At 51.8% G+C, this 56887-nt stretch carries 58 protein-coding genes and 5 tRNA genes (2 of these 63 running past the window's edge); 35 read left to right on the top strand and 28 right to left on the bottom strand.

The features are described 5' to 3' along the window. Positions 1-168: the end of a polysaccharide deacetylase family protein gene (locus G549_RS0113445; protein WP_027835455.1), read on the top strand. 888 nt of this gene lie to the left of the window's left edge; the window shows 168 of its 1056 coding nt (coding positions 889-1056); its start codon lies off the left edge, out of view; it ends in the stop codon at positions 166-168. Positions 169-181: 13 nt separating this feature from the next. On the opposite strand, the gene G549_RS0113440 is transcribed toward G549_RS0113445, so the two are convergent. Further along, entirely contained in the window at positions 182-412 is a 231-nt protein-coding gene (locus G549_RS0113440) for a DUF2842 domain-containing protein (RefSeq protein ID WP_162889232.1), read from the bottom strand. A 102-nt stretch (positions 413-514) separates the two neighbouring features. On the opposite strand from G549_RS0113440, the gene G549_RS0113435 reads away from it, so the two are divergent. The 6 genes from G549_RS0113435 to G549_RS0113410 all read left to right on the top strand — a co-directional run bounded on the left by G549_RS0113435 (position 515) and on the right by G549_RS0113410 (position 4860). After that, positions 515-1561, top strand: coding sequence for a COX15/CtaA family protein (locus G549_RS0113435; protein ID WP_027835453.1), 1047 nt, complete (start codon positions 515-517; stop codon positions 1559-1561). A gap of 149 nt (positions 1562-1710) precedes the next feature. Beyond that, positions 1711-2175, top strand: coding sequence for a 50S ribosomal protein L13 (rplM, locus tag G549_RS0113430; protein ID WP_027835452.1), 465 nt, complete (start codon positions 1711-1713; stop codon positions 2173-2175). 1 nt (position 2176) lies between these two features. Next, a complete protein-coding gene (gene rpsI / locus G549_RS0113425) occupies positions 2177-2665 on the top strand; it encodes a 30S ribosomal protein S9 (protein WP_036222633.1) in 489 nt (162 codons plus the stop codon). Positions 2666-2757: 92 nt separating this feature from the next. Beyond that, entirely contained in the window at positions 2758-3849 is a 1092-nt protein-coding gene (locus tag G549_RS0113420) for a Wzz/FepE/Etk N-terminal domain-containing protein (RefSeq protein ID WP_169449653.1), read from the top strand. Positions 3850-3962: 113 nt separating this feature from the next. Beyond that, positions 3963-4235 carry a metalloregulator ArsR/SmtB family transcription factor gene (locus G549_RS0113415; RefSeq protein ID WP_027835449.1) on the top strand — a complete coding sequence of 91 codons (273 nt, stop codon included), beginning with the start codon at positions 3963-3965 and terminating at the stop codon, positions 4233-4235. Next, the gene (locus tag G549_RS0113410; protein WP_036222630.1) at positions 4222-4860 is read left to right on the top strand and encodes an SdpI family protein; all 639 of its coding nucleotides are present in this window, start codon (positions 4222-4224) and stop codon (positions 4858-4860) included. The genes G549_RS0113415 and G549_RS0113410 overlap by 14 nt, the downstream gene beginning before the upstream one ends. Here the strand turns inward: G549_RS0113410 and G549_RS20355 are convergent. Then, a complete protein-coding gene (locus G549_RS20355; protein WP_051213825.1) occupies positions 4857-6155 on the bottom strand; it encodes a glycosyltransferase in 1299 nt (432 codons plus the stop codon). The genes G549_RS0113410 and G549_RS20355 overlap by 4 nt on opposite strands. Before the next feature lie 130 nt (positions 6156-6285). On the opposite strand from G549_RS20355, the gene argC reads away from it, so the two are divergent. Next, positions 6286-7338, top strand: coding sequence for an N-acetyl-gamma-glutamyl-phosphate reductase (argC, locus tag G549_RS0113400; protein ID WP_027835447.1), 1053 nt, complete (start codon positions 6286-6288; stop codon positions 7336-7338). Positions 7339-7361: 23 nt separating this feature from the next. After that, positions 7362-7772 carry a GNAT family N-acetyltransferase gene (locus tag G549_RS20350; RefSeq protein ID WP_051213824.1) on the top strand — a complete coding sequence of 137 codons (411 nt, stop codon included), beginning with the start codon at positions 7362-7364 and terminating at the stop codon, positions 7770-7772. A gap of 20 nt (positions 7773-7792) precedes the next feature. Here G549_RS20350 and G549_RS21500 read toward each other — a convergent pair whose 3' ends face one another. Next, positions 7793-8311 (bottom strand): MarR family winged helix-turn-helix transcriptional regulator, encoded by a 519-nt coding sequence (locus G549_RS21500; RefSeq protein WP_051213822.1) that lies wholly within the window; start codon positions 8309-8311, stop codon positions 7793-7795. A 291-nt stretch (positions 8312-8602) separates the two neighbouring features. On the opposite strand from G549_RS21500, the gene G549_RS0113385 reads away from it, so the two are divergent. The 6 genes from G549_RS0113385 (at position 8603) to G549_RS0113360 (ending at position 16483) form a co-directional block, all read left to right on the top strand. Then, positions 8603-9817 (top strand): LL-diaminopimelate aminotransferase, encoded by a 1215-nt coding sequence (locus G549_RS0113385; protein WP_027835446.1) that lies wholly within the window; start codon positions 8603-8605, stop codon positions 9815-9817. A 138-nt stretch (positions 9818-9955) separates the two neighbouring features. Further along, entirely contained in the window at positions 9956-10492 is a 537-nt protein-coding gene (locus tag G549_RS20340) for a hypothetical protein (RefSeq protein WP_036222627.1), read from the top strand. A gap of 340 nt (positions 10493-10832) precedes the next feature. After that, positions 10833-12155, top strand: coding sequence for a homoserine dehydrogenase (locus G549_RS0113375; RefSeq protein WP_027835445.1), 1323 nt, complete (start codon positions 10833-10835; stop codon positions 12153-12155). A gap of 33 nt (positions 12156-12188) precedes the next feature. After that, entirely contained in the window at positions 12189-13178 is a 990-nt protein-coding gene (gene glpX / locus G549_RS0113370) for a class II fructose-bisphosphatase (RefSeq protein WP_084634178.1), read from the top strand. 98 nt (positions 13179-13276) lie between these two features. Continuing rightward, positions 13277-15070 carry a single-stranded-DNA-specific exonuclease RecJ gene (gene recJ, locus G549_RS0113365; protein WP_027835443.1) on the top strand — a complete coding sequence of 598 codons (1794 nt, stop codon included), beginning with the start codon at positions 13277-13279 and terminating at the stop codon, positions 15068-15070. A gap of 174 nt (positions 15071-15244) precedes the next feature. After that, positions 15245-16483, top strand: coding sequence for an SAM-dependent methyltransferase (locus G549_RS0113360; RefSeq protein WP_027835442.1), 1239 nt, complete (start codon positions 15245-15247; stop codon positions 16481-16483). Here the strand turns inward: G549_RS0113360 and G549_RS0113355 are convergent. From G549_RS0113355 to G549_RS0113335, 5 genes are all read right to left on the bottom strand, one after another. After that, positions 16480-17967, bottom strand: a complete 1488-nt coding sequence (locus G549_RS0113355) for an ArnT family glycosyltransferase (RefSeq protein ID WP_027835441.1) — start codon at positions 17965-17967, stop codon at positions 16480-16482. The genes G549_RS0113360 and G549_RS0113355 overlap by 4 nt on opposite strands. Positions 17968-17971: 4 nt before the next feature. Further along, positions 17972-19453 (bottom strand): ArnT family glycosyltransferase, encoded by a 1482-nt coding sequence (locus G549_RS0113350; RefSeq protein ID WP_027835440.1) that lies wholly within the window; start codon positions 19451-19453, stop codon positions 17972-17974. Between the two features lie 243 nt (positions 19454-19696). Next, positions 19697-19772 (bottom strand) — tRNA-Glu (locus G549_RS0113345). Between the two features lie 113 nt (positions 19773-19885). Beyond that, complete coding sequence (locus G549_RS0113340) at positions 19886-20356, bottom strand: YcbK family protein (protein WP_027835439.1); 471 nt, start codon at positions 20354-20356, stop codon at positions 19886-19888. A 108-nt stretch (positions 20357-20464) separates the two neighbouring features. After that, positions 20465-20884 (bottom strand): VOC family protein, encoded by a 420-nt coding sequence (locus G549_RS0113335; RefSeq protein WP_027835438.1) that lies wholly within the window; start codon positions 20882-20884, stop codon positions 20465-20467. A 256-nt stretch (positions 20885-21140) separates the two neighbouring features. On the opposite strand from G549_RS0113335, the gene G549_RS0113330 reads away from it, so the two are divergent. The 5 genes from G549_RS0113330 to G549_RS0113310 all read left to right on the top strand — a co-directional run bounded on the left by G549_RS0113330 (position 21141) and on the right by G549_RS0113310 (position 24775). Beyond that, on the top strand, positions 21141-21758 hold the full coding sequence (locus tag G549_RS0113330; RefSeq protein WP_084634175.1) for a cold-shock protein: 618 nt from the start codon (positions 21141-21143) through the stop codon (positions 21756-21758). Between the two features lie 14 nt (positions 21759-21772). After that, positions 21773-22231, top strand: coding sequence for a DUF192 domain-containing protein (locus G549_RS0113325; RefSeq protein WP_036222624.1), 459 nt, complete (start codon positions 21773-21775; stop codon positions 22229-22231). Positions 22232-22234: 3 nt separating this feature from the next. Beyond that, positions 22235-22849, top strand: coding sequence for a YqaA family protein (locus G549_RS0113320; protein ID WP_027835435.1), 615 nt, complete (start codon positions 22235-22237; stop codon positions 22847-22849). 65 nt (positions 22850-22914) lie between these two features. Beyond that, positions 22915-23412 carry a TRAP transporter small permease gene (locus G549_RS20335; protein WP_051213818.1) on the top strand — a complete coding sequence of 166 codons (498 nt, stop codon included), beginning with the start codon at positions 22915-22917 and terminating at the stop codon, positions 23410-23412. Continuing rightward, positions 23405-24775, top strand: coding sequence for a TRAP transporter large permease (locus G549_RS0113310; protein WP_036222621.1), 1371 nt, complete (start codon positions 23405-23407; stop codon positions 24773-24775). The genes G549_RS20335 and G549_RS0113310 overlap by 8 nt, the downstream gene beginning before the upstream one ends. 19 nt (positions 24776-24794) lie before the next feature. Here the strand turns inward: G549_RS0113310 and G549_RS0113305 are convergent, their stop codons facing one another. The 7 genes from G549_RS0113305 to G549_RS0113270 all read right to left on the bottom strand — a co-directional run bounded on the left by G549_RS0113305 (position 24795) and on the right by G549_RS0113270 (position 28920). Further along, the gene (locus G549_RS0113305) at positions 24795-25535 is read right to left on the bottom strand and encodes a maleate cis-trans isomerase family protein (protein WP_051213816.1); all 741 of its coding nucleotides are present in this window, start codon (positions 25533-25535) and stop codon (positions 24795-24797) included. Further along, entirely contained in the window at positions 25532-26680 is a 1149-nt protein-coding gene (locus G549_RS0113300; protein WP_027835432.1) for a M24 family metallopeptidase, read from the bottom strand. Before G549_RS0113300 ends, G549_RS0113305 begins: the two co-directional genes overlap by 4 nt. Then, entirely contained in the window at positions 26677-27717 is a 1041-nt protein-coding gene (locus G549_RS0113295) for a pyridoxal-phosphate dependent enzyme (RefSeq protein ID WP_027835431.1), read from the bottom strand. Before G549_RS0113295 ends, G549_RS0113300 begins: the two co-directional genes overlap by 4 nt. Positions 27718-27982: 265 nt before the next feature. Continuing rightward, positions 27983-28153 (bottom strand): hypothetical protein, encoded by a 171-nt coding sequence (locus G549_RS21925; RefSeq protein WP_162889228.1) that lies wholly within the window; start codon positions 28151-28153, stop codon positions 27983-27985. A 258-nt stretch (positions 28154-28411) separates the two neighbouring features. After that, positions 28412-28488: transfer RNA gene (locus G549_RS0113280), tRNA-Arg, on the bottom strand. A 20-nt stretch (positions 28489-28508) separates the two neighbouring features. Further along, entirely contained in the window at positions 28509-28814 is a 306-nt protein-coding gene (locus tag G549_RS0113275) for an ETC complex I subunit (RefSeq protein ID WP_027835430.1), read from the bottom strand. A 29-nt stretch (positions 28815-28843) separates the two neighbouring features. Beyond that, positions 28844-28920: transfer RNA gene (locus G549_RS0113270), tRNA-Pro, on the bottom strand. 127 nt (positions 28921-29047) lie between these two features. Between G549_RS0113270 and G549_RS21495 the strand changes: the two genes are divergently transcribed. Beyond that, entirely contained in the window at positions 29048-29770 is a 723-nt protein-coding gene (locus G549_RS21495; RefSeq protein ID WP_051213814.1) for a phosphatase PAP2 family protein, read from the top strand. Between the two features lie 5 nt (positions 29771-29775). Here the strand turns inward: G549_RS21495 and metC are convergent, their stop codons facing one another. Continuing rightward, a complete protein-coding gene (gene metC, locus G549_RS0113260) occupies positions 29776-30972 on the bottom strand; it encodes a cystathionine beta-lyase (RefSeq protein ID WP_027835429.1) in 1197 nt (398 codons plus the stop codon). 213 nt (positions 30973-31185) lie between these two features. Between metC and G549_RS0113250 the strand changes: the two genes are divergently transcribed. The 5 genes from G549_RS0113250 (at position 31186) to G549_RS0113230 (ending at position 36569) form a co-directional block, all read left to right on the top strand. Then, on the top strand, positions 31186-32199 hold the full coding sequence (locus G549_RS0113250; protein WP_027835427.1) for an amino acid ABC transporter substrate-binding protein: 1014 nt from the start codon (positions 31186-31188) through the stop codon (positions 32197-32199). 256 nt (positions 32200-32455) lie between these two features. Then, entirely contained in the window at positions 32456-33523 is a 1068-nt protein-coding gene (locus G549_RS0113245) for an amino acid ABC transporter permease (protein WP_342773339.1), read from the top strand. Positions 33524-33535: 12 nt separating this feature from the next. Continuing rightward, the gene (locus G549_RS0113240) at positions 33536-34663 is read left to right on the top strand and encodes an amino acid ABC transporter permease (protein WP_027835425.1); all 1128 of its coding nucleotides are present in this window, start codon (positions 33536-33538) and stop codon (positions 34661-34663) included. A gap of 3 nt (positions 34664-34666) precedes the next feature. After that, positions 34667-35461 carry an amino acid ABC transporter ATP-binding protein gene (locus tag G549_RS0113235; RefSeq protein ID WP_036222618.1) on the top strand — a complete coding sequence of 265 codons (795 nt, stop codon included), beginning with the start codon at positions 34667-34669 and terminating at the stop codon, positions 35459-35461. 100 nt (positions 35462-35561) lie between these two features. Next, positions 35562-36569: a transporter substrate-binding domain-containing protein gene (locus tag G549_RS0113230; RefSeq protein WP_162889226.1), complete on the top strand. Its 1008-nt coding sequence runs from the start codon at positions 35562-35564 to the stop codon at positions 36567-36569. 5 nt (positions 36570-36574) lie between these two features. On the opposite strand, the gene G549_RS20325 is transcribed toward G549_RS0113230, so the two are convergent. Genes G549_RS20325 through G549_RS0113215 form a run of 3 tightly spaced genes read right to left on the bottom strand, consistent with a single transcriptional unit; the run spans position 36575 to position 38724 of the window. Beyond that, positions 36575-36937, bottom strand: a complete 363-nt coding sequence (locus G549_RS20325) for a GFA family protein (protein WP_036222616.1) — start codon at positions 36935-36937, stop codon at positions 36575-36577. 1 nt (position 36938) lies between these two features. After that, a complete protein-coding gene (locus G549_RS0113220) occupies positions 36939-37676 on the bottom strand; it encodes an alanyl-tRNA editing protein (RefSeq protein ID WP_027835422.1) in 738 nt (245 codons plus the stop codon). Then, positions 37663-38724, bottom strand: a complete 1062-nt coding sequence (locus tag G549_RS0113215; RefSeq protein WP_027835421.1) for a cysteine synthase A — start codon at positions 38722-38724, stop codon at positions 37663-37665. The genes G549_RS0113220 and G549_RS0113215 overlap by 14 nt, the downstream gene beginning before the upstream one ends. A 412-nt stretch (positions 38725-39136) precedes the next feature. On the opposite strand from G549_RS0113215, the gene cysD reads away from it, so the two are divergent. The 3 genes from cysD to G549_RS21490 all read left to right on the top strand — a co-directional run bounded on the left by cysD (position 39137) and on the right by G549_RS21490 (position 42570). Further along, entirely contained in the window at positions 39137-40045 is a 909-nt protein-coding gene (cysD, locus tag G549_RS0113205) for a sulfate adenylyltransferase subunit CysD (RefSeq protein ID WP_027835420.1), read from the top strand. Next, entirely contained in the window at positions 40045-41961 is a 1917-nt protein-coding gene (gene cysN, locus G549_RS0113200; RefSeq protein ID WP_027835419.1) for a sulfate adenylyltransferase subunit CysN, read from the top strand. Before cysD ends, cysN begins: the two co-directional genes overlap by 1 nt. Positions 41962-42147: 186 nt before the next feature. Continuing rightward, positions 42148-42570: a hypothetical protein gene (locus G549_RS21490; protein ID WP_051213808.1), complete on the top strand. Its 423-nt coding sequence runs from the start codon at positions 42148-42150 to the stop codon at positions 42568-42570. Positions 42571-42626: 56 nt separating this feature from the next. Here the strand turns inward: G549_RS21490 and G549_RS0113190 are convergent, their stop codons facing one another. The 6 genes from G549_RS0113190 to G549_RS0113165 form a co-directional block, all read right to left on the bottom strand. Then, the gene (locus G549_RS0113190; RefSeq protein WP_027835418.1) at positions 42627-44132 is read right to left on the bottom strand and encodes an amidohydrolase family protein; all 1506 of its coding nucleotides are present in this window, start codon (positions 44130-44132) and stop codon (positions 42627-42629) included. A 205-nt stretch (positions 44133-44337) separates the two neighbouring features. Beyond that, the gene (gene ubiV / locus G549_RS0113185) at positions 44338-45252 is read right to left on the bottom strand and encodes a ubiquinone anaerobic biosynthesis protein UbiV (RefSeq protein WP_027835417.1); all 915 of its coding nucleotides are present in this window, start codon (positions 45250-45252) and stop codon (positions 44338-44340) included. 3 nt (positions 45253-45255) lie between these two features. Next, on the bottom strand, positions 45256-46260 hold the full coding sequence (ubiU, locus tag G549_RS0113180; protein WP_027835416.1) for a ubiquinone anaerobic biosynthesis protein UbiU: 1005 nt from the start codon (positions 46258-46260) through the stop codon (positions 45256-45258). Beyond that, complete coding sequence (ubiT, locus tag G549_RS20315; protein WP_051213807.1) at positions 46257-46715, bottom strand: ubiquinone anaerobic biosynthesis accessory factor UbiT; 459 nt, start codon at positions 46713-46715, stop codon at positions 46257-46259. The genes ubiU and ubiT overlap by 4 nt, the downstream gene beginning before the upstream one ends. Before the next feature lie 162 nt (positions 46716-46877). Continuing rightward, entirely contained in the window at positions 46878-48182 is a 1305-nt protein-coding gene (locus G549_RS0113170) for an NAD(P)/FAD-dependent oxidoreductase (RefSeq protein WP_210162430.1), read from the bottom strand. Further along, complete coding sequence (locus G549_RS0113165; RefSeq protein WP_027835414.1) at positions 48182-49549, bottom strand: glutamine synthetase family protein; 1368 nt, start codon at positions 49547-49549, stop codon at positions 48182-48184. The genes G549_RS0113170 and G549_RS0113165 overlap by 1 nt, the downstream gene beginning before the upstream one ends. Positions 49550-49652: 103 nt before the next feature. Here G549_RS0113165 and G549_RS0113160 point away from each other — a divergent pair, with 103 nt between their 5' ends. Together G549_RS0113160 and G549_RS0113155 are read left to right on the top strand one after the other, a co-directional pair. Then, the gene (locus G549_RS0113160) at positions 49653-51086 is read left to right on the top strand and encodes an aldehyde dehydrogenase family protein (protein ID WP_027835413.1); all 1434 of its coding nucleotides are present in this window, start codon (positions 49653-49655) and stop codon (positions 51084-51086) included. A 56-nt stretch (positions 51087-51142) separates the two neighbouring features. Further along, complete coding sequence (locus G549_RS0113155; RefSeq protein WP_027835412.1) at positions 51143-51841, top strand: SDR family NAD(P)-dependent oxidoreductase; 699 nt, start codon at positions 51143-51145, stop codon at positions 51839-51841. A 69-nt stretch (positions 51842-51910) separates the two neighbouring features. Here the strand turns inward: G549_RS0113155 and G549_RS0113150 are convergent. The 3 genes from G549_RS0113150 to G549_RS0113140 form a co-directional block, all read right to left on the bottom strand. Continuing rightward, positions 51911-51986, bottom strand: a tRNA-Asn gene (locus tag G549_RS0113150). A gap of 130 nt (positions 51987-52116) precedes the next feature. Beyond that, positions 52117-52719 carry a molybdenum cofactor guanylyltransferase gene (gene mobA, locus G549_RS0113145; RefSeq protein ID WP_027835411.1) on the bottom strand — a complete coding sequence of 201 codons (603 nt, stop codon included), beginning with the start codon at positions 52717-52719 and terminating at the stop codon, positions 52117-52119. 93 nt (positions 52720-52812) lie between these two features. Continuing rightward, positions 52813-52886 (bottom strand) — tRNA-Cys (locus G549_RS0113140). Between the two features lie 182 nt (positions 52887-53068). Here G549_RS0113140 and G549_RS0113135 point away from each other — a divergent pair. From G549_RS0113135 to G549_RS0113120, 4 genes are all read left to right on the top strand, one after another. Then, a complete protein-coding gene (locus tag G549_RS0113135; protein WP_036222611.1) occupies positions 53069-53725 on the top strand; it encodes a protein-L-isoaspartate O-methyltransferase family protein in 657 nt (218 codons plus the stop codon). A gap of 143 nt (positions 53726-53868) precedes the next feature. Next, a complete protein-coding gene (locus G549_RS0113130; protein WP_036222608.1) occupies positions 53869-55215 on the top strand; it encodes a TolC family outer membrane protein in 1347 nt (448 codons plus the stop codon). A gap of 318 nt (positions 55216-55533) precedes the next feature. Then, positions 55534-56532 (top strand): DUF2497 domain-containing protein, encoded by a 999-nt coding sequence (locus G549_RS21845; RefSeq protein WP_246778378.1) that lies wholly within the window; start codon positions 55534-55536, stop codon positions 56530-56532. Positions 56533-56651: 119 nt separating this feature from the next. Then, positions 56652-56887: the start of a valine--tRNA ligase gene (locus G549_RS0113120; RefSeq protein ID WP_027835408.1), read on the top strand. The gene runs 2422 nt beyond the window's last position; 236 of the gene's 2658 nt are visible here — the first part of the coding sequence; its start codon is at positions 56652-56654; its stop codon lies beyond the right edge, outside the window.

Raw genomic sequence — 56887 nt, 5'->3', positions numbered from 1 at the left:
GTGACCACACGCCCCGGCGGGCTTTATCATGATCATGCACAACATTTAACGGCGTTACCCCGCATTTCGCTAAATGGCTATTTCCAGGAGCAACGTTTTTTGGATGTGTTTTTGACCGGCGCGATCTTCACGGCGCAAGCAGGCATGAAACGGGTCAATATCAGCTAACCGGCTGAAAATGCTAAGCGTAAGGATCTTCATTTTCGCCAGGGCCGGGGGCAGACATCCATTTGATGGCCCATGTCGCAGGCACAAACCAGCCAAACCCAGCAACCGCGAAATAAATCAACTGCACCCAATTGGGCAGCTGCATAAACGCGAATTCATAAAGCAAGACGCCCAACACAGCATAAGTGATCATAATTGCGACCAGCAGGGGAATGCCCAATAGTTTTTTTGTGCGACGCTTCATCTTGTCCTCATTTATGACCGGGCCTGCGGCAAAAACTGGCATTGCGCCGCAACGCCAAAGGCTTTACCACACTCTACCAAATTAACAAGTTGTGAGTGCCTCATGAGCTCGACCGCCTCGATTAGCGTTCAATCACAAGATAAACTGCGCCCCGTTCGAATTTGGCTTTATTGCCTTGCCGTGCTGATTTTGATCATGGTGGCCGTTGGCGGCGCAACGCGCCTCACGGATTCTGGCCTCTCCATCACCGAGTGGAAACCCATTTCGGGCATGATCCCGCCGCTCAGCATGGCCGATTGGCAAGCAGAGCTTGAAGCCTACCGGCAAATCCCAGAATACCAGCTCATCAATAAAGGCATGAGCCTTGAAGAGTTTAAGTTTATCTTCTGGTGGGAGTGGGGGCACCGCTTCTTGGGGCGTGTTATCGGATTGGCCTTTGCCATTCCATTCGTCATCTTTCTGGCGCAAAAACGCTTGAACTGGCAGCTTGCGCCTTCTTTGTTCATTCTGTTTATCCTTGGCGGCTTTCAAGGGTTTTTGGGCTGGTGGATGGTGAGCTCCGGGCTGACTGAGCGCGTGGATGTTTCCCAATACCGATTGGCAACGCACTTGAGTGCGGCCTGTATCTTGTTTTTGGCCATCATTTGGGTGGTCCGTCGCCTGCGCCATGTTGATCCGATTTGGGTTGAAAAGGGCTGGCGCCCGCTCGTGTGGCTGTTTGGTGGCCTTGTCTTCATCCAGCTTATTGCAGGTGCATTTGTTGCCGGCATGGATGCGGGGCTTGCCTACAACACATGGCCATTGATGGACGGCAGTTTGGTGCCAAGCAACATCTACACCTCAACGCCCATGTGGTTGGACGCGTTTGAGGACATCACGACAGCTCAATTTAATCACCGCACATTTGCCTATGTCATAGCCCTGTTTGCGGCGATTTTGGTCTATCGTGCCTGGAAAAATACACAGTTTGCTGGCGTCCACGCCTGGATGTTGGTGATCGCGGCGCTGGTGATTATTCAAATCCTGTTGGGCATTTTTACGCTGATTTATGTCGTGCCACTCAGTCTCGCTTTGGCGCATCAGGTCACCGCCTTTTTGCTGCTTGGGGCCGTTGTGGCCTATCTCGCTGATATGAAAAGAGAAATTTAGCGGTAAATTAATACCGCTTGTGTAAGGTGTTGAAATATAGGCATAAAAACTTTTTTGTTGACGTGCCTTCAAAAGTAGCCTAAATCCTGCGCCGAACCGACGGAATAGGGGCCGTTTACCCCTTTCTCGACCAATCAAGGAAATACATAATGAAGACCTACTCGGCGAAACCGAGCGAGATCGAGAAAAAGTGGATCTTGATCGACGCAACTGACGTGGTTGTGGGCCGCTTGGCAGCTGTTGTTGCCACTCGTTTGCGCGGCAAGCACAAGCCATCTTACACGCCGCACATGGATTGCGGTGACAATGTAATCATCATCAATGCTGAAAAGGTAAAATATACCGGCAAGAAGCTTGATGACAAAATTTTCTATTGGCACACCGGCCACCCAGGCGGCATCAAAGAGCGTTCAATGCGCGATTTGTTGACTGGCAAATATCCTGAGCGTGTGTTGGAAAAAGCCATTGAGCGCATGATGCCGCGCGGTCCTTTGGCCCGCCAGCAGCTGAAAAACTTGCGCGTTTACACAGGCGCTGAGCATCCTCATGAAGCTCAAGCTCCAGAAGTGTTGGACGCAGCCTCTCTCAATGCCAAAAACAAGCGGGTGAAATAACATGGCCGAACAAGAGACCATCAATTCGCTTGAGGAACTCGGCGAAGTAAACACAGCAGTTGCCGCTGATGAAGCCCCTGTTTACGTTCAAAAGTTGGACGATCAGGGCCGTGCCTATGCAACTGGTAAACGTAAAGATGCGATTGCCCGGGTTTGGATTAAGCCTGGTTCAGGCAAAATCACTGTGAATGGCCGCGAAATGAATAAATATTTTGCACGCCCTGTTTTGCAGATGGTTTTGCAGCAGCCAATCGTTGCTGCTGAGCGCAAAGACCAATATGACATCGTTGCCACTGTTTCTGGCGGCGGCTTGTCAGGTCAAGCTGGTGCGGTTCGTCACGGCATTTCAAAAGCCTTGACTTACTTTGAGCCTGAGCTTCGCGCTGTCCTGAAAAAAGGTGGCTTCCTGACACGGGATAGCCGTGTTGTTGAACGTAAGAAGTTCGGTCGTGCAAAAGCTCGTCGTTCTTTCCAGTTCTCAAAGCGCTAATTTTATCGCTTTTCGAAATTTCGAGGGTCGCCATGGGCGGCCCTTTTTTGTACTAAATGACTGAGAGTTAAATCATGTCTGGGAGATTCGGATTGAATCAAGGCGAACAGAGACCACAATATGATGAAATCGATCTAGGCGATTTGCTCGTTGGCTTGTGGGACGGAAAATGGATTCTCATTGGCTGCACGCTCGCAGCATTTCTCATTGGTCTCGTCTATATTGTTGTTCCCAACCATGCGCAGCAGGCGCGAGTGGAAATCTTCCCAATAAGCGTCAATGAAGCCAATAAATACGCACCGCTGAATCAGACAGAATTTATTTCCACCTCTCGGGAAAGGCTCGTCAATGATTTTGTGACCGAGTTGCAGTCACGAGACATAATTGTTGAAGCTGCCCGCGAAGTCCTTATCGACCCTGATGCCCAAGCCCCCGAGGCAAGCGCGGTTGCGTTTGCCAACAATGTTGAACTGATTGCGCCGGTCCCAGACGATGCAAACAGGGCGCATTGGACGATGACATTTAGTGCGGCTTCACAACAATCTGCAAAGCAACTGACAACCAGAATCGTTGAGCTGGGCAATGCCAAATTAAGAAGTAACTTAACGCAACTCTTTGAACAACAATTGCAATTTGATTTGCGGTCCAAACAGCTCCGACTGGAAGATCTGCGAGAAGAGCGAGAAAACGCCCTTGAAGATTACACGCGGCGGACTGAGCAGCGTTTGGCATTTTTGGAAGAGCAGGCGGCATTGGCCCGTTCGCAAAGTTTGGCACAAAGTGCTCTTTTAGAGGGAAACACCTTTGGGCGTAACGCCACGGTCACGCAAATTGAAGCCGATGTGCCTTACTATTTTGCCGGATATGTGGCCATCGAAAAAGAAATCGAAATGATCGAGAACCGAGAAAATAAGGAAAATTTTGTTCCGCAACTTACCGAGATTGATCAAAATATCAGGCAGATTCAGCAAGACCGTTCTGCTGCACGCGCCCGCGCTGCATTCGCAGCAACGCCGTTGGCAACCGATCAGTTTGCTGCGGTTAATTACGATCCACGTGATATCCAATTCACGCCGACAATTCGGCGGTCGCTTATACTTGTTGCTTCAATCATGCTTGGCGGCTTTATTGGATTGATGGTGCTGATTATGCGCAACGCACTGAGAAATCGAAAAGCTGCATAGAGCAGTGCCGAAATGGGTGACACAATTAAGAGCCGCAGCGTGCGGCTTTTATTTTGTCTCTTGACTCTATTTAGATAAATATCTAATTAGAGGAACATCGAATAAGGTGAAAGATGAATTTAGTTTTCGAAGCTTTGTCGCATCCGGTGCGGCGCCAGATCATCCAACGCTTGAAGCGTGGGCCGCAATCGGCAGGGGAGTTGGCAGGCATGTTTGACCTGACCAAACCCACCATGTCGACCCATTTTGCAAAACTCAAAAAGGCGGACTTGGTGAGCACGAAGCGGGATAAAAACACAATCATCTATAGTTTGAATATGAGCATTTTAGAACGGGCATTGGCCGAACTCATCGACTTTGGTGGAGACAAAAATGACGAAAAGTAGAATTTTGAATCGTGTCCACACGGCACAAATCATCGCGATCTGTGCCATTGCAGGCTTGGGCTATATTATGCTCGATCCCAATCAGCCAGTGCCCATACACTGGAACCTATGGGGCGAGATTGACAATCGTTGGCCAGCAAAATGGGCATTGCTGATCGGGCCGGTTCTGTCTCTCGCCTTTTTTGCGGGGGCGCTGGCGATCAGCCGCCGAGAAAAAGGCAGCTGGTTGGCACCATTGACCACATCAATGCTGGCTTTGTTTATCTTGCTTGAAATGATCATGCTGCTCACGGGGTTAGGTGTGGGTCTCAATGTGCCACGGATCATCACAATGGCTATTGGCTTATTGTTGGTTGTGATTGGCAATTATTTGCCCAAAAGCCAGCCCAATAATGCATTTGGCATCCGATACCCGTGGACGCTGAGAAATGAGCGCGTGTGGGCGCAAACCAATTTGTTTGCTGGATGGTTTTTTATGTTGGTCGGGATCGGATGTGTGCTGTTTGCCGTGCTTCTAGAGGTCGCCGCACCATTTTATTTCGCAATCCTGATTTCTGGCTTGGTTGCCGCATTGATCATCATCACTGCTTATAGCTACCAATTGAGCAAGAAGCTAAATAGCTAAAGCTGAGCGGACCGTTGTGGTTGTGCGGCAGAGTGCAGCTGATAACGGTCCATTATGTCTTCAATCAAATCGCAGGCGGTTTCGCAGCCATCTTCGGCATGAAGTTTTTGAGCCAATTCCTGTGCATTCTGGGCATATTCAGGGGTGTTGGCCAAAAGGCGCAAAGCATCTGCCAGATCGTCTGCGGTGAGTTTGCGCAAGCGAACTGGCTTAGGGCCGCAACCCAGTTCGTATACACGGCGTCCCCAATAGGGCTGGTCCACTGTTTGCGGCACCACAAAGGTGGGTAACCCCTGATGCAGGCCTGCTGATGTGGTGCCTGCACCGCCGTGATGCACGACGCCGCGCACATGTTGAAAAAGCTTATCGTGTGGGGCTTTGCGAATGGCATAGATGGTGTCCGGCAAATCGTCAGGATTAATGCCACCCCAGCCACGTGCCACCACCACGCGGCCACCCCATTTCGCCACAGCTTCTTTCAAAATCTCTGTGTTGCGCGAAGCGCCAAAAGGCATGGAGCCAAAACCAACATAAATCGGCTTTTCACCTGCTGCCAAAAACGCTTTAAAGCGCTCGCTCGGCTCCCAGCCGGTATTATCATTCAACTGCCAATATCCGGTGACCTTCGCGCTCTCCGGCCAATCGGACGGGCGCGGCGACACATGGTCTGAATAGGCATAGAGTGTCTCAAGGTCGTTGCCTTGCGTGTCTTTAAAAAAGCCACCTTTTTTGCGGGGCTTCAGGCCCAAAAGTTCCTTGCGCAGTCGGTTGCGCGGCATGTCGTAATAAAGCTGCTGCACATTCATGATTGAATAAGAGAGCTTGTTGAACGTTTTGCCCAGATCCGGGCCGTAATAAGCGCAAAGCGGAAATTCTTCAGTAGAGTTGAGTGGCTGCAACGCTGCCATCACAGAAGGAATATCAAGCGCCTCGGCGATATCTATGCCGAAACTGGTGTTCATGTTGAGCACCAATGCATCCGCACCCTGGCACATTTCCCACGAATGCCGGGCGGCCGTTTCCACAATTTTCTGCCCTTTGGCCAACAGCGAAGGCATATTCACCAGCATGTTCTGGCTCATTGCGTTTTCAAAGTCGGATTGCTGCAGAAAGTTCTGAATTTTGTCGCCGAGCGAGTAAAACTCAAGCCCGCGACTTTCAATCATATCTTTAAAATCATCCGGTGCGCCAAGAACAACATCATATCCACGATCTTGCAGCGCCATAGCCAGAGCCACATAAGGCTGGACGTCACCCTGCGTGCCAATCGTGGCAACAGCAATACGTTTTGCCATTTGAACCCTCACTTCCGCCGAAATGCCGAACCATTCACGCAGTTCAGCCCATTTACTTTACATTTTCAAGCAAGTAGAACGGCTTTCTGGACATTTTCTTTCGCATAATCAACCAAGAAGGGCAAGAGATATGAGCACGAAGCTCAAAGCAGCACTCCTAGGCGCATCCGGCTACACCGGGGCAGATTTATTGCGATTGGGTGTCCTGCATCCTCAACTTGAATTCACTGCTTTAACCGCAAACACCCATGCTGGGAAACCCTTGGGTGCGGTGTTTCCCCACCTAGATGGGTTAGGTTTGCCCCAATTACAACAGACAGATGACATGAATTGGGATGAATTCGATGTTGTGTTTTGCGGACTACCGCACGCGACATCACAAGCAATTATTGCTGAGATTGTGGAAAACCATGATCGGCCGCGCATTATCGACATGTCGGCTGACTATCGGTTGCGTGATCCCGATTCTTATCAAAAATGGTATGGCAACAAGCATATTGCGCCGCATTTGCAACAAAAGGCAGCCTATGGCCTTTCCGAGCATTATCGCGACGAAATCAAAGAAGCACGCATCATTGCTTGTCCTGGTTGTTATCCCACAGCAGCATTGCTGGCACTGATTCCATTGGCAAAGGCCAACGTGGTGGATTCCGCAGACATTGTTATTGATGCCAAATCCGGTGTGAGCGGCGCGGGGCGTGGCCTCAAACAAAATACGCTTTTCGCGGAGGCAGGCGAGAGCTTGTCGCCTTACGCTGTAGCTTCGCATCGGCATAGCGCTGAGTTGGATCAAGAGATCAGTTTGGCCGCCGGGCAGGACGTCGTAGTTGGCTTCACGCCGCATCTCATTCCTATGAGCCGGGGCGAATTGGTGACATGCCATTTGAAACTGGCCGAAGGCCATACGGCAACTGATGTCCGCGAGCGCCTGAAAGCCAGCTACGACAATGAACCATTTGTCCAAATATTGGAGGAGGGCGTGTTCCCTTCTACAAACATGGTGCGTGGCTCGAACCTTTGTAAAATCAATGTGTTTGAGGACCGTATTCCGGGCCGTGTCATTGTCATCGCCACATTGGACAATTTGGTGAAGGGCAGCGCCGGGCAGGCGATCCAAAACTTCAATATCGCCTTCGGCCTTGAAGAAACAACGGGCCTCCAACAAGTGGCGTTGTTCCCTTAAGCGTTGCGCATGAGGCGGAGGAAATGCAGGATTTTGAAGCTTTTACCGACGATGAGTTGATCCTTGAAACGCTTTTTGACGGCCTACGCCAATTCAATGCGCGGCAAAACCCTGAAATGCCGACAGACAATTTTGGCTTTATTCAGCGTGACACCGACAACACGATAATCGCAGGTATTTGGGCGCGCGCGAGAATGGGTGCGGTTGAAATCGACACCTTATGGGTCAAGGATTCACATCAGGGCAGTGGGCTTGGCCGAGCATTGCTAGACGCGACCCTTTCGGAATCTAGGTGCCGCGGGGCAAAGATGGCTCATCTGAATACATTCGATTTTCAAGCGCGGCCTTTTTATGAAAAGTTCGGCTTTGCTGTGTTTGGGGAAATCACGTTCCCCAATGGCACAACAAAATATTGGATGAAGAAAGATTTGTAGCGATCGAGTCGGTTTGTTCGCTAGCCAAACAATGTGAGTTGTGAGGCATCGAATTCAGCTTGTTTGGCGGCGTCGGGAGTCGCTTTGTCCTTCTTAGCGTCGTTCTTCTTTGTCGGCTTTTTAGGAGTAGGGGCAGGCGTCGCTTCGGCAACGGTTGGCTCTGCTGTTAGCCCGACCTCACCAACCGCCGTTTCCAAGGCGACATAAGCGGCTTTGCCGGCAAGCCGCAATTCCTCACCCTTTGCCGTCAGAACGATGTGCTGGGCGCGGGCATCTTTCTTGCAGGGCTTTCGCTTCACCAATTTGCGCTTTTCCAGCTTATCCATCATGGCACTGGCTGACGCTTTATTGACACCCATAGCGCTGACAATGTCGTGCAGATGCTGGCCGTGAAAGTCTTTGTCCTTTGAAAGCTCAGCTTGCTCAAAAACGGCGCTGAGATATTCAAACTCGCTATAACTCATCCCCAGCTCGGCGGTGTGTTTCATCCAATAGCGATGGGCAAGGCGGTGGATATTTTCAAGAGATTCAGCACGCATAGACAACTCATATTTCTGTTTGTACGCTTGGCGTACTATTTGCAACGTCATGTACTAATTGCAAAAATGGGGTGGGCGTCAATTTCGAATTGTCATGCATGTTGGGCGAACGGCCACTTATCAACCAATTTGTTTGCAACTGGTTTTCTGCACAAGCGCATGTCATAAATGCGCGAATCTGGCTTTGCAAATCTTCTTATCCATTTAAAAACCATAATTTGTTATCATCTTAAGCATGGAGTGCGCCGCAAAACGTGGCGTGCATTCAACATCGAGGTCGAAAGAGGAACCATGACCGAAGAATTTCACCGTATTCGCAGACTACCCCCTTACGTGTTTGAGCATATCAATCCGATCAAGGCGGCGGCGCGAGCGGCGGGAAAGGATATTATCGATCTCGGCATGGGCAATCCCGATTTGCCAACTCCAAAGCACATTGTTGAAAAGCTGCAGGAAACGGTGAAAGACCCGCGGACGCACCGCTATTCTTCATCCCAAGGCATACCGGGACTTCGCAAGGCGCAAGCCAGCTATTATGGCCGTCGGTTTGGCGTGAAGCTCGACCCGGACACCCAGGTTGTGGCGACGCTTGGCTCTAAAGAAGGCTTCGCCAACATGGCGTCAGCAATTACAGCGCCGGGCGACGTGGTGTTGGTGCCCAACCCCACCTATCCGATTCATTCCTTTGGCTTTATCATGTCTGGCGGCGTGGTCCGCTCTATGCCAGCAGAGCCGAATGAGGAATTTATGCGGGCGCTTGATCGCTCCGTACGCCATTCGATTCCAAAGCCAATCGCTTTGATTCTGAATTATCCGGCCAACCCAACGGCCTACACGGCAGATTTGGATTTCTATAAAGAGGTGGTCGATTATTGTCGCCAGCATGAAATCTTCATCTTGTCCGATTTGGCCTATTCCGAAATCTATTTCGACGACACGCCGCCACCTTCCATTTTTGAAGTAGAGGGCGCGATGGATATCGCTGTGGAATTCACCTCCATGTCCAAAACCTTCTCTATGCCCGGCTGGCGCATGGGGTTTGCTGTTGGCAATGAGCGGCTGATCAAAGCGCTCAAGCGCGTGAAGTCTTATCTCGACTATGGCGCATTTACGCCAATCCAAGTGGCGGCCGCCGCGGCCCTAAATGGGCCAGACGACTGCATCGCTGAAGTGCGCGAAATATACAAACATCGTCGCGATGTGTTGGTGGAAAGCTTTGGCCGGGCTGGATGGGAAGTAAATTCACCCCCAGCCACCATGTTCGCATGGACACCGATTCCTGATCAATTCGCCCATTTGGGTTCGCTTGAGTTTGCCAAGCTTTTGATCACGGAAGCCGATGTGGCTGTGGCGCCTGGGCTTGGCTTTGGCGAATATGGCGACAATTACGTGCGCATTGCATTGGTGGAAAATGAACAACGGACTCGCCAGGCTGCCCGCAATATCAAACGCTTTATGCAAAGGCATGGCGGTTTGGGCGATAACATCGTGCCGCTGACCAAATAGGCATCCAAACACCTAAGGGCATCTCGAAAATCTTCGAGATGCCCGTTCTTGCCCCAAATCGGACCTATTTTCTCCCTATCTGCTGTTGCAGAGGGCGCGATGACGCGCGACGTTCGCTAAATTGTTAAAGAGGTTTTCATGAAAAAGATTCTTATCGCATTAATGGCTGTGGGGGTGCTTGCTGCCTGTGATAACCCGCAAGAAGTTCCAGAAGCGCAAGTAAAAGTTGAGGCTGAAGCAGAGAGCCAGGCCGAAGAGCAGGCGCAGGACGAGGCGACGCAAGAAACGGAATCGTCGGGTGATGTGGTGCAGGATTTGCAAGATCAGGCCGACCAAGTAACCAAAGACATCGAGGAAAATGTCAACGCCTTGGCTGAAAAGGGCAAAGACGCCGCTGAAAAACTGGGCGAAGATGCACAAAACTTGATGAACGAGACACAGACAGGCGCCCAAAAGCTGGCGGAAGAGGCCGAGAAGGCTCTTGATGAGCTCACCGATGGGCAAACAGATGGTGCCCAACAGGTTTTTGGTCCCGATGGTGAAGTGCTCACACTAGAAACCTGTGCCGCATTTACATATGACCCACAAAACATGGACGCAAAAACCCGCGCCAAAGTTGAGGCATGTGAAGCGTTGCAGGCCGCTGCCCAAGATGATGCTGGCGAAGGCCAATAACCTACACCTTCAGTTCAATCTAGCTAAGCCGCGCATTTTGCGCGGCTTTTTTGTGCTTCAAGTATAAGTCCTACAAGCTCACATCTTGACCTGTAGGATTTATCCTACTAGAGACTGTTTCAGAAAATCATTGTAGGATTTGTAGGTTATGTCTGAGCACGCTGAGTTTTTGGCGCAAGTTGAAAAGTTTCTTGAACAAACTGGATGCTCTCCCAGTCGCTTTGGCCGCGAGTTTGCGGCAGACCCATTGTTCGTTTTCAACCTGCGCAAGGGACGTGAGCCGCGCTTGGACACAAGAAATAGGATTTTGGCGCAAATGCGCGAAACGGAAAGGCAAGACATGAAAGACGACGCTCCACTCCGCTTAGGTATCGCTGGTGTAGGGACTGTAGGCGCTTCACTCATTTCAATGTTTTTGAATGAGCAAGAGCGGATGATGCAACGCTTTGGGCGTCAGATCGTCGTCACGGGTATTTCCGCACGCTCACGGTCGAAAGATCGCGGCGTTGATCTTTCCGACATGACTTGGTTTGACGATCCTGTCGCCCTGGCCAAATCCGAAGAAATTGATTTGTTCGTTGAGTTGATGGGTGGCGAAGATGGGCCGGCCTTGGCCTCTATTCGTGCTGCGCTCGAGCTTGGCAAGCCTGTGGTCACCGCCAACAAGGCGTTGATCGCTAAACATGGGGTGGATATCGCCCGCCTGGCCGAAAAAACCAACACACAGTTTGGCTTTGAGGCTGCGGTGGCTGGCGGCATCCCGATCATCAAAACCCTTCGTGAAGGTTTGGGGTTGGCCCATGTGCAGCGTGTTTACGGCATCATGAACGGCACTTGTAATTATATCCTCACCCGTATGACAAATGAGGGCATCAGTTTTCAGGACTGTTTGAAAGATGCGCAAGAGCTTGGGTATGCCGAATCTGATCCCACCTTCGACATTGAAGGCAATGACACTGCGCATAAGCTGGCAATTCTGACTTGCCTTTGCTTCGGCTGTGAGATCGCCGCCGACCAAATGTATATCGAGGGCATCACCCGAATCGATCAAGCGGACATTAAAGTGGCCAGCGATTTGGGCTTTGACATTAAGCTGCTCGGCGTCGCCCAGCTCACTTCTGATGGAATTGAACAGCGCGTGCACCCGACCTTGGTGCCCAAAACCAGTACCATTGCTGGCATTGATGGGGTATTGAACGCTGTATCGCTGGAAACAGACCATGTGGAAGAATTATTGTTGGCTGGCCCCGGCGCAGGGGGGGATGCAACAGCAGCGTCGGTCATTTCAGATATATTTGACTGCGCGCGCGGCACTCACGTGCCACCACTGGGCTTGCCGGTGGACGAGTTGGTGCCGTACGATAAAGCGCGGATGCGTGAGCATGAAGGCGGCTACTTTATTCGACTAAATGCTAGGGACATTCCTGGCGCACTTGCTGCTATAGCGTCCCGCATGGGGGAAAGTGAGATTTCGCTTGAAAGTGTTATTCAACGGCCAGATCTGGTTGTGAATGACCCGGAAACGAAAAGCGAAGCAACACGCACCGTCGTGTTGATCACGCAAAAGACCCTGGAGCAGTCAGTGCGGCAAACCATTGATCGGATTGCAGCAGATGGCTTTATTGTTGGAAAACCGCAGGTTATTCGAATCGAGCGGTTCTGATACGCCAAAGTTGAAACAGGCAGAGGCTTTAAAATGGCAATGACAGCTAAATCCACAATCACCGCTGAGGCGATTGTTGATCGTAATTTGACCCTTGAAATCGTGCGCGTCACTGAAAATGCCGCCATCGCTGCTGCTCATTGGCGCGGCAAAGGCGACGAAAAATCCGCAGACCGTGCGGCCGTGGAAGCGATGCGTGAAGAATTGGGCAAAATCTCCGTGGATGGCCGTGTCGTAATCGGTGAAGGCGAACGCGACGAAGCGCCGATGTTGTTTATCGGTGAAGAAGTCGGTATCGGGCAGGGCGCCAAAGTTGATATTGCTGTTGATCCTTTGGAAGGCACCACATTGTGCGCCAAAAACCAGCATGATTCACTTGCAGTATTGGCCATGGCCGAGCGCGGCGGACTGTTGCACGCGCCAGACGTCTATATGGAAAAGATCGCGGTTGGGCCGGGCTATGAGCCAGGCATTATCGATTTGGACCGGACGCCGAAAGAAAATGTGGAAGCCATTGCAAAAGCGCGCGGCGTTGGTGTTGCAGATATCACTGTTTGCGTTTTGGATCGCCCACGTCACGCCCATATCATTAACGAACTGCGCGACATCGGCGCGTCGATCAAGCTGATCAATGATGGTGATATTGCTGGCGTAATTCACACAACTGACCGCGATGAAACCGGCATTGACCTTTATATCGGTACTGGTGGCGCACCTGAAGGCGTTTTGGCCGCGGCGGCGTTGCGTTGCGTTGGTGGACAAATGCAAGGCCGTTTGGTGCTTGATAGCGACGAAAAGCGCGCCCGGGCCACACGTTTGGGCATTACAGACCATAATCGCAAATATGCTGTGGACGAATTGGCCTCTGGCGATGTGCTGTTTGCGGCGACAGGCGTGACCGACGGTTCAATGTTGGATGGCGTGAAGATCCGCCCGAAACATGTGGAAACATCCACCATTGTGATGCGCTCCTGGTCAAAAACCGTGCGCCAAATCAATGCACGGCATTTGCGCGATATTTAATCGCCAAACATCGAATTGAAGGCGCGCAAATTCAGCGCGCCTTTTTTTGTGCCATTATTTGCTTCACATCATAGGGCGACAACAGGTAAGTTCGCGTTATGTTTGAGGAAAAAGACTTCTTTTTAAATGTCGAAAAGTCTGTGGGTGGCCGCGCGTGGATTGACCGGCTGAACACAGCACAAATGCGCACAGCAACAGCTATGTCGCAACAATTTGGCATTAGCGAAATATTAGCGCGCATTTTGGCCGGGCGTGATGTGCCGCTGGAGGCAACAGATGAGTTTTTGTTGCCGACATTGCGTGGGCTCATGCCGGATCCAAGCACCATCACGCAAATGGATGAGTTGGTCGACCGCCTGGTACAGGCTGTTGAAAAGGGCGAGAACGTCGCGCTGTTCGGCGATTATGATGTGGATGGGGCGTCCTCTTGTGCATTGATGACCCGCTATTTGCGGGGTGTTGGCTTGGCGCCCGCAACCTATATCCCGGACCGTATCTTTGAAGGATACGGCCCAAACATCCCGGCAATGGATCACTTGATCGATGAAGGGGCCAATCTGATCATCACGCTGGATTGTGGGGCGACCTCATTTGAACCCATCGCCCATGCGCGTGAGCGCGGCATTGATGTATTGGTGATTGATCACCACCAAGTGGCACATGAATTGCCGTCAGCCAACGCTGTGGTCAATCCTAATCGTCCTGACGATATATCTGGCCTTGGGCATCTCGCCGCGGCTGGCGTGACCTTTATGGTGCTTGTGGCGCTCAACCGTGTCTTGAAAGACAAAGGGCAGATCGCAAATCTGCCGAACCTGATGCACATGACCGATCTGGTCGCCTTGGCCACCATTTGTGACGTGGTGCCGCTGCAGGGCCTTAACCGCGCCTTTGTGCAACGTGGGTTGGATGTTATGCGGTCTGGCAAAAATCCAGGATTGGCCGCCTTGGCACTAGCCTCAAGGGTTTCAGGCCCGCTCAATGCCTACCATCTGGGCTTTTTGCTCGGGCCCCGCATCAACGCAGGCGGGCGAATTGGCGATGCGTCATTGGGCGCTCGGCTATTGTCCTGTGATGATGAGCACGAAGCGATGCATATTGCTGAACAGCTGGAAGGCTTAAACGCCGAACGGCAAGCAATTGAAAAACGCGCTGTGGAAGAAGCTGTTGCAGTGGCTGATGCAGAAATTGGCGATGGGGAGGGGCCGCCAGTTATTGTTGTGGCCTCACCAGATTGGCACCAAGGTGTCGTGGGCCTTGTTGCGGCGCGCTTGAAAGAGCGTTTCAACCGACCAGCATTCGCCATTGCGCAAAAGGCTGACGGCTCCGGCACGGGCTCCGGGCGGTCTATCCCCGGCGTTGATCTGGGCGCAGCTGTGATCGCTGCCGTAGATGAAAAGCTCCTCACCAAAGGAGGCGGCCACGCAATGGCTGCCGGTATTTCGATCGGCCCCGGCCAAATAGGCCATTTTCGCGCCTATTTAGCAGATCAATTGCAGCAAGATGTGACCGAAGCCCGCAAACAAAACACGATTAAAATCGACGCGGCAATGACAGCACGTGGCGCAACGTCAGATTTTATCCATCAAATTGAACGCGCTGGGCCGTTCGGCGCAGGCAACCCCGGTCCGTTGTTTGCTTTTCCGGCACACCGCGTGGCGTTCGCAGATATTGTGGGCGTTGGCGGACATATCCGCTTGTCGCTCACGTCACCTGATCGTGCGCGGCTTGGAGGCATCGCGTTTCGCGCTGCTGACAGTCCCCTTGGACAAATGCTGTTAAATGCAAAAAATGGTGATCCAATTCATGTGGTTGGCGCGTTAAACATTAACCATTGGCAGGGGCGTGAAGAACCACAATTAAGAATATTGGATGCCGCAAAATCATCCTAGTCCCTACCTATAGTTGTCATGTCTGGGAAATTGGCCTTTAAAAACAATGTGTTTTGCAAAGGGCTTGATATTTTTCCCATCACCGATAGAATTTTGGGCATAATTAGGGAGGCCTAGAACCGGACTTTAATGGTTAATTCCACTATATTGGAACAAGGTTCAGGAATGTAGCGTATGAGTGATTTAGCATTTGACCGGGAACGGTCATCGCCGACCTTGGCATCAAAATTTCTATCTTTTGTTTTGCACCGTGCCGCGCGCAGGATTATCAAAGATGTGCCCCATGGCAGCATCAAAGTGATTTTGCCGTCTGGTCGCGTTGGCTATGTCGGCAACCCTGAAAACGCTGGCCCCAAGGCCACACTCAAACTCAACAATTTTAACCTGCTGATTGAAGCGGCCCGCCGCGGCACCGTGGGCTTTGCCGCTGCCTACATGAATAAAGACATTGAATGCGATGATCTGTTGGCGGTGTTTAAATTCTTCCTCAAAAACCGCGATCACCTATCTGCGGTAAAGCCGGGTTTTTTCCATCGCGCGGCTCAGGATATGGCCTATCACATTTCGCGGCGGAACACGCGCGAAGGCTCTAAGAAGAATATCGCTGAGCACTACGATCTGGGGAATGACTTTTACGACCTCTGGCTCGACGAATCGATGGTCTATTCTTCCGCCTATTTTACCAGTGAAGACCAAAGCCTGACGGATGCTCAGTGGGCAAAAAATCATTTGGTCGCAGATATGGCTGGGGTGCAACCGGGCAGTGACGTGTTGGAAATCGGCTGTGGCTGGGGTGCATTTGCCGAGACAATTGCAAAAGATTATAAAGCAAATTTGCGCGGCATCACTTTGTCGAAGGAGCAGCTTAAATACGGCCTAAAAAGATTGTCCGACAAAGGTTTGGACGAGTTTTCTAAACTAGTAATTGAAGATTATCGTGATACCCAGGGCCAGTTCGATCACATTTGTTCAATCGAGATGATCGAAGCCGTTGGTGAAGATCATTGGCCAACCTATTTCAAAACAGTTCATGATCGGCTTAAACCCGGCGGCACCGCTGCGATCCAAGCGATTGTCATCGACGAGAATGATTTTGAAGAATATCGCAACAATGTCGATTTCATCCAGCGCTACATTTTCCCCGGCGGCATGTTGCTCACCAACGAGGTGATGCGCGATCAGGGCGAAAATGTTGGTCTAAAACTGGAAAAGCAAGAGATGTTTGGCCAGTCCTACGCCAAAACGCTGGCCATGTGGCGCGGTGCGTTTTTGGCGAACTGGGACAAGATCGAAAAGCTTGGGTTTGATGAAACCTTCAAGCGCAAATGGGTCTATTACCTCACTTATTGTGAGGCGGGGTTCGCCGACAAAATGATTGATGTGGGCGTTTATCAATATCGACGTATCGACTAGGGCGTAAAGTTCCGCCCCAGATAAAGCTCATAGCGGTAGATTTCCTGCCCAAAGCGCATGATAGGTAGTTCATCGATTAGTTCCAGGGTCTCAAAACGTTGTTCGATTTGCGAGGCGGGGCTGATGTCGTCTTTCAACACCAAAACGTCTTTTCCTGAACTGAGTTGCGGAAGTTCCCAATAATCAAATTGGGTAGGGCGATAATCGATGGCAAATACATCCGTGCGATTCAAGACCAGACTTAGCTGGCTGGCAGTTTGAAACCGATAGGCGGCAAGATTGTCTACACCAACTTCTTCTGCCGTCTGATTGACCCAATCAGCGACTTGCGACCACCCATAAACACTGGATGCTTCTTTATCGTACCCCGGCAACCACACGGTGATTGGCGCGAACGCGTAATGAAACGTGGTGAGGGCGACCAAAACGATCCCAAAGATATAGTGTCCCCAAATCATATACTTAGACCGCATCAGATATGGGATCAACAACAACAGCCCCAAATAGGCTAGGTCACTCCAATACCAAAGCGTATAGGCAAAGGCTGAAACAGTGGCGAAGGCTATGGTCGACAGCACAAATGTATAAGTGGCGAGGCGCAACAAATAGCGAGGTGCTGCGTTGGCATATTTAGGTCGAAATTGGTTGATGATCGCCGCGATGAGGAAGGGGCCGAACAAGACCAATGTCGCGGCCACAAAATTGATCAAGGCAATTGGGTTAAACCGTTCGAGCCATCCCGCGCCATGTCGCTGATCCAGATGAAAGCCAAATGATGCCCAATCATGGGTCCAGTTCCACCAAAACAGCGGCAGCATACAGGCGAAGGTGAGCAAGCCTGCCAAATATAGATGGGGGGACTTGAGCTGGTGGCGCAATTTGCTGCTGAACAAAATGACCAGAACAAGCGCTAGCCCCATAAAGACCGCGCTATATTTGGTAAGCCCCATCAATCCAAGATAAAGGGCGCCCGCATATAGACCTGCGAGGTCCGATTGTCCGCGTGCCGTACGATCCAAATAGCGCCCGAGATAAAAGAACGCGCCGCTAGCGAGAAAAATTAACAAATGATCGTGGTAGATCAGGCTCGACCACACCAGAATGGTCGGCGAGGCGTAAAGCATGGTCGCGACAAACAAAAACAAATGTGTGTGCGAAATCGTGGCGTCGTTGCTGCGGTAGTGGCCGATAATTTTCCAAATGAAGAACAGGGTGCCAAGGGTGGTCAAAAGTGTCACCGCTCGCAAACCCAGCAAATGATCGAGCCCGATCAATTGGCCAAGGGCGATGAGCCATGCCCCTAGGGGCGGATGGTCAAAATATGACAATTCCGGCGTTTGTGCCCAACGCCAGTAATAGGCTTCGTCGCCCAATGGAAACATGCCGTAGGTAATAAGGAGCTTTAAGATCACCAAAAGCCCGGCAATAATCAACAGGGCGCGCACAGACGGCAAATAATCGGCTTTATCAGGGACGAATTTCATAAACTCACTTTTCAGCCGGTTTGTAATTTGTGCCGAAATATAGCTGATAGCGGTATATTTCAAAGCCATAGCGCTGAATGGAGACTTCTTCCACCAGCTTAAGCGTTTCAAAGCTGCCGGTCAGCTTGTCTATATTCGCCTGTTCATCATGTAAGATGATAGCACGCTTACCTGCAAGCGCCTCAAGGTCTTGCCAATAGTCAAATTGCGACGGTTGTGGGGACAGTTCGTAGATATCGCGCCGTTGACCATGGAAATTGAATTGCGCAACCGTTTTAAATCGGCTGGTGGCAATAAAATCTGCGTCCAAACGTGTCTCTGCGTCCAAAGTGGCCGCCACCACTTGGTCCCAGCCAAATGTCTTGCCTGTTTCCACATCATGCACGCCAATAAGCGCTGCCAATGGCAAAACGCAATAATTGATTGTCACAAGAATAGCCGCGACCAAGCCAAGCACTATATGGGCCCACAACAGCCAACCGATTCCCAAAAGCACCGGAGACAGGATGACCAGCCCAAGATATGCAAGGTCAGTCCAATACCAATGGCTGGAGACTGTCATCACCATCGACAAAAGAAAAGCCATCGTGGTGCCGGAAACAAACAGGATCAAATAGGCAGCCGTGTGCGTAAAGCTGTTTTCAGCCCGCAAACGCCGAATGCGAAACAGGCTGAGCAGCAAGAATGGCCCAAACAGGATCACCGTATAAAGGAAATAGCGGATAAAATAATGCGCCGCATAGCTTTGCCACCAGGGCCCTGAGTGCCGATCATAAAGATGGAAGCTGAATGAAGCGAAATCATTTTGCACATTCCAAATAAAGGTGGGGGCTTGCATCGCGACAGCCAGCAGGGCTGCGAGGTAAAGATGTGGGCTTTTAAGCTTGTGCCAATAACGCGGGCTGCAAAGCACCACCAATGCAAAGCCAATCCCCACAAACAGGGCGCTATATTTTGTCAGCGCCGCCAAGCCCAGAAATCCAGCTGCCATATAGAGCGATTTGAACGAAGTCCGTTCGTCAGAATCTGTGTCCAAATAGAGCGTGTAATAATACATCGCCCCCAAACACAAAAAGATCAGCAGATGATCGAAATAGACGATTGTGGTCCATGCGAAAAACGTGGGGGACGCCAGAAGCACAACTTCTGCAATCAGAAATGCCCTCAAGGGCGCTTGCGGCCGTATTTTAGCGGCGAAGCGCCATAAAAAGTAGGAACTGCCCGCAAAAGTGAAAAGTGCGCCCATACGGGCGCCCACAATGCCATCACCAAAAATGGCCTGCATGGCAGACATCAACCACGCGGCAAGCGCTGGATGATCAAAATATGAGAGTTGCTGGCGCTGGCCCCAAACCCAATAATAGGCTTCGTCGTCCAGCAAACCGCTTTGGGTCATCAGGATAAGTTTGATGGCCATGAATACGCCAATGATCACCAATAAAAGACGATCGATAAACGGTCGATTTTGATCTGCAGTTGGCGACATTCGCACCATCCCCTCAAGCGCTCTTTCATTCCATATAAAGCGTTTGTGTTGTCGATGCTAGGCAAGGCATCAAAATAGGGAATCCCATAAACCAAACAAAAGCAAAAGCCATTTCGCGGCGCGGGGCGCCAACGAATGATAATGTTTTTGAACCAAGGAGATATGAGATTTACTTAAACACAAAAAAACCGGCCAGAGGCCGGTTTCTTGTTGTTCGAGACGCCTCCTAATTAAGGAAGCTGTTGGTACGCCCTACGGGACTCGAACCCGTGTTTCCGCCGTGAAAGGGCGGCGTCCTAGACCACTAGACGAAGGGCGCCTCGAACAGTGGTTGTCGTATATTGACGTTCTTCAAAAGACGCAAGAGGCTTTTTCGCTTTTTTATGGTTTTTTTTCAAAAAAGTGACAAAAATCTGAAAACACGCACTTATGTCAGCAACCTTTAAATTGCACGGGGCGTTTATAACCATTTGGACGCTTACGGATATCCACGTGTATAAATTTGCGGCCTGGATAACATCCAAGTCCACCCACTTGTGATTGTGTGCGCATAAAGGCAATCAATTTGGATTTTGAAACGCCGGGAATAAAGACATCCGCGGCCATGCACTTTTGGTGGTAAGAGCCCCACGCGCCGCCAACCATATAATTGTGGATGGGATTGCGGAAACCTGATGTCACAACAACCGGGCGCCCAAACCGCAATTCAGCCTTCCACAGCACATAGCGCAGTTTTGGCAACAGGCAGAAAGTGTTGACCTTACTGTGCTCCACATGCAGGCCATATTTCTTGTCGTAGCGCTTTGCCGCGTCAAAGCCGCCTAGGGAGGCACAGCCTGCCAAAAGGGCGAACGACAATGTCGCTGCGATCAGGGCGCGCGCATATGTAGAAAAAGAAGCCATTGGCCAAGCCAGTTCCAAAAATGGAGTTTGTTTTGCGTTTGGCCATAAAATAAACCGGCGATGCCTAATCGCCGGTTTAAACAAGTGGTTAATTTTTTATTTTCAATTTTACCATTCGCCGGTGTTGCTCATGCTGGCCCAAGGTTCCTTCGGCTCAAGGCTGTCACCTTCTTGCAAAAGCTCGAAGGAAATATTGTCCGGCGAACGCACAAACGCCATATGTCCATCACGCGGCGGGCGGTTGATGGTGTAGCCCATGTCCATAAGGTGTTGGCACAAGGCATAGATGTCCTTTACGCGGTAGGCGAGGTGACCAAAATTGCGGCCACCATCATATTCTTCGGGGTCCCAATTATAGGTGAGCTCAACTTGAGCCTCCTCATCCCCCGGCGCCGACAAGAAGATCAGCGTGAAGCGGCCTTTCTCATTATCAATGCGGCGATTTTCTTGCAGGCCAAGACCTTCGCAATAAAATCTCAGACTCTCGTCAATGTTGGAGATGCGAACCATTGTGTGCAAATATTTCATAGCGTGCCTTATCTTTTTCTGGAGGTTTTGATCGACTCTACCAAAAACGAGTTGATCACAAAACTTGTTCCGGGAAAACCAATCAACCCACAGGCGGGTTTCAAAAAGACCTTAACAATCGGCGACTTGATTGGATGGTTAATAAAATGTAATTAATCCCTTAACAAATCGCTTTGAATCGGACAAACTCATTCAATTAGGAGTAATTGAGTAACCTGGCTGTGGCGGGCAGGTCAATTAAAGAGGACATGGCAAAATGGGGGCCAAGAGCACACCGGATCTAAATTCCGATTTGGAATATGAGCGCGACCAAAGCAATCTAGACCGGGCGCGCAGCGACGCGGAAGATGGCTCGGTAGATGTCATAGAGGTTTCAGGCACGATCAAATGGTTTGACGTGGCCAAAGGCTTCGGTTTCATCGTACCCGATAACGGCATGGCCGACGTTCTTGTTCATGTGACCTGTTTGCGCCGCGACGGCTATAAAACAGCCTATGAAGGCGCGCGCATTGTGTGCGAAGCGCTGGACCGCCCCGGCGGCCTGCAAGCCTTCCGCATACTGTCAATGGATGAAACCACTGCCAAACATCCTTCTCAAATGCCTGCACCACGCACCCATGTGGTGGTGGAGCCAACTTCTAAGCTCGAGCGCTTGGAAGTGAAATGGTTTAACCGATTGCGTGGCTTTGGATTTTTGTCCAAAGGTGAGGGGCATCCCGATATTTTTATCCACATGGAAACATTGCGCCGCTTTGGCCTGACTGAATTGCGCCCCGGCCAATTTGTGCTTGCGCGTTATGGCGATGGTCCTAAAGGCCTTATGGTTGCCGAAATTCGTCCAGATGATTGGGGCGAGGCGCCATCCTCTCACTAGTATTGGACAGGTCGATGCAGTCTGAATTGTTGCAACGCTCGGTGAAACTGCTGAGCGTTATTTTTTTGACGATTTTCCTCGTGGGCTGTTTGCACAACGACAAAAATTTGGTTTTGCAGACCGATATTGGCGAAATACCGATAACAGTGGAGCTTGCCGATACACCCGAGACGCGCAGGCGCGGACTGATGTTCCGCACCAAAATGCCGCGCGATGAGGGGATGTTGTTCGATTTTCAGGAAACACGAGAAGTCGCATTCTGGATGCGCAATACCTTCATACCGTTGGATATGATCTTCATCGATGAACGCGGCACCATCAAACACATTCATCACAACGCAGTTCCACAAGACCCAACCAGCATTCCATCAAAATATCCGGTTCGATTTGTGCTGGAAATCAATGGCGGCCTTGCCAAGCAATATGGGCTTAAGCCCGGTGATCAAGTGCGGCACCCGCGTATGAACAGCTAACCTGTGGCCTGGCGTTGGCCCAATTTTCAGGTAGACGCGGCACAATTGCGCCGTGGCGCCACGTCGAAGAAAGCTTATGGCTTACTGGCGGCGACGTCTTTTCTGGAAAGCGCTTTGTTGCCGCTGTCAGTTGATGTGATTGCACTGCCTATGATGGTAGGCGCACCGAAAAAGGCGATGTATGTCGCCCATGTTGCGCTGTTGGCGTCGGTGTTTGGCGGCATGCTGGGCTATCTGATTGGTTTCGCTTTCCTTGAAACGATTGGCCAATGGATTATCAGTACATACGGCCTAGAGGCTGCATTCGCTCAGTTCCAGCAACAGGCAACTGCCAACAACATGGCGGCAGCAACGGCCATCTTTTTAGGCGCGGTAACGCCAGTGCCGTTCAAGCTTGTGTGTTTGGGGGCGGGAATATTGCACGTCAATCCTATTTTATTTGTCATCGCGGCTTTTGCCGGGCGGGCCCTACGCTTTTATGCCTTTGCGTTGGTCTTTGTAATGTTTGGTCAGCAGATGACGGACTGGGCGGGGCGAAATTTGAAACTGTTTAGTGCTTTGGTGATTGTGATCACCATATTGGGTTTCGTGATGGTGGCTTATTGGCCGACGGCATAACCAACCAATCCCCTTGACTCATTTGCCCGTGCAACACATCAATGCACAGCGGATAGGGGACGTGTATGCCAAATCACACCAACAACTTGCCCATTTTCATTGTGCGGGCGGTCGATGCGCTTGCACTTTTCGGCGGCGCCATTTTGGTGCTCGTGGTGTTGGTGAACGTGTTGGCAACGCTGCTCAATGCGCTCACCATTGGTTTTGCAGGCGATTTTGAACTCACTGAAATGGGTATCGCGATCACCGTTTTCTGTTTCCTGCCGCTGTGCCAACGTGATGGCGCTCATGTGGCCGCAGATATCTTCACGCAAGGTTTAGGCGCAGGCGTGCGAACCTTCTTGCAGCATATAGCCACATTCATTTCCCTCCTGATCGCGCTGATGCTGCTGTGGCGCATGAGCTATGGCTTTATCGACCAATGGCAATATGGCTATCAGACGGCGATTTTGCAGCTGCCACACTGGGCGGCCTATGTGCCAATCCTTTTGGCGTTGCTGCTTTGGAGCGTTGTTGCCCTGCTGCAATTAATGTCCATTTTTAGAAAGCCCAACAATGTTTGAATGGATCGTTGAACCCTTCGGATTGGGGCTATTGGGCACTTTTGCGCTGATCGCGCTGATTGTTTTGCGGATGCCCATTTCCTTCGCCATGATTCTTGTGGGTGGCATTGGTGTGACGATCCTGAACGGACCCGCCATCTTTTTGGCCCAGCTCAAAACCTTGGCCTACGGCCAATTCTCGATCTACGATTTGAGTGTTGTGCCGATGTTCTTGTTGATGGGCGCACTGGCCACCAAAATCGGCATGGGTCGTGATCTGTTTCAGGCGGCGCAAGCCTGGTTGGGCTGGCTGCGCGGCGGGGCGGCCATGTCGGCAGTGGCTGCCTGTGCCACCTTTGGCGCAGTGTGCGGTTCTTCCCTGGCCACCGCCACAACAATGGGCAAGGTCGCCTTGCCCGAGCTTGAGCGCTTAAAATATTCCGGCAGCCTTGCGACAGGGACGATTGCGGCGGGCGGCGTGTTGGGCATTCTCATTCCGCCTTCGGTTGTGCTGGTGATCTACGCAATCATTGTTGAAGCCAATATTGTCACCATGTTTATGGCGGCATTGGTGCCGGGCGTGATTGCCGTATTGTTCTTCATGCTCGCAATTGCCATTGTCGTGCGCATATGGCCGCATGCAGCGCCGCAAGCCACGAAAATGGACCGAGATGCGCGGCGCGGCGCCACACGCGCTGTGCTGCCTGTTCTGTTGATTTTTGCGGCCGTGATCGGCGGCATTTATCTCGGGCTGTATAATCCAACGCCAGCCGCAGCGATTGGTGTGTTCCTCGTCGCTGCCTATGGCCTCATCCGCAATCAGTTGCGCTGGAAAGACGCAAAATCGGCGCTTTTTGACACAGCCCGCACCTCTGGCATGATTTATCTCATTCTGCTGGGCGCTGAGATGCTCAAAATTTTTATGTCCCGTGCCGGGGTGCCGCAAGCAGCGGCCAGTTGGGCCATCGAAAGTGGCCTGCCGCCCTTTACGATCTTGATCGCCCTGTTGATCGCGCTGATCATTTTGGGGTGCCTGATGGATTCGCTTTCAATGATCTTGCTGGTCATCCCGTTCTTCTGGCCAGTTCTCGTTGAGGTCAATGGTGGGCTTTATCAAGGTGCGGACGGGGCAGGTTTCGGCATGAGCACCGAAGATCTGAAAATCTGGTTCGGCATTCTGGCCTTGATTGTCGTCGAGCTAGGGCTGATCACGCCCCCAGTGGGCATGAATGTGTTTGTCATTTCCGGGCTGAGCAAAAACACGTCGATGGCCGAAACCTATAAGGGCGTGATGCCGTTCTTTACCGTAGAGCTGCTGCGCGTTGCGCTCTTGTTGGCACTTCCGGGCTTAGTGCTGTTTGTCCCGCACTTGCTGCAAGGGTAGGGAGAGCAAGCCTGACCGGTTAGGTCAGGCTGTGCGCCCTGCCGAGCACCCCGGGAATATCGGCGTCATAGCTGCTGAGTTGGCCCATATGCCAAGTTAAGACCTGATTGCTGGAGAGGCAGGGCAGGCCGGTCGTTTCCTCCATCTCGTCAATAATGTCGACGGTGCGCAGATTAGTGCAGCTCAAAAAGACCGCGTCAATATCCCCTTGCGCCGCAAGCTCTTGGGCGGCGGCGCGGATCGAGGTGGCGGAAATGCGCACAACTTTTGATTCCTCCGGCTCTTCAAAGCTGCCAAAAACGGGCGTGGCCACACCGGCGACTTGAAGGGCGTCCCGCAACTTGACCGATACATCCGCCACATAGGGTGAAAGTAACGCCAGACGGTGAATGGACAGGTCTTGGCAGGCGGCGATCAGCGCGGTAAGCGGATTGGTCACATGGGCGGTGCTGCGGCCCGCGCGCACATAGTCGGCCACCTTATCGGCTCCAATTTCTGCCGCACCCGAGGTGCATCCATAGCCGATACAGTCAAATTGTGCTGCCGGCGGCAAAAGCGCTGCAGCCCCAGTCAACCGGGTGGCCATTGCGGCCAATGTTTCGCGGGTCACCGCAGCCCCGGATGGGATTCGCGTCGTGTGCAGCTCAACGCGCCCAGGCATCAAGCGCCGCATGTCCTGTTCAAGGGTTTCGTCGGCCTGCAACACGATCAAACCGAGTGCAGGTTTAAGATCAGGCACCGTTTCATAATCGATCTTCATCGCAACACCTCCAGTTCTGCGCCCGCGCGCGGGCTGAGAAAGCGACAGCCATGCTCTGTGATCACGATATTTTCTTCATGCACCATCATCCGGCCCGGCGCGGTTTCTATGCCCGGTTCCAGGGTGATGACCATGCCCGGCTGCAACTCAGTATGATCGTCGGGAATGAGCGAAAGCCCTTCGGTCAATTGCATGCCCAGCCCGTGGCCAAGCCGCCCTGAATCCGATCCGCCCGCGCCGCCAGTGACGACGCGATCCATTGCGTGAAACAATTCTGCAGCTGTTGTGCCGGGGCGGGCAATATCAGCGGCCCGATCGACGGCCTCAATTAGCCGCGCTTGCGCATCGCGCGCGGTTGCCGATGCAGTTCGCACGGCAAAGTTCCGGTCAAAATCGCAGAAATAGCCTTCAAAAACGGCGCCAGTATCCAGCATCAACACGTCGCCATCTGCAAGAGGGCGTTCAGTGGCTGGCGAAATTACATCAGCATAGCCATCCGGTCCGGCACCGCCTGCCAGATACGGCACCCAATCGGCCCCTTCTTCGAGCAGCAGCCCCTGAAAGTCGCGGAACACTTGTGCCAAAGAGATGCCTTCACTTGCAATTTCCGGCACGCGGGCGAAGGCGCGGCCTGCAATGTCGCAAGCCGTGGCAATTTTTTCAATTTCAGCGGACGACTTCACAGCCCGCAAGGTTGCGGTGATGCCACCATCAGGCTGAAAGTCTCCCTTCGTGGCGGCCTTGATCCGCTGCCAATCCGCCTGCGGGATTCTTACATAGGTTTCGGGCCCGGAGGGAATGCCGATCCGGCCATTGCCTGCAACTTCGTTCAGCGTGTCGCTGAGCAGGCATACCCCGTCATCAGTCGGGTCGGGCGCGCGCCAGGTGCGGATATCTTCAACCCATGTCTGAGCCATTAGGGCTGCGCCGATACTGGGGATCACGGCAATCGGTTTGCCCTGTGCAGGAACCACCAAAAACCACGGGCGCGACGGGCTTTCCCAAAACCGGGTCAAGAACCCAGTGAAATATCGGATTTCCGGCTCTGTTGTGAGGAGCAGCGCCGCAAGCTCCTGGTCTGCCATCTTGTCTTGTGCGCGGGCCAGTCGAGCTTGATATTCGCCAACCGGAAATCCACGTGTCACGATTCTGGTCCTTCGCTAAGCACAGTGAGGACCACTGAGTTCGAATCAAGGCCAAGCTCTGCCTTCTGCGCGTCGCTCATCGACAGCAAAGCAGCGATACCAGCCGCCCCTGAAGGCGTTGTGGCCATGCCCGCGGCCTGCATCGCTTCGGCCCCGGCTTCGCCTTCGTACTCGGAAATCAGTGTGTAGGCGTCTGCGTCACGCGCCAGTCCCTTGAGTGCGATCAGCGAGGGCATCTTGCAATCGAGCCGTCCCATTGCGCTCACCGGCCCGCTACTTTCGATAGGAGCGCCATTTTGGATCGATCCATAGAGCGCTGGAGCGGCGTCTGGCTCAACCACGACAATAGTTGGCTGGTCGCCCCAGGCTTGTCGCGCAAGCGCTGCACAGGCCCCGGCGAGGCCGCCAACACCTGCTTGCAAAAAGAAATGTGTGGGGGGCGTTGGCATTTGGCGGATGGCCTCTGCCATCAACACCAAATAGCCTTCCATCAAACGGTGAGGGCGCTCGAAATAGCCGGGCCAGGAGCTATCCGACAGCAATGCCCAACCGTTCTCCTCAGCGGCCCGATGTGCTGCCGCCATGCTATCCTCATACGTGGCACCCGCGCGGCGCACTTCCGCGCCATGCTCCCGCAACCGCGCCGCAAAGCCCTCAGGAACGCTGTCCGCGAGATAAATCACTGACGCGGCCCCAAAAGCCTGTGCGCCAGCGGCGACTGACAGACCGTGATTGCCAGCGCTTGCCGCCACATAAGTGCGTCCGCTGTGCGCGCCTTGTTCTTTATCGCAAGCGATGACATAAGCCGCGCCCAACGCCTTGAAACTACCCAGCCCCATCCGGTCGTGCTCATCCTTCACCCAAAGCTGCGCGATGTTGGCATCTGCCGCCAGTGACGTTAGTTCGGTTAGTGGGGTCTCCGCATGGCGCGGGCAGCGTTCCACCAGCGCCTGCGCGCGCGGTGCATCAATAGATGGCACAGGTACATCACTAAGGCCGGAAACCAATGCGGGACGCGCAACTTCTAAAATATCCATCCGGCACTCCCAAAATTAAGATGTGGTGCAGATGATTGTGTGCGCTTTTAAAGGGCTTCGCAAGGCAGAACTTGGAGAGCGGGCACAAAGTGGTGCGCCACCGTTGCCGTCCAACCAGGGCCATGTGTTTATTGTTTGACGCTGTGCACATTGCATTTGCCGCGTGCACAGCGTCCGAGGTCAAAACCCGATTAGACATGGAAAGCGGGAATATCACTTAAGGCCGAAGCGATCCGCCATCTATTCGGTTATTCCGGACTTTGAACTAGCCGCCGACCATAGGTGCGAAATGGCTACCGAGGTAATAAGGCCAGACCACCAGACCAAGCAGGCCCTGAATGAAGTTGAGATTCAAATAGCCAATTGTAAACAACCAGCCAATAAACCAAAGCATCCCTGTGCCGGAATGCTGAGTGATGTTGATTTTACGTTCCATTTTCTCCCCCAAGAGACAAGTAAAATGTAGATGTGGGACAATTTTTCTAAGTTTCAATAGCACGAGTATAAATAGAGGGTCCGTTCAATCAAGCAAAGCTTGCAGTTTGAACCATATGTCGCATGGTACGGGACGCATCAAGGCGTCAATGAGCAGATTATCTAGAGCAAAGTCGAAAAGACACATCATAGGCGCAACCGGGGAGGTAGGCGGCGTGACTCTAAGCTGTTTGTGAAATAAATGACGCCAAATATAAAATGGCGATCCCGGCAGGACTCGAACCTGCAACCTATTGATTAGAAGTCAATTGCTCTATCCAGTTGAGCTACGGGACCCAAACAAAAGGTAGGATCTATTAGTGGGTCCAAGGGGCCTTGCGATCAGACCGGAAATTGTCGGCATAAGCCACTTTTTTCCGCTCTACATCGTGCGGCTGCTGCACCACATATTCAATGCCTTTGCGCTTGGCATAGGATTCGGCTTCTTCAAGGCTGTCAAAGCGCAGCTTGATTTGCGAGGCCATGTCTGTGGAAGAAGTGTAGCCCATCAAAGGGTCAATCTCACGTGGGGCCTCAGGTTCAAAGACCAACACCCAATGCTTCGATTTGCCTTGACCAGATTGCATGGCGTTTTTGGCTGGACGAAAAATACGTGCTGTCATGATCTTTGTTAGTCCCCATTTTCTCGTGATGGTCGGAGCAGCAAGATTCGAACTTGCGACCCCTGGTACCCAAAACCAGTGCTCTACCAGGCTGAGCTATGCTCCGACGCTTCACACGAGATGTGATCACCGGACAGGGCTTTACACATTCTTGTGACATCAGGCAAGTCATGATAGTTGCCCTTTTGAAAAAAAGTGCGATTTTTTGCAATTTATCACAAAAGGCGACCCGTATGGTAAACATATTCACAGGCCCAGCCCGCAAGCGTTGGTCGCCCTTAATGATCACTCTGGCCACATTGTTTGCGCTTGGCGCATTTTATTTCAGTGCCACCATGTTGGATCGCCAGATTTCGACCACTTTGACGAATTGGCCACCCCAAATAGTGTTTTGGTTCGAACAACTCACCCGGTTGGGCGAATCGGATTGGATATTGATTCCCACATTGTCCGTTTGGGTTGCGGGCCAATCGGTGAGCCTCTTGCCAATCGGTTACCGATTTAAGTGGCGGTTTCGCACATTTGGCGCCGGGGCTGGCTTCATATTTTGTGCTGTAGCGGTGCCGGGCTTGATATCGGCACTGTTTAAGCGCGGGCTGGGGCGGGCCCGACCAGTACATATGGATGAGCTCGGCACGCTGCACTTCGAACCACATTGGGGCGATTGGACGTTTCAGTCGTTTCCATCCGGGCACGCCACAACGTCATTTGCCTTGGCGACGGCCATCTTCTTGGTGGCCGGACGCTGGGGCGCTCTCGCCTATGTCGGCGCGGTTCTAATCGCATTGTCGAGAATTGTGGATGGGGTGCATTATTTCTCAGACGTGGTGGCGGGCACCTTCCTGGGCGTTTTGGGCGCCCTGTGGGTCTACCGCTTCTATCGAGATCGTCGTTGGGGCTTTGCACCTCAAAACGGCACGCACCGCTTGCGCTGGAGCGTGCCATTTCGCGTTTGAATGATCTAGCGCTTAAGGTTGCTCAGCTGGCCATAGCGTTCCAGCCCATCTGCCAATTCAGTCTTGAGGTCGTCAAACCCTTCAAGGCCAATATTCACCCGAATCAGATTACCGTCGTGTGGCCAATGGGTTGCTGAACGTTGCGATGCGATCTTCACCGGTAGAATAAGGCTCTCATAGCCACCCCAGCTATAGCCCATGCCAAACAATTCCATTTCATCGACCATGGCGGCGATCGCGTCCTCGCCTGCAGGCTTTAGGATAAACGCAAACAGAGTGCCAGCGCCGCGGAAGTCGCGGGCGAAAATCTCATGTTGTGGATGTTGGGCGAGGGCCGGGTGCAACACCTTGTCCACCAAAGGGTGGCTTTCAAGCCATGTCGCCATTTTAAGCGCTTTTTCACTTTGATCGCGCATGCGCAATTCCAAAGTGCGCAAACCGCGACCGATCAAAAAGCTGTCCTCTGGTGAAACACAAACACCAAGGGCGCGATAGGTCTTCTTAACGGCCTTTGCGTACTGTTCATCAGCCGTAATGGTGCCAAACATAACGTCTGAATGGCCCGCAAACACTTTTGTACCCGCGTGGATAACGATGTTTGCACCCAAATCTAACGGATTGTAATAAAGCGGCGATGCCCAGCTATTGTCGGCAAGAATGGCAATGTCTCGCGGGCCACAGACCTTGGCAATGGCGGGCAGGTCCTGCACCTCAAACGTCAGTGAACCGGGTGACTCTGTCATCACAGCGCGCGTGTTGGGCTGCAACAAGTCTTCAATGCCCGCACCAATGGTGGGATCATAATAACGGGTTGTGATTCCCATCTTATCCAAAACCTGATCGCAAAACTGTCGGGTCGGTTCATAGACTGTGTCGCACATCAATAAGTCGTCGCCTGCGCTCAAGACCGACAATAAAGCTGTGGTGATGGCGCTGACCCCGGACGGCGCCAACAAGGTGTCTGCGCCATGTTCGAGTTCAGTGATGACGGCGCGGACCGCATCATCCGTAGGGTTGCCGTGGCGACCATAAGGATAGGCGCGCTTATTGCCCTTGATCTGATCATAACTGTCAAAAATGACCGTGGACCCGCGTACAATCGGAGTATTCACAAATCCAAATTGTTGTTTAGGGTCGCGACCATGGTGCGTAACTACGGTCGCAGGACTTTTTGGTGCTGGATTGGTATCTTTTTTGTTCATTTATTTTGCCGTTATCAAAACTTTTTTTCTAATCGTGACTTTTACTTACATTAGATTGGGTGAGATTTACATTAGTTTTATCAACACTCTTGACCCCAAAGCAAAAGTGCTCTTCGATAGTGCATACGCGCACATTCCACTGTGCAGCGTTAAGCCTCCATCCAAGGAGGGTGAGGCAAAAAAATTAAAAGGGTTAGGAAAAAAGGCAACGTTATGAATAAAAAAATCGTAACAATCGCTCTCGGAGCGGCGCTGAGCCTTTCAGCGTCAGCTGCATTGGCGGACACACTGGAAGATGTGCAGGCAAAAGGTTACCTGCAGTGTGGTGTAACACCAAGTACACCAGGCTTTGCGTCTCCAGATGAAAACAACAACTGGTCAGGCATCGATGTTGACTATTGTCGTGCGATGGCTGCAGCGATCTTTGATGATCCAGAAGCAGTTCGTTTCACGCCATTGACATCAAAAGAGCGTTTCACAGCGCTTTCTTCAGGTGAAATCGATGTGTTGTCACGTACAACAACATGGACCATGAGCCGCGACACCAACTTGGGCATCTCCTTTACAGGCGTAATGTTCTATGATGGTCAGGGCTTTATGGTGCCGAAAGATCTCGGCGTTAACTCTGCTCTTGAGCTTTCAGACGCTGCTGTATGTATCGAATCCGGTACAACAACAGAATTGAACGCTGCTGACTACTTCGCCACAAATGGCATGAACTACAACCCAGTTGTGTTCGAAGACCAAGACGAAGTTGTTAAAGCTTATGACGATGGCCGTTGTGACGTGTTCACAACTGACTCATCAGCATTGGCCGCTGAGCGTTTCTCACTTGCAGATCCAGATGCGCACAAAATCTTGCCGCAAATCATCTCAAAAGAGCCTTTGGGCCCATCAGTTCGTCAGGGTGACGATCTGTGGTTCAACATCTCTCGCTGGGTGTATTTCGCACTGCTCGAAGCTGAAGAGTATGGCGTAAACCAAGCCAACGTTGATGAAATGCTTGGCTCTGAAAACCCATCTGTTCGTCGTTTGCTCGGCGTTGAAGGTGAATTCGGCAGCTATGTTGGCCTTCCAGGCGATTGGGCATACCGCGTCATCAAGCACGTTGGTAACTACGCTGACGTTTATGAGCGTAACGTGACACCAATTGGTATCGAACGTGCAGGCTCATTGAACGACCTTTGGACACGTGGTGGTCTTCAGTACTCACCGCCAATTCGTTAATCTGAATTGAGTTGTTTGGCTCGGCGCACATTGCGCCGGGCCATTTTTTCGGGGGAGGGCATTGCCCGCCAAAAGGTGAAATACAACACCTTGAAAAGACTACTCAACAATAAGAAAAAGGGTAGCCATGGCCAAGAGTCAGGAACAGCTGCATGAACGCCGCAGCTTATCATCATTAATATATGACCCTCAATTTCGCTCGTATGCGTTTCAGATTCTACTGCTCCTTGTATTGGTAGGGTTTGGTTGGTGGATTGTGCAAAACACGGTCACCAATCTTCAAGCGCAGAACAAGACGACAGGGTTTGACTTTCTCAGCAACACAGCCGGTTTTGATATCGGCTTTTCATTGGTACCCTACAGCAGGGAATCAACCTATCTCGAAGTGTTTTATGTGGGGATACTGAACACACTTCTTGTTGCGATTACCGGCATTGTTTTGGCAACATTGCTCGGCTTTGTGCTCGGGATCGCACGACTATCGTCAAACTGGATTATCGCGCGTTTGGCGACAATCTATATCGAAATCATCCGTAATATCCCGCTGCTTTTGCAGTTGTTTTTCTGGTATTTCGCGGTGCTAAAATCCATGCCCTCTGTGCGAAGCAGTCTGGAATTGGTTGGCGGCGCGGTGTTCCTAAACAACCGTGGGTTATATTTGCCCAACCCAAATGCGAACAGCGCATTTCTTTGGGTGCAAATCGCAATTGCATTGGTGCTGGTTGGTGGATTTTTCCTTCAGCGCTGGTCAATTCGTCGGGTGGAACTAACGGGTGAACGCTTTCCGTATATTCCAGTGTTTCTCGTCCTACTGATTGTGGTGCCAACAGTGACCTGGTTCGTTTCAGGGGCTGAATGGAACATCACTTACCCGGAATTAAACCGTTTCAACTTCCAAGGCGGTATCCAATTGCCTCCTGAATTTGTCGCGCTTTTGTTCGGTTTGGTGATCTATACGGCTGCCTTTATCGGTGAAACCGTGCGGGCTGGCATCGTGTCAGTCAGTAGCGGTCAAACAGAAGCCGCCCAATCGCTGGGGCTCAAAAATAATGACCGTTTGAATTTGGTTGTTATTCCACAGGCGATGCGGGTGATCGTACCTCCTTTGACCAGTCAATATCTGAACCTGACCAAAAACTCATCGCTCGCGGTGGCTATTGGTTATCCGGACATTGTTAACGTATTTATGGGTACGGCACTCAACCAGTCCGGTAAGGCTATTGAAGTGATTTTCATGACGATGATGGTGTATCTCACCCTGTCATTGCTCACATCGATGATCATGAACTGGTACAACGCGCGCATTGCGCTGACAGAGCGATAGGAGGGACCCGTTATGTCGAATGATATCGCTTATGTGCGTAAGGAAATGGCGCCTGATATGCCGCCACCGGTTACGCAAACCGGCATCATGGGGTGGATGAGGAAAAACCTTTTCCTTGATATTCCAAATAGCCTCATGACCATTTTGGCGCTAGCCTTCTTGGTGTGGACGGTACCAACGCTGTTCAACTTTCTGATCGGCAATGCTGTTTTTGTTGCAGAAGACGGCACGCTATGTCGCGCACCTGAAGCTGGGGCGTGTTGGGCCTATGTGATCGACCGTTTTGACTTCTATATCTATGGTTTCTATCCAGATTCCGAATATTGGCGTCCAAATTTGGTCTTCATCGTTGCGGCCTTGTTGATCACACACCTATTGTGGCCCGATCTACCTTATAAAGGGATCTCTGCCATCGCGTTCTTTGTTGGGTTGCCAATCTTGGCGGTGATCCTGTTGAACGGCGGTAGCTTTGGTCTTCCTGAGGTGACCACCGAGAAGTGGGGTGGCCTGATGGTCACACTGATTATCGCATCGGTGGGTATCGTGGTGTCGCTACCTCTCGGCGTCGTGTTGGCGCTGGGGCGTCGATCACACATGCCGTTTGTTAAATATGTCTCGATTGCCTTTATTGAATTGTGGCGGGCAGTGCCGTTGATCACGGTGTTGTTCATGGCGTCAGTCATGCTGCCATTGTTCTTGCCTGAAGGTACAACAATCGACAAAATCCTGCGTGCTCTTGTGGGCGTGGCGCTCTTCCAAACAGCTTATATGGCTGAGGTTGTGCGTGGCGGTCTGCAAGCTTTGCCTAAGGGACAATATGAAGCTGCGAATGCATTGGGGCTGAACTATTTCAAATCCATGTATCTCATCATTCTTCCGCAGGCGTTGAAACACGTCATTCCCGGCATCGTGAACAGCTTTATCTCCCTGTTCAAAGATACGTCGTTGGTTTCCATCGTGGGGCTATTCGATCTGTTGGGCACGGTGCAGGCCACCTCGGCTTTGGTCGAGTGGAAAGCACCACACCAGGCAACGACAGGTTATTTGTTTGCTGCATCCATTTTTTGGATTTTCTGTTTCGGCATGTCGCGTTATTCCATGTACATGGAGCGCCGGTTGGACACGGGACATAAGGAGTAAAAAATGTCAGAAGTTAAAGAAGAAGATATCTCCGTAGATCGTTCGAAAATGACCGTGTCTGAAACAGACGTGGCGATTGAAATCACGGATATGAATAAGTGGTTCGGTGACTTTCATGTGTTGAAAGACATCAATTTGAAAGTGATGAAGGGCGAGCGGATCGTTATTGCGGGTCCTTCTGGGTCCGGCAAGTCAACGCTGATCCGTTGCATCAACCGTTTGGAAGAGCATCAACAAGGGCACATCATTGTTGATGGTATCGAGTTGACCTCTGACTTGAAACGGATTGATGAAGTGCGTCGCGAAGTGGGAATGGTGTTCCAGCACTTCAACCTCTTCCCGCATTTGACCATCATGGAAAACTGCACACTGGCCCCAATGTGGGTGCGTGGCATTCCGAAGGCGGAAGCTGAGGAAACAGCCATGCACTATCTTGAGCGGGTAAAAATTCCCGAGCAGGCACAAAAATATCCTGGACAATTGTCCGGTGGTCAGCAGCAACGTGTGGCAATCGCACGTTCACTGTGCATGAACCCTAATATCATGCTGTTTGACGAACCTACCTCCGCGCTTGACCCTGAAATGATCAAGGAAGTGCTGGATGTGATGGTGAACTTGGCCGAAACTGGCATGACCATGTTGTGCGTAACCCACGAGATGGGCTTTGCCCGTCAGGTGGCAAACCGCGTGATTTTCATGGACCAAGGGCAAATCATTGAACAAAATGAACCAGATGCGTTCTTTGATAATCCGCAGCATGAACGGACAAAATTGTTCCTAAGCCAGATTTTACACTAGAAACTCTTGCTTTATCGGTAGTTATTCGCTTTGCTGATAGCTATCGGGGAATTTAATGAGGCGGCCCTGTGGGGCCGCCTTTTGCTTATTAGGTGTTCAGGTGCGTACATTCATAGCTTTGGTTTTGCTCTTTTTCGGGTGGAGCAGCATTGCATCCGCAGACACATTGGAAACAGTGCGCGAGCGCGGCTTTGTAAAATGTGGGGCAAATCAGGGACATCGGGGGTTCTCAAACCTGTCGGCTGAAGGGTTCTGGTCCGGCTTCGATGTGGATTTGTGCCGGGCTGTATCTGCCGCCATTTTCTCTGATCCAAGCCGTGTTGAATTTGTCGAATATGCCGGTGATTTTCGCATGACGCCGCTGCGCGTGGGCGAAGTCGATCTGATGTCGCGCAATGGCTACTGGAACATGCCGCGGGATAACGTCTTTGACGTGGTTTATACCGGGGTCGTGTTCTACGATGGTCAGGGCATCATGGTGCGTGACGAAGCTGAAGTTGTCTCAGCACTTGAGCTAAAAGATATCTCTGTTTGCGTGGTTGCAAATTCGCTGCAACATGACGTGCTCGAGCGCTTCTTCTTTAACAACCAGATTTCCTACCAAGAAGTGATGGTGGAAGATTCGGCCGATTTGGCCGGCGCCTATATGGCCGGCATTTGCGATGCGGTGACGGCGTCGGCAACCAGCTTGCAAGAAATAAAGATCAACGCGATCAACCCGTCTCAACACCGCATCCTGCCAGAGCGGCTCAGCAAGGAGCCCATGGGGCCTGTGGTGCGCAAGGGCGATATGAAATGGCAAACGATTATCCGGTGGGTGCTGTTTGCCATGATCAATGCCGAAGAGCTCGGCGTGAATTCCCGCAATATCGACACAATGGCCGAGGCAAAAAATCCACGCATGCGGCGTCTGCTGGGCATTGAAGGTGAATTTGGTCAGGCCTTGGGCCTCAATGCGACTTGGGCGCAGGACATTATCCGTCATGTGGGCAATTATGGCGAAGTCTATGAGCGTAACTTCGGCAACACATCAGGGCTGATGATCCCTCGCGGTGCCAATGAGCTCTGGACCAAAGGCGGGCTGCATTACGCGCCCCCAATTCGATAGCGGCGCTAGTCAGCCACGCTCAATTTCGACCCATGCACCCGCTCTGTTTGGAGTTGATCAGGTTCGATATCTGCGTTGTCCAAGCAAAAGAAATTGACGCCATATTCGTCGGGCTTTGAGCGCCGCCGATGGAAGGTGTAAATGCCACAAATTTTGCAAAAGTGATGTTTGGCGATCTTCATGTTCCATTGATAAGTCGCCAGTGAATCCGCGCCCGAAATCAATCGAAACTGTGATTCATGCACCCCCACCATCAATGCATTCTTTTTGCGGCATAGTGAGCAATCGCATTTTAGCGCGCTTTTCAGTTCGCTATCAATCTCAAATTGAATTTCGCCGCAATGGCAACTGCCCTGATAAGTTTTCATTTCATTCCTCGGCAAAATGGATCGCAACGCGCCGATTTTGCTTGCCCTTCTTTTCCACCTTGCCCAAACGCATGGGGCCGATTTCTTGAGTGTTGGCAACATGGGTGCCGCCACAGGGCTGCCAGTCAATGGTCTCATCACCATCAACAATGCGGATCATGCGAATTTTGCCTTGGCCAGATGGTGGCTTGACCGACATGGTTTTCACCAAATCCGGATTGGCGTCCAACTCTTCCTCGGTGATCCATTCCTCACGCACATCAAGATTGCGGGCAATCAGCGCATTCAGTTGGGCCGCCAACGCTTCCTTGTCTTCAGGCGGTTCGGGCATTTGAAAATCAAGACGAGACTTTGCTGCGCCAATTGAGCCGCCAGTTACGGGCAGGGGGATGACGACGGAAAGCAGATGCAGCGCCGTATGCATACGCATCAACTTATAGCGATTTTCCCAATCAATATGGGCGGTTACTTTCTCGCCCGTCGCAAGTCCATGCCCTTCTTGCTCTGGTACAAGCATGCATTTTGTTTTGTCGCCTTCCGGATGTACACAGGTAGAAATGGCGACTTTATCGCCGTTTCCGCGCTCTAAAAAACCGAAGTCACCCGGCTGGCCGCCGGATGTGGCGTAAAAATTGGAGCGATCCAATATGATGCCGCCATTCTCGCCAATGGACGAGATTGTGGCGGCAGCAGTTGTTAGATATGCATCTTCGCGAAAAAGAAAATCAGTCTGCGTCATTCTCAAAAACCGTACTCATGTCAATCTCATGAGTGTGGCTTAAGAATTCAGGCACTGGCAAGTCCTTCTCGCGCAAAAACATTGGGTTAAACAGTTTTGACTGATAACGGTTGCCATAGTCGCAAAGGATGGTGACAATTGTTGAACCCGGCCCCAAATCACGCGCCATTTTAACAGCACCCGCAATATTGATGGCGCTAGACCCACCCAAGCAAATGCCTTCATGCTGCAACAGGTCGAAGATATAGGGTAGGGCTTCCGCGTCTGAGATCTGGTAAGCATGGTCCGGCGTAAAGCCTTCCAAATTAGCCGTAATGCGACCCTGGCCAATGCCTTCAGTGATGGAGCCGCCTTGTGAGGCAAATTCGCCGCTGGTGTAAAAGCTATAGAGCGCAGCACCCATCGGATCGGCCAACCCGATCTTGATGTCTTTATTGCGTTCTTTCAGCGCTTGGGACACACCAGCCAGCGTGCCACCTGAGCCAACCGCACAAATGAACCCGTCAATTTTGCCGCCGGTTTGCTCAAAAATTTCCGGTCCGGTGGTCTCAATGTGGGCTTGTCTGTTGGCAACATTGTCAAACTGGTTCGCCCAAATCGCACCTTCCGGCAATTCGTTCGCCAGTTTTTCAGCCAAGCGGCCCGAAACCTTCACATAATTGTTCGGGTTTTTATATGGCTTTGCCGGCACTTCAATCAAAGTGGCCCCCGCCAAGCGCAGCGAGTCCTTCTTTTCTTTCGATTGCGTTTCCGGAATCACAATGACCGACTTGTAGCCTAGGGCATTGGCCACCATGGATAGCCCGATGCCCGTATTGCCTGCGGTGCCTTCAACAATTGTGCCGCCTGGCTTCAACAAGCCTTTGCGCTCAGCGTCACGCACAATATAGAGCGCCGCACGATCCTTTACCGACTGCCCGGGGTTCAAAAACTCTGCCTTGCCCCAAATCTCGCATCCGGTTGCTTCCGATACAGCGTTCAAGCGAATAAGTGGCGTATCGCCAATGGCGCCAAGAATGTCGTTGTGCTTGTCATTGTGCTTTGTCATCGAAAAAATCCTTTGGTGTGTTGGCTCAAAACTAAGCAGTGCGGCCAAAGCGATCAAGTCTAGAGTGAAGAAAAGAAAAGGCTTTTTCCAATTCTCCCATAAGACAATGCGAAAAAACTAATATGGCTTGAAAGCGCAAAAATAGAATTGCGCGAAATGGGCCATTTGGGCCGCGCATATGTTGTGGCGACGTTGTCGGAGAAAACTCAATTTTGCGGAAATAGTTTGCTCGGATTCGACTTTTTCGCGCGAAATGATTTTCCCTTCTTTGCGTCGTTTGAGGGAAATAAACCACAGATAGGATGAACCACGAAATTCTGGAAGGTTTTGAAATAAGTCATTGAGTTTATTACTTGTTTCGATTTGTCTCTGTGTTTATTTTGAACGCGTTTAAACAAGCGGGTCTAAAAACATGCCAGAAACACATCACAGTCATCTCGACGCTTTGGAAGCGGAGAGCATTGAGATATTTCGCGAAGTCGCGGCCAGTTTTGAGCGGCCGGTAATGATGTATTCGATTGGCAAGGATTCAAGCGTGCTTTTGCATTTGGCGCGCAAGGCATTTTTTCCTTCAAAGATTCCGTTCCCGCTTTTGCATGTGGACACCACGTTTAAGTTCCGCGAAATGATCGCCTTTCGCGATCGCATGGCCGAGCAGCATGGCTTTGATTTGATCACCCATACGAACCAAGAAGGGGTGGCTGAGAACATCAACCCGTTTGACCATGGGTCTGCGCGCTATACGGACATTATGAAAACCGTGGCGCTGCGCCAGGCGTTGAACGCTGGACAATATGATGCAGCGATTGGTGGTGCGCGGCGTGATGAGGAAAAGTCCCGCGCCAAGGAACGTGTGTTCTCGCACCGCAATGCCCAACATGCATGGGACCCAAAAAACCAACGACCCGAACTTTGGCGCTTGTTCAATACCCGCATTTCCCCGGGCGAGAGCATGCGCGTGTTCCCCTTGTCCAATTGGACCGAGTTGGACATTTGGACCTACATTTATAAAGAGGAAATCGAGATCCCGTCGCTTTATCTGGCCAAGCCGCGTCCTGTGGTGGAGCGTTCTGGCACTTTGATCATGGTCGATGATGATCGTTTGCCTTTGGAAGAAGGCGAAGTGCCAGAAGAAAAGATGGTGCGGTTTCGCACCCTTGGCTGCTATCCGCTGACCGGCGCTCTTGAATCTGAGGCGGCCACCTTGCCTGAAATCATTATGGAAATGAACGCTTCGCGCACCTCAGAGCGGGAAGGGCGCTTGATCGATAGCGATCAGGCCGGATCGATGGAGAAGAAAAAGCAAGAGGGCTACTTCTAATGAGCAACGCAACTGTGACAGAACAAGCCCAACCTCTTGAGATTGAACAATGGCTGAGCGCCCAGACAGACAAAAGCATCTTGCGCTTTTTGACCTGTGGCTCGGTGGATGATGGCAAATCTACCCTGATCGGTCGTTTGCTTTATGATAGCCAGTTGATCCTTGATGACCAATTGGCGTCGCTGCAAAAAGAAAGCCACAACCGCACCACGGGCGATGAGGGGATCGACTTCTCACTTTTGGTGGACGGGCTGACCGCGGAGCGCGAGCAGGGCATCACCATTGATGTGGCCTATCGGTTCTTTACCACCGAAAAGCGCAAATTTATTGTCGCCGATACCCCGGGCCACGAGCAATATACCCGCAATATGGCCACGGGCGCGTCGAACGCTGATTTGGCGATTGTGCTGATTGATGCGCGCAAAGGCGTGCTGACCCAAACCAAGCGCCATAGCTTTATTCTGTCGCTGATTGGGGTCAAACATGTGGTGGCCGTGGTCAATAAGATCGACCTGGTCGATTACGACAAGAAAGTCTTTGACCAGATTGATGCGGAATATCGCGAATTTGCGGCCCAACTTGGCTTTAAGAGCTTGGTGACCGTGCCGATTTCTGCATTGCGCGGCGATAACATCGTCAGCAAAAGTGAGAATATGGATTGGTATCACGGGCCGCAATTGGTCCCGTACCTTGAAGAGATTGATGTGGCTGAAGATCGGGTGGCCCAGCCATTCCGCTTTCCGGTGCAATGGGTGAACCGTGCCAGCCTCGACTTTCGCGGCTTTTCTGGCACCTTGGCTTCTGGCCAAATCAAGCCAGGTGATGATGTGCTGGTGGCCGCCTCGCGCAAACCTGCCAAGATCAAACGTATCGTTACTATGGATGGTGATTTGGCTGTGGCCCAAGCGGGTGAAGCCGTCACTTTGGTGTTGGACCGTGAAGTCGACATCTCGCGCGGCGATGTGTTGTCCGCCCCGGGCGAGACGCCAGAATTTTCCAACCAGTTCCAAGCACAATTGATTTGGATGCATGAAAAACCGGCGATGCCGGGCCGTTCCTACTTGATCAAGATCGGTAGCCAGACGGTGCCCGCGACCATCACCAACATCAAGCAAAAAACCAATGTGAACACGCTGGAGCAAAACCCGGCCAAATGCCTCGAACTCAATGAAGTGGGCACCATAACGCTGGCCACCGACAAACCCATTGCGTTTGATGCTTATGCCCAAAATGCGGTCACAGGCGGATTTATCCTGATTGATCGCCTGTCCAACGCCACCTTGGGCGCGGGCACGATTGAGTTTGGTTTGCGCCGGGCGCAAAACCTGACCTATCAGGATTTTGATGTGAACCGCAAAGTGCGGGCTGAGATGAAGGGGCAAACGCCACGCATTGTGTGGTTCACTGGCCTATCCGGTTCCGGCAAATCCACCATCGCCAACTTGCTCGAAAAGCGGATTACAGCTGAAGGCAAACACACCTACATTTTGGACGGCGACAATGTGCGCCATGGCCTCAACAAAGATCTTGGCTTTACCGATGAAGACCGGGTGGAAAACATCCGCCGTGTGGCCGAAGTGGCGAAGCTCATGGCCGACGCAGGCCTAATCGTACTTGTCTCCTTCATCTCACCGTTCAAAAACGAGCGCCGCTTAGCGCGCGAAGTGGCCGGCGATATCGATTTTGTCGAAGCCTATGTGAACACACCCCTTGAGGTGTGCGCCGAGCGAGATCCGAAAGGGCTTTACGCCCGCGCCAAGGCTGGGGAAATCAAAAACTTCACAGGGTTGGATTCTCCCTTTGAAGCCCCCGAACGCGCCGATATCACCCTCAACGCGGCAGAGCATGATCCAACCGATCTCGCCAACGAACTCTACGATCTGCTGTTTGAAGGGCATCAGTATAGTGCCCTCTAGTTCTGTTTGATGCAGCATTGATCAAGTGGCGGCCCTGGGGCCGCCATTTCATTTTTAATGGCAATTTATCCATATCTAAAAGAACTGTTTAACCCCGAATTGCAGTGGCGTTGCCGCATTAACTTTTACGTACATATTCCCGTGCAGGTTGTGACCAGTTAAAGAAATGGTCATTGGAGGAAGAATATGAAACGCGCACTTTTGGGTTTGATCCCTGCACTCATGCTGGGTACATCTTTGCCAGCCATGGCAGAGCCGCTTAGTCTGGAAAACATGTCCGAAGCGACCCGCAGCAAGCTCATCCGTAATTGTGATGCCCATTCAAACGCGTCAGGCACAACTCCTGCCGTTTGCAAAGCACTTGAAGCCTACCAAGCCGAGAATGGTGATGATTCAGGCGAAGGTGAAGATGATGCTGACGGCGACGGCGACGACGATGATGATGACGACGGCAATCGCGGCAAAGGCAATAATAATGGCAAAGCTAAGGGCCATGGCAAAGATGCAGCGGATAAAGGCAAGGGCAAAAATAAAGACAAAGACGATGACGACGACGATGATGATGATGATGATGATGATGACGATTCTGGGGAAGAAGGCGACGCCTAGGCGCTAACGCTCCCCTGAATTTGAAGTGAAGAAGGCGGCCCGTGGGCCGCCTTTATTTATTGCACCACATTCACTTCCAGGCTGCCCAGTCTCTCGTCCAGCGAGGCACGGTCATGCCAGGTGCCCGCCAACATCACGCCACTGATTGTATTTGTGTTGGCGATGTTTTCCACTGGATTTGCATCGAGCAACACCAAGTCTGCAAATTTGCCCTCGGCAACGCCACCAAAATCATCAGTGCGGCCCAGATATTGTGCAGGAATGGTTGTCGCACTGCGCAACACATCCATGGGCGAGAGCCCGGCGCGAACCAGCAACGACATTTCGTGATGGGCTGAGAAGCCCGGCACAACCATGCTGTCGTTGGCGTCAGTGCCCAACATAATGTCCACGCCGCGTGAATGCGCCAATTCGGTCAATGCCAGACCACGTTCAAAAAAGGCGGGGTAATGCCTTCGAATTTCTTCGGGCTCACCAGCCATATTATCAATGTCGCGTTTCCATTCACCCCATTGCATTTCACCGATATATTTTAGGGCATCCATCTCAAAAAAGCTGGGGTCGGTGACGCGCACATCAAATTCGCGGGTGATATGTGTGGGCACATAATAGACATTATGCTCAACCATGGCGTTGATGGTCGTCTCGCAACGTTCCTCATTGGCGGTCGCAAGGCTTTGCTCTAGCGTCATTTGGTCAGTGGGGTACTCAACTGACTTATCACCTTGGGTAAGCTTGATAAATCGCTCTTTGTACGCAACGCCCCAGAGGCTGCAATCCCACACCAGATCGCGCGCATGCTCAACCGATTTGATGCCCATCTTCGCCGCGTCGGCAATGTCCATGGTCAGTGGCACATGTCCGCCCACGGGCAAGCCCTTGGCTTTTGCTTGCTCAAAAAAGCCTGTCGCGGCTTCAAGCGTGGTGGGATGATACATCTTAATCAGGTCAACTTCTCGCTCGGCAAGAAAATCAATGACCTTACGGGCGTGATCTTCGGTGAACGGTACAAACTCCTCCATCGATTTCTCGGGCATTCGAGGAGATTTGTCAGACATCACGGGTGCACTGGAGATTTCCACAATACGCGGGCCAAAACTCTCGCCACGCAAATTGCTGTCGTGGGCGTCGCGTAGATCATCAACGCATAGAAATACCTCTGGCCCGCCCGGCCAGCAATCCCCCGCCATATCGCGAACGCTGGTCACGCCGTTGGCCAACAATAATTGTTGGCTGGATTCTAAAACAGGCTTGATGGACAAATGCACATGCATATCCATTAAGCCCGGCATCAAATATTTGCCCTTGCCAGATATTACCTTTGTAGCGGTTTTTTCTGGTGTCTCACCCGAAACGATTTCAGCGATTCTGCCATCGCGAATATAGACATCGCGTGTTGGCAAAACTTGTTCGGTTTCCGGGTCAACGATGGTGACGTCATCAAAAAGCACATCAAAGGGGGGCATTTCGTCATCTGCAATGGCACCAAGAGCGATCAGTGGCGATGCAGCAACGGCGAGTAAAACCGAGCGCGGCAATTTCTTAAAAGTAATTTTTTGCATTTTCCATCCTCCATTATGTTTATGGAGGTGGTGAGCAGTCGCCAATAATCAAGCCAACTGGATGTCGCCCAAGTCTTGTGCGCAGGCTAAACGCATGAACACAATAGAATAATTAGATTGAAAATTTAAAAGGATCGGCCGCCGAGCAGTCAGATTCACAAGGTTCTGACAGAGAGAGAAGAGGCTCGGCGGCAGACTGCAGTTGTTACTCGGCTGGCATCTTGTCGTGCCATTCATATCCTGGTCGTTGGTAAAAGAAGCCATTGGAAAATGGCGCATCCACACGATCATCGCGCATTTTTTTCAAGGCTTCGGATGGACTAATTTTGTCCCGCAGCACGTCATCGAACGCAGAAATGGCGGTGAAGGTACCTATGCTTTGCGGTGAAATGCGCAGTCGGTTGATGCCGATCTCTTGTAATTCGTCGAGGCACTCGACCAGATTAAGGATCGAATGAGACTGGGTTTGAATGCCATTCACAGTCAAGAACTCGTCGCCTTCAAGCGTATCGAGCCGCATCCCGTCTGGATCTTGATCGCAGACGAACAAGCAGGAATCTTTGGTGCGATTGTGCGCGCGTGCATGGTAGCAGCGGGCAGACAACGCCAGGGACATGCGCCCATAAACCTGCACTTCCAACGCCACATCATAAGGCTTTGCGGCTTCCGCAAGTTCGGCAATCCCAACCTTTGGCATTTCAGGGTTGAGGCAAATGGACTTGGCGCCATTTTCCGCATAAACCGCCAACGCTTCTTCGTTATAGCAGTTCATCAATGGCCCTATATAATGCGGGTCTTGCCCCATTTGTTGCAGCGCCGAAACATCGTTTGCTTCAATCGGAAAGCCTTCTGAAATTGCAACTCGCTTGACCAAACGACGGTCAATATCGGTGGTCACCTCTGAAAGGGTGGAAAATACCACTTCTTTGCCCGCATCGTGCAAACGTTCCACCACGTCCGGCAACTGGTTGTCATAGAGCGGTGCGCGCTTGGAACAAATGACCTCACCCAGAAATACGGTGTGAATGGGCGTTTCATCAGCGATCCTAAAATAGAAGTCTCGCCAATCTTCAGGCGCCCAATTATATTGAACAGGACCAAGTGTTAGCTGTGCGGTCATCAACTATCTCCAGCTTTTTGATTTGAAAGCACCTTGGGTTTCTTTATGCCCCTCGGTCAGCGCGATCAGTTCGGTAATGTCCGGCTCGTCGCCCGCCGCATAGGCATCCACCGCGTCACGAAACGCTGAAACGACCGAACGAATATAGGCGCGGGAGCGCTGCCGTCCTTCAATTTTGAGCGCGGTAACGCCCGCTCGCATCAGGTCGGGCAGCAAACGGGTCAGGTTTAGGCTGATCGGCTCTTCAAAGGCGTAATAGTTTTTCTTATGCGCCGTATCATAGCGACCTTTGCAGATGGTGGGATACCCCGCCGTTTCGCCGCATGAAATGCAGTCAATAGCAAAGTCGCCGAGGCGCGTTGTCAGGCCATCTTCTTCATCGGGCTCATAATCGACATGGCTCGCGGGCGAACAAACCCCATCCATATTGGTGGAAATGCCAGTGACATAGTTGGTGAGTGAGCAGCGCCCTTCAGCCATCATGCCGATATTGCCGAACACAAATGCCTCAATCTCACAATCAATCGCATCATGCACGCGCTTGATTTCCGGTACGGTCAAAATACGCGGCAGCACCACGCGCTTAACGTTGAAGCGTTCAACATAGAAATTGATCGCTTCTGGCGACGAAGCACCCGCCTGCACGGAAAGGTGCAAGCGCTGATCCGGATGGGTTTCAGCGACATATTTGGCCATGCCGATATCGGCGATGATCACCGCGTCAATGCCCAATTCCACCGCGTCATCTACGGACTTTTTCCAAATATCGGTGCGCCCCGCTGTGGGGAAAGAGTTGATCGCCGCCAGCACCATTGCGTCTTTATCGTGCGCATATTTCACGCTTTCCGAAAGCTCGGCTTTCGTAAAGTTTAGGCCGGGAAAGTTCCGCGCATTTGTGGGACCTTTAAAGCCGCAATAGACCGAGTCTGCACCCGCATCAACAGCAGTGCGCAAGCTGGCAGGCGTGCCAGCGGGACACACCAATTCAGGTTTGATAAATTCACTCATGTCTTTGAACCTACAATTTTGTTGGCCGCGTCAATGCTGGCGCGCACAGGCCCGCGCAAGGGGCCAAATGCCGTCGCCACGTCGTCCGCCAAGGTGGCGTCCATATCGTCAAGCGCGTTGCGCAACGCAACGATCGCTTCCGTATCGCCGGTCACGGCAATATCGCGGTTGAAAAACAGCGCATCGCTGTCTGTTTTGCTGTCGATCATCCGCAAAAGCGTGACGAACTTGCCACTCACCAGCACGTCGTAGGGAATTTCTGCGTGCCGCGACTTGGCAACCAGCATCAGGTTTTCTGGATCTGGACGCAAAAGCAGCAAAAATGGCATGCCCTTCGCATCGATCAAAAATTGTTTGCTGCAACTATCCCCGAGCCGTTCGAACAGTTCGGGGTGAAGCTGGGCCACATGGCGCACAATGCGCCGCAAAATCGGCTGCATGGCGAACAAAGGCATCGCCTTTGAAACCGGCCCGGCATTTGAATCACTGTAGATTCGAGGTTGATGACGCTTGTGTTTATTTCGCATGACATGGTGCATACGCGGTGGAAACACGCCCGAATTTGCAAAAATGCAAACAAAATACAGTTTTCCATTCAAACAGCAGGTTGCGCGTGTCTAGAATCGATCTCGCAGCGCGTAATAAGTCATGGCTAAGCTCAGCAGTGCGCCGCGCATCATTTCACCACCGGGAAATTTAGGCGTCGGAATTCTGCTCATGAAATCAAAGCGTTCACTTTGAGCTTGCGTCATGTCGGCCATGATCTTGCCTGACATTGTCGCCATGCCCAGTCCGTGGCCCGAAAACCCAGCTGCCGAATAAATATTGGGTCCAAGCCGCGCGAAATGGGGAAGGCGATTCATTGTGATGCCCAAAGTGCCGCCCCATGCATAATCAATTTTTGCATCAGCCAATTGCGGGAAGATTTGCAACATCGGTTTGCGTGAGATTTCGACCAGATCTTTTGGGAAACGCAAACTATAGCTCTCTCCGCCGCCAAACAGCAGGCGATGATCTGGGCTAAGGCGGAAATAATTAACTACAAATCGGCTGTCAGCAACGGCTTCATTGTTGGGAATCAGCGATTTAGCACGATCCTTGCCCAACGGTTCAGTGGCCACAATAAAGCTGTTAATGGGCATAACGCGCGCATCTACCTGGCGCTCTAATCCGCCAATATAGCCATTGCAGCCCATAATCACATGATCCGCTTCGACCACGCCGTCTAAGGTATGAACCCGTACTTTCGGTCCCTGTTCAATTTTGGTTACGCGGCTTTGCTCATATATGCGCGTGCCTGCCTTATGCGCCAATTCGGCCAGCCCAAAGCAAAAAGTCAGCGGGTCTAGATGGCCGGCGCCTTTGTCCAAGCTGCCGCCATAATATTGGTCGCTGGCCACATGGTCGCGAAGGGCTGCCTGATCCAACGCCGAAATTTGATCATAGCCATAGTCGCGATTGAGCTTTTCAACATATCGCTGCGAATCCGCAACAAAGCCCGGCTTGTGATCGGCTTCGATTATACCGGGCGTATAATTGCAGTTGATGCCATGGTCAAAGATCAGGCTCTTCACCAATTGCTTGGCCTCTTCTGCAATGTCCCACAATTGGCGGGCAATTTGTTCGCCAAGCATACGTTCCAGCTTGACCTGATCCAGGCGCTGGCCGCTGCCCAGCTGACCGCCATTTCGGCCCGATGCGCCCCAACCAACACGATGCGCATCTAACAGCGCCACATCATACCCGCGGCGCGCCAAATGCAGCGCCGCCGACAGGCCAGTAAATCCGCCACCAACAACACAAACATCCGCTTTGATTTCGCCCTTTAATGGCCGATGCGGTGCCGGATGTGGCCGTTGCGCCGCATAATAAGATAACGGATAGGTGTGCTGAACATCGTTGGCAGTGAGAATATCGATCATCAGACGTTCAGCAGCAAATGCTCGCGTTCCCAAGGACTGATTTCGCCTAAAAACTCTTCAAGCTCTTGCCGTTTGATCGCTTCATAGACTTGGCAAAAATCCTCACCCAACATGCCGCGCAATTCGCGATCTTGCTGAAAGGGCACGAGTGCGTCCATCAAGGCATAGGGCAGGGTGACCCCGTCTTCATAGGCGTCACCGTCACGCATCGGGCGTGGCGAAAGCTGATTGACCATGCCCAAATAGCCACACGCCAAACTCGCGGCAATCGCCAAATAGGGGTTGCTATCCATCCCCACAATGCGGTTTTCAATCCGGCGCGCCTCTGGCGTTGAAATGGGAATACGCAGGCCCGTGGTGCGGTTATCCTGTCCCCATTCCACATTCGCTGGCGAGGAATCATCTGTTTTGAACCGTCGATAACTGTTCACATAGGGCGCGAAAATCGGCATCACGGCACCAATGTGCTTCTGGATGCCGCCCAAAAAGCCGTAAAACAAATCTGTCGGCTCTCCGTTTGCATCGGAGAAGATATTTTTGCCTGTTTTGGCATCGACGATGGATTGATGCAAATGCATCGCGCTGCCCGGCTCATCGCGCATAGGCTTGGCCATAAAGGTGGCAAAGCAATTGTTTTTCAGCGCCGCTTCGCGGATCGAGCGTTTGAAATAGAACACTTCATCTGCCAGCTTGAGCGGGTCACCATGCTGTAAATTGATTTCGATTTGCCCGGCGCCGCCTTCTTGAATCAAGGTGTCGATTTCCAAACCCTGCGCTTCGGCAAAGTCGTAAATATCGTCGATCACATCACCATATTCATCAACGGCCACCATGGAATAGGCTTGCCGCCCAATGCCCTTGCGGCCCGTGCGGCCAATAGGCGGTTCAATAGGCTCGTTCGGGTCGGTGTTGCGCCGGGTGAGGTAGAACTCAATCTCAGGCGCAATAACAGGTTGCCAGCCCTTATCGGCATAGAACGCCAAAACCCGCTTCAACACATTGCGCGGCGCGACAGCAACGGGTTCACCCTTAGTGGTCTCCAAATCGTGGATCACCTGCAAAATCACATCATCAGTCCACGGCGCAGCGCATGCGGTGCTCATAACTGGTTTGAGCACCATATCCGTTTCCATCCACTGGTCCTTGATGTCCATATCCGCATAGGCGCCGGTGATGGTTTGATAGAAGATGGATGTGGGCAGATAGAAAAATGCATCATCAGAAAACTTCTTCGCCGGCATTGTTTTGCCGCGCGAAATGCCCACGAGATCAGGCACGATACATTCAACTTCTTCTACACGGCGTCCGCCAAGCCACTCCAGAGCGGCATCAGGGAGGTTGTGGACCCATTCCTGCTTGTCGACCATAATTCAGCCTTGCTGTTCTTTATTCTCTGACGCACCATTTCCGATACGCAGCAAATCAATTATCAATTATTGCAAACTGTAGGTGAGTAAAGGAGAATCGCCAATGACCTTCTGGAAAAGACATGAATTCTTTATCAATGGCGATTGGGTGCAAGCCGAGCAAGCCGAAACCTTTGAGGTGTTGAACCCGGCGACGGAAGAGCCGATTGGCAGCATCGCACTGGCGAATGAGGCTGCGGTGAGCGCCGCTGTGGCGGCCGCGAAGGACGCCTTCCCATCATTCTCCCGCACAACCATCGCCGAACGCAAAGATTTGTTGCGATCAATTCTGTCGGTGTATCGCAAGCGCCGCGATGAAGTTGCCCATGCGATTCAGATGGAGTTGGGCGCCCCGCGCCATCTCGCCTACGGGCCGCAAACCGCTGTGGGGGAAAGCCATCTCGATGGGATCATGCGGGCGCTGGGCACATTTGAATTCGAACATACATTGATGAACGGTGATTTGGTGAACCGGGAGCCCATTGGCGTTTGTGGTCTCATCACACCTTGGAACTGGCCGATTAATCAGATTGCACTGAAAGTTTTGCCTGCATTGGCAGCAGGCTGCACCATGGTGCTCAAGCCCAGCGAATATACTCCGTTTAATGCGATGCTTTATGCCGAAATTTTGGCAGAAGCCGGTGTGCCCAAAGGCGTGTTCAATCTGGTCAACGGCGAAGGACCCGTGGCGGGCGCGGCCATGTCGCGTCACCCGGATATCGACATGATGTCGTTCACCGGCTCGGCCCGCGCAGGTGCCGCGGTGAGCAAAGATGCCGCTGACAGCGTGAAAAAAGTTGCGTTGGAATTGGGCGGCAAATCGCCGAACCTTGTTTTTGCCGATTCAGATCTGACGGATGCGGTAAAACGCGGTGTCCGCCATATGTTTAACAATACCGGCCAGTCCTGCAACGCGCCGTCGCGCATGTTGGTGGAGCAAAGCGTTTATGATGAAGCCAAAGAAGTTGCACTGAAAACCGCAGAGCAACAGCAAGTCGGCAATCCCGATGATGCGGGACACCATATGGGTCCGCTGGTCAATCATATTCAATATGATCGTGTGCAAGAACTCATCAAAGCCGGAATGGAAGAGGGCGCAACCCTGCTGACAGGTGGTTTGGGCAAACCCGACCATATGAACGAGGGCTATTTCGTTAAACCGACCATTTTTGTTGACGTCACCAACGACATGCGGATTGCGCGAGAAGAAATATTCGGTCCTGTGCTCACAATGATTCCGTTTCAGGATGAAGATGAAGCCATCGCAATCGCCAATGACACGGAATATGGTCTAGCCGCGTTTGTGCAGACTCAGGACGAAGACAAGGCCATGCGGGTTGCCAAGCGATTGCGGGCAGGCATGGTGCACATCAATGGTGCCGGGCTCGGTGTTGGCTCCCCATTCGGTGGCTATAAAAAGTCTGGCATCGGTCGTGAAGGCGGTACATTTGGCCTGGAAGAATTCTTAGAAGTCAAATTGATCGCGCGTCCCAAATAGCCTGATCCGCAGATGACGGCCCTTCGTAATGGAATAAACACCAGAGCGAGGCCGTTATGCTGGATCAAGTTGAAAAAATAGATGCAATCATTGTCGGCGCGAGCGGCGGGATAGGGCGCGCATTGAAAGCTGAACTGGCCGCACAGCCTAACTTTTCGTCCGTTGAAAGTTTCGACCGACAGCACTTTCCCGAATTCGATTTGACTCGTCCCGAAAGTTTCGTGCCGCAATTCTCTGATTGGCAGGAGCAGGGGCGTCGGTTCAACCTTGCAATCATTGCGACCGGCGCGCTGATTATCGACGGTGTGCCGCCGGAGCGGCGCTTTGCAGAGCTTGAATCTGCGAACATGGCCAACCACTTTGCGCTCAATGCCATCGGCCCGGCAATGATGATACAGCAGCTTTTGCCATTGATGCCCCGCAACGACCCAGCCGCGATTGCGGCCCTGTCGGCCCGTGTTGGCTCAATCGAAGACAATCAACTTGGTGGTTGGGTGTCATATCGTGCGGCCAAGACGGCTCTCAACCAAATCATACGCACCGCTTCAATAGAATGGACGCGGAAAAATCAGGAATCGGCGCTGCTGGCAATCCATCCGGGAACGGTCGATACCAGATTGACGTCGGGCTATGCCCACCCGAAAAAAGTAAGTGCTGAGGTTGCCGCGAAGAAGATATTGCGCACAATCTTGTCAGCCAAACCGCAAATGAGCGGCGGGTTTTATGACAATGAAGGGCAATCCATTCCATTCTAACAATAGCGAACGCCACTTCAGACATAGAATCAATAAGCGTCGACAACGGATTGATATTTTTGGAAAAAGTGGCTCCCCGGGCAAGACTCGAACTTGCGACAAAGCGGTTAACAGCCGCTCGCTCTACCAACTGAGCTACCGGGGATCACGATGTGTGTACCTAACGAGTAGGTGAGGCGGTGTTTAGCGTTTTTGATCGCGCTTGCCAAGACCTTTTTTGAAAAAATAATTGGCTTTTTGTGAAAAATTTCTGACAGCGAATGCATCCAGGCATTTTACCCACGGATCCGTGACGCCAATTGCAATAGATCGCCGATTTGATTGGCGTTGATAAAAGGGTTCTGTTGATAAAATGGTTCGAAATCAAGTTCTTGCGCGTTCAGCGCTGACAGGACGGGCCGAATGGCATTGCCGGATTGTTGTTTGTGCAAATCTGCGATCTTAAGTGCATGTGCCAGCGGCCATAGTCCGCACACTGGATAAAGGTTTGACCCAAACCGACCAATAATGGGGCCACGACCAGAATCAATGGCTGAAGCGCGGGAAAAAAAGTCCTTGGGGAATAAAGGTCCATCCACGGGGGCTGTGAGAATCCAGCTCTTGGCAATGTCTTTTGTTTGGGATTTTGCCCAAAGTGCACCCGTGTAAATGCCACCAAGCGGTCCAATGGGTGGCTGAAAAACATCTGATATTGCTGGTAGGTTGACGCCAATGCGTTGTGGGTGAATCCCAACGGCGACAATCGAATTGCACTGCGATTCGAGTCTGGCCGTCACATGTTGCAAAAGTGTGTTGCCCGATAGTCGAAGGCGCGCTTTATCAACGCCACCCAATCGCACGCCATTGCCGCCACCTAGTATGATGCCAAAAATGTCCATAGCTTATTGTGCCTCGACAAAGGTTCATCTGCCTAGAGGATAATTGCACAGCGGATTGAACGTATGCAATTTACTGAATCTATTGGGAGAAATTGGAGGCCACGCCCGGAATCGAACCGGGGTACACGGATTTGCAATCCGCTGCGTCACCACTCCGCCACGTGGCCCCAATGGAAGGAGGTAGCTATAGCAAACGAGCAAATATTTCAAGCGTACAATCTCAAAAATTTCACGTTTTCGTGAAGTGTGGCCAAACCTTTGTCGCGCAAGTGCTGATATCGTCTTGCATCGTGGCGGCAAGATGGCTATTGAACAAACTGGTCATAAACTTCTGAGGATGGGTGCTCCAATGGATTTCGAAAACGCACGCAAGGCAATGGTGGATTGTCAACTCCGCCCAAACGCGATCACTGATTATCGCATCTTAGCGGCCATGAGCGAAATCCCGCGGGAAAATTTTGCACCTACTGCAAAAAGACCATTAGCCTATCTCGACGAAGACTTGCCGCTTGATCCTGTTGGCGCCCGCAAGATGATGGAGCCCATGTATTTGGCACGTCTGGCGCAGCTCGCCGAAATCAAATCAAGCGACTTGGTGCTGCATATCGCCTGCAACACAGGTTACGGCACCGCAGTGATCTCTAAGTTTGCCGACTCTGTTGTTGCGGTGGACGACAATGAAGATTTTGTCGAAATGGCGAATGACTCTTTGGCGGATTTGGAAATTGGCAATGCTGCTGTGTTGGCTGGCGAACTGAAGGACGGGCTTAAAAAAGAAGCGCCGTTTGATGTGATTTTCATTGAAGGCCACGTAGACGAGCTGCCGGACGAGCTGTTCAAGCAGTTAAAGCAAGATGGACGCCTCGTATGCGTTGAAGTTGAAAATGGTGTGCCAAGCGCGGTGTGCTATGTGAAAACAGCTTCGGGCGTGAGCCGTCGTGTGGCGTTTAATGCGGTTGTGCCCAAGCTAATTGCTTTCGAAAAACAAAAAACATTCACTTTATAAGCACCCAGCCCTTGAACTGTGTGTGCAAAATTGCCACATGCGCTTGATATATCGAACCGTTATATGCGATTAACGAAAAGTTAATTTTATTTGTGCGGTGAAATGTGCATACTGGGCGGCATTAAAGTACTGGGGTGAGTAAGGTGTTTCTTAAAAAGAGTGTTGTTTTTGCAGCGTTATTTGCGACTGCATGGAGTGGTTCTGCGCAAGCCGAAAGCCTGACAGAGGCTTTGGCACGGGCCTATGTGAAAAATCCGGCGATCGCATCCGCTATGATTAGCGTGAAGATGGCTTCGGAAGATATTGTGATGCGCAAGTCCGGCTTGCGGCCACAAATCGGTCTATCCGCGACATCGCAATATAGCTTTGTCATGACCAACGGCACCACGACTGACAGTGGCAGCACAACTCTAAACATCTCCTACAATCAGCGGCTTTTCGACAATCTGCAAACCAATGCGCAAATTGATCAGGCTCGATCATATGCAGATGCTGCGAAATATGGCCTGCGCAACACTGAACAGAATGTGCTTCTTTCGGCCGCAACCGCCTATATGGACGTTGTGCAGTACACCAATCTTGCTTCTTTGCGCGCCGACAATGTGAAGTTTTTGCGAGCGCAAGTTGAAAATGCGCGTAGCCGCCTGAATGTGGGCGAGGGGACAAAAATCGACGTTGCGCAAGCCGAGGCGCGGTTGGCACAGGCTGTGGCGTCTTATAAGTCTGCGGTGAATTCGCTGCGCTCCGCGCAAGCGTCATATGTGCGTTGGATTGGCACAAAGCCATCGGGCTTAAACTCAAATTTCCGCTTTGGTCATGTCATGCCCAAAAGCATTGACTCTGCGTTGCAATCCGCACGCCGCAATCACCCTGCAATCCTGACCGCACGTGCGCAAGTCGAAGCCGCACGCTACGGCACCGAAGCCGCGTTGCGTGCTTTTGGCCCGACGCTTGATTTGATCGGGTCAATTTGTGCAATTGATTGTTTGGGCGGCGGCGCCACGCCAAATGCAACCCAAGGTTCACTGCGCCTGACGCTTTCGGTTCCAATTTATCAAGGTGGCATGCTGGGCGCGTCAGCGCGCAAAGCCAACCTGGGACACATCAAATCTGAAATTGATGCTCAGGACGCGGCGAACCAAATTGAAGAAAGCGTCATTTCAGCATGGTCTGGCCTGCAATCGTCAATCGCAGCAATTGAATCGGCTCAAGCAGCTGTGCGCTCAGGTCAAATTGCACTTGATGGTGTGATTGAGGAGCGCAATGTTGGTCAACGCACAACGCTTGACGTGCTCAATGCGCGGGCCGAGCTAACCAGTGCCAAAGAAGCGCTCTATACATCTCAGTATAACCGTGTTGTGGCAGCATTTTCGCTTATTGCCGCTACCGGACGATTGGATGCCGCTTCGCTCAATCTGCCAGTGCAAATTCAATCTAGCGATGGTTATCGTGCAAGAATTGAAGATGTTTGGGCCGAATTACGCGAGTAACACTAGTCGTGGATAACCGCTATTTAGTGGGCTTCTGGACTAACGGGAAAATTATCATCACAATACTATAATAATTGCGAATCGCGGTTTTGCCGCGAATCGCAGGACTTAGTGGCAGTTTGGTAGCGATTTTGTCGGGCCGGAGTGGTGATGGATCGCTTGTTTCGGGTGACAAATGTCAAAGCAGCGACGTTGCCGATTGCTTAAACTGGGTCCGAAATACGTCTTAAAGCAGTTGGCATGCGTTTTCATGTGGCGGCACGGGCGTTTAAAGAGTAGTTTAATGTATGTCGAGTGTTGCTCGAAGGTGAGGCCAATATGAACCGACCTGCGTCTAAAGAACCGTCAATGGACGAAATCCTATCGTCTATCCGACAAATTATTGCCGATGACGAGCCGCAGAAGAGCGAACAAGCTTCATCTACACCAAGCGACGACGAGGCGGCAGCGCGCAGCGGATTGAGCGAAGCCTTGGACGATGTGACCGCAGAGGGCGACCCAACAACCATCGAAGTTGAAGATGGCCCGCACCCGGACATCGAGGCAGCACCAATCGAGAAAAGAGACGTTGCTGCGGAGGCACTGGCCGAAGCGCAGTCTGCGCAAATTGAGCCGGAAGGCGATAGCGACGAACCTTTGGCGCTCTCAATCGATCAAATGCTCAAGCCATCCAACAGCAACAGCGAGCCTGATCCGGCAGATGACGAATTGATCGCCGATCCCGGCGCAGTTGTGCCAACACCCGACGAAGAGATGGATATGGCCTCTCTTTTGTTGCAAGAAGCTTCTGGCGGCGACGACAGCCCATCATTGGATGATGTTGCAAAATCAATTGAAGATTCTGTGCCAGATGATGTTTCGCAAGTGGTGCCGGACGACATCGCATTCATCAATGATGATGATACGGAAGACCAATCCGGCGAAGATACATCGCTGGCAGGCATGGGCATTGACGACGATTTGCCAAGCGATGAGCCAGAAGAACCCTCGATGTCATCAATGGTGACTGAAGAGGCGGCGGCCCAGCCGACACCAGCACCCGCTGCACCTGAGCCTGAGAGCCCGTTGCCTGACAAGAATTTATCTGCCGATATCGCTGATAGCCTTTTGGAGCCAACAGCACAGGCAGCCTCAAGCCACGCGTTTAGCCAGCTCGACAATTTGATTATGTCGCAAAAGCAGGGACAAACCATCGAGGACTTGATCCGCGAAATGTTGCGGCCGATGCTGAAGTCTTGGTTGGACGAAAACCTGCCTGGCGTGGTCGAACAGCTTGTGCAGCGCGAAATTGAACGTGTTTCACGCGGAAAGCGCTGATCGCGAACATAAATTGGCCGCTTTGCGGTTGACTTGACCACCCAGCTTCGCTTTTAAACCCAATAGACAAATTTTTCTCCCGCTCATGCATTTTGGGCGGGCAAAAGGTAATGGGCAAAATGATCGATAAAAATTATAACCCGCAAGATGTTGAAGGCCGCATTTATGATGAATGGGTTCAACAAGACACATTTGCCGCTGGCGCAGGCGCCAAAGAGGGAGCAGAAAGCTACTGCATTCCGATGCCGCCCCCAAATGTGACCGGTGACTTGCATGTGGGTCACGCCCTGACCTTTACCGTACAAGATATGATCACGCGGTTTGAGCGGATGCGCGGCAAAAACGTGCTGTGGCA

The sequence above is a fragment of the Maritalea myrionectae DSM 19524 genome, from assembly GCF_000423365.1.
Taxonomy (GTDB): Bacteria; Pseudomonadota; Alphaproteobacteria; order Rhizobiales; family Devosiaceae; genus Maritalea; species Maritalea myrionectae.
This window is presented reverse-complemented; position numbering and strand designations above follow the sequence as displayed.

Excerpts from the sequence above, each read along its gene's own strand:
- G549_RS0113440 (WP_162889232.1), bottom strand. The coding sequence starts at position 412 with ATGAAGCGTCGCACAAAAAAACTATTGGGCATTCCCCTGCTGGTCGCA.
- G549_RS0113435 (WP_027835453.1), top strand. The coding sequence starts at position 515 with ATGAGCTCGACCGCCTCGATTAGCGTTCAATCACAAGATAAACTGCGC.
- rplM (WP_027835452.1), top strand. The coding sequence starts at position 1,711 with ATGAAGACCTACTCGGCGAAACCGAGCGAGATCGAGAAAAAGTGGATC.
- rpsI (WP_036222633.1), top strand. The coding sequence starts at position 2,177 with ATGGCCGAACAAGAGACCATCAATTCGCTTGAGGAACTCGGCGAAGTA.
- G549_RS0113415 (WP_027835449.1), top strand. The coding sequence starts at position 3,963 with ATGAATTTAGTTTTCGAAGCTTTGTCGCATCCGGTGCGGCGCCAGATC.
- G549_RS0113410 (WP_036222630.1), top strand. The coding sequence starts at position 4,222 with ATGACGAAAAGTAGAATTTTGAATCGTGTCCACACGGCACAAATCATC.
- G549_RS20355 (WP_051213825.1), bottom strand. The coding sequence starts at position 6,155 with ATGGCAAAACGTATTGCTGTTGCCACGATTGGCACGCAGGGTGACGTC.
- argC (WP_027835447.1), top strand. The coding sequence starts at position 6,286 with ATGAGCACGAAGCTCAAAGCAGCACTCCTAGGCGCATCCGGCTACACC.
- G549_RS20350 (WP_051213824.1), top strand. The coding sequence starts at position 7,362 with ATGCAGGATTTTGAAGCTTTTACCGACGATGAGTTGATCCTTGAAACG.
- G549_RS21500 (WP_051213822.1), bottom strand. The coding sequence starts at position 8,311 with ATGCGTGCTGAATCTCTTGAAAATATCCACCGCCTTGCCCATCGCTAT.
- G549_RS0113385 (WP_027835446.1), top strand. The coding sequence starts at position 8,603 with ATGACCGAAGAATTTCACCGTATTCGCAGACTACCCCCTTACGTGTTT.
- G549_RS20340 (WP_036222627.1), top strand. The coding sequence starts at position 9,956 with ATGAAAAAGATTCTTATCGCATTAATGGCTGTGGGGGTGCTTGCTGCC.
- G549_RS0113375 (WP_027835445.1), top strand. The coding sequence starts at position 10,833 with ATGAAAGACGACGCTCCACTCCGCTTAGGTATCGCTGGTGTAGGGACT.
- glpX (WP_084634178.1), top strand. The coding sequence starts at position 12,189 with ATGGCAATGACAGCTAAATCCACAATCACCGCTGAGGCGATTGTTGAT.
- recJ (WP_027835443.1), top strand. The coding sequence starts at position 13,277 with ATGTTTGAGGAAAAAGACTTCTTTTTAAATGTCGAAAAGTCTGTGGGT.
- G549_RS0113360 (WP_027835442.1), top strand. The coding sequence starts at position 15,245 with ATGAGTGATTTAGCATTTGACCGGGAACGGTCATCGCCGACCTTGGCA.
- G549_RS0113355 (WP_027835441.1), bottom strand. The coding sequence starts at position 17,967 with ATGAAATTCGTCCCTGATAAAGCCGATTATTTGCCGTCTGTGCGCGCC.
- G549_RS0113350 (WP_027835440.1), bottom strand. The coding sequence starts at position 19,453 with ATGTCGCCAACTGCAGATCAAAATCGACCGTTTATCGATCGTCTTTTA.
- G549_RS0113340 (WP_027835439.1), bottom strand. The coding sequence starts at position 20,356 with ATGGCTTCTTTTTCTACATATGCGCGCGCCCTGATCGCAGCGACATTG.
- G549_RS0113335 (WP_027835438.1), bottom strand. The coding sequence starts at position 20,884 with ATGAAATATTTGCACACAATGGTTCGCATCTCCAACATTGACGAGAGT.
- G549_RS0113330 (WP_084634175.1), top strand. The coding sequence starts at position 21,141 with ATGGGGGCCAAGAGCACACCGGATCTAAATTCCGATTTGGAATATGAG.
- G549_RS0113325 (WP_036222624.1), top strand. The coding sequence starts at position 21,773 with ATGCAGTCTGAATTGTTGCAACGCTCGGTGAAACTGCTGAGCGTTATT.
- G549_RS20335 (WP_051213818.1), top strand. The coding sequence starts at position 22,915 with ATGCCAAATCACACCAACAACTTGCCCATTTTCATTGTGCGGGCGGTC.
- G549_RS0113310 (WP_036222621.1), top strand. The coding sequence starts at position 23,405 with ATGTTTGAATGGATCGTTGAACCCTTCGGATTGGGGCTATTGGGCACT.
- G549_RS0113305 (WP_051213816.1), bottom strand. The coding sequence starts at position 25,535 with ATGAAGATCGATTATGAAACGGTGCCTGATCTTAAACCTGCACTCGGT.
- G549_RS0113295 (WP_027835431.1), bottom strand. The coding sequence starts at position 27,717 with ATGGATATTTTAGAAGTTGCGCGTCCCGCATTGGTTTCCGGCCTTAGT.
- G549_RS21925 (WP_162889228.1), bottom strand. The coding sequence starts at position 28,153 with ATGGAACGTAAAATCAACATCACTCAGCATTCCGGCACAGGGATGCTT.
- G549_RS0113275 (WP_027835430.1), bottom strand. The coding sequence starts at position 28,814 with ATGACAGCACGTATTTTTCGTCCAGCCAAAAACGCCATGCAATCTGGT.
- G549_RS21495 (WP_051213814.1), top strand. The coding sequence starts at position 29,048 with ATGGTAAACATATTCACAGGCCCAGCCCGCAAGCGTTGGTCGCCCTTA.
- metC (WP_027835429.1), bottom strand. The coding sequence starts at position 30,972 with ATGAACAAAAAAGATACCAATCCAGCACCAAAAAGTCCTGCGACCGTA.
- G549_RS0113250 (WP_027835427.1), top strand. The coding sequence starts at position 31,186 with ATGAATAAAAAAATCGTAACAATCGCTCTCGGAGCGGCGCTGAGCCTT.
- G549_RS0113240 (WP_027835425.1), top strand. The coding sequence starts at position 33,536 with ATGTCGAATGATATCGCTTATGTGCGTAAGGAAATGGCGCCTGATATG.
- G549_RS0113235 (WP_036222618.1), top strand. The coding sequence starts at position 34,667 with ATGTCAGAAGTTAAAGAAGAAGATATCTCCGTAGATCGTTCGAAAATG.
- G549_RS20325 (WP_036222616.1), bottom strand. The coding sequence starts at position 36,937 with ATGAAAACTTATCAGGGCAGTTGCCATTGCGGCGAAATTCAATTTGAG.
- G549_RS0113220 (WP_027835422.1), bottom strand. The coding sequence starts at position 37,676 with ATGACGCAGACTGATTTTCTTTTTCGCGAAGATGCATATCTAACAACT.
- G549_RS0113215 (WP_027835421.1), bottom strand. The coding sequence starts at position 38,724 with ATGACAAAGCACAATGACAAGCACAACGACATTCTTGGCGCCATTGGC.
- cysD (WP_027835420.1), top strand. The coding sequence starts at position 39,137 with ATGCCAGAAACACATCACAGTCATCTCGACGCTTTGGAAGCGGAGAGC.
- cysN (WP_027835419.1), top strand. The coding sequence starts at position 40,045 with ATGAGCAACGCAACTGTGACAGAACAAGCCCAACCTCTTGAGATTGAA.
- G549_RS21490 (WP_051213808.1), top strand. The coding sequence starts at position 42,148 with ATGAAACGCGCACTTTTGGGTTTGATCCCTGCACTCATGCTGGGTACA.
- G549_RS0113190 (WP_027835418.1), bottom strand. The coding sequence starts at position 44,132 with ATGCAAAAAATTACTTTTAAGAAATTGCCGCGCTCGGTTTTACTCGCC.
- ubiV (WP_027835417.1), bottom strand. The coding sequence starts at position 45,252 with ATGACCGCACAGCTAACACTTGGTCCTGTTCAATATAATTGGGCGCCT.
- ubiU (WP_027835416.1), bottom strand. The coding sequence starts at position 46,260 with ATGAGTGAATTTATCAAACCTGAATTGGTGTGTCCCGCTGGCACGCCT.
- ubiT (WP_051213807.1), bottom strand. The coding sequence starts at position 46,715 with ATGCCTTTGTTCGCCATGCAGCCGATTTTGCGGCGCATTGTGCGCCAT.
- G549_RS0113170 (WP_210162430.1), bottom strand. The coding sequence starts at position 48,182 with ATGATCGATATTCTCACTGCCAACGATGTTCAGCACACCTATCCGTTA.
- G549_RS0113165 (WP_027835414.1), bottom strand. The coding sequence starts at position 49,549 with ATGGTCGACAAGCAGGAATGGGTCCACAACCTCCCTGATGCCGCTCTG.
- G549_RS0113160 (WP_027835413.1), top strand. The coding sequence starts at position 49,653 with ATGACCTTCTGGAAAAGACATGAATTCTTTATCAATGGCGATTGGGTG.
- G549_RS0113155 (WP_027835412.1), top strand. The coding sequence starts at position 51,143 with ATGCTGGATCAAGTTGAAAAAATAGATGCAATCATTGTCGGCGCGAGC.
- mobA (WP_027835411.1), bottom strand. The coding sequence starts at position 52,719 with ATGGACATTTTTGGCATCATACTAGGTGGCGGCAATGGCGTGCGATTG.
- G549_RS0113135 (WP_036222611.1), top strand. The coding sequence starts at position 53,069 with ATGGATTTCGAAAACGCACGCAAGGCAATGGTGGATTGTCAACTCCGC.
- G549_RS21845 (WP_246778378.1), top strand. The coding sequence starts at position 55,534 with ATGAACCGACCTGCGTCTAAAGAACCGTCAATGGACGAAATCCTATCG.